Genomic DNA, 51,788 nt, shown 5'->3' on the forward strand with positions numbered 1-51,788 from the left:
CGATCGCCTCAGCCGTTCCTTGATGGATTTTGCGAAACTGGTCGAGGTGTTCGACCGAAACAACGTCACTTTCGTCTCCGTCACCCAGTCCTTCAACACCACGACGTCGATGGGGCGCCTGACGCTCAACATCCTGCTGAGCTTCGCCCAGTTTGAGCGCGAGGTGATCGGCGAGCGCATCCGCGACAAGTTCGCGGCGTCCCGCAAGCGCGGCATGTGGATGGGCGGCTTTGTACCCATGGGCTATGACGTCAGGGACAGAAAGCTGGTTGTCAATGAAACCGAGGCCCAGACTGTCCGCATGATATTCGAGCGCTTCGTGGCACTCGGCTCCGCCTCGACGCTGGCGCGCGCACTACAGGCTGAGCGGGTGCTCAACAAGCGGGGGAAACGCATCGACAAAGGCTTCCTCTACAAGCTCCTCAGAAACCGGGTCTACCTCGGCGAGGCGGTTCACAAGGGAACTTCCTATCCCGGCGAGCATACGGCCATCATCACCCAGGACCTCTGGGACGGCGTACATGCCATTCTGAAGGAAAGCCCTCGCTCGCGTGGGGCAAAGAACCGACGGGGCTCCGAAGCCCTTCTCAAAGGAATGATATTCACCGCCGCTGGCACGGCCATGACACCGACCTACACCCGGAAGGGCGAACGGCTATACCACTACTACGTCTCGATGGACGCCATCCGCAACCGGGAGACCGACGGAGACACCGGCCCTGCCCGCCTGCCAGGTGCCATGGTAGAAGAGGCCGTCATCGCCGAATTGCGCCGCCTCGTAGCGACGCCAGACGTTGCCGCACGGGTGATCGAGACCTGCCGTCAGGCGGACCACCGCTTGGATGAACGTGCCGCCATCGAGGCGCTGAGAGACTTCAAAGGCATCTGGGAGCGGCTGATACCCGCCGAGCAGTCGCGGATCGTCCGCCTACTGGTTCAGCGGGTCACCGTCAGCTCTCAAGGCCTCGCCGTCGACCTCCGCAACAACGGCATCGCGATGCTCGCCAGAGAACTTACCGTGACCACCCAGATGAGAGCAGCGGAATGACCAGACCTGACGACACCATCCGCGTAGTCATTCCGCTCGCCATCCGAAAGCAAAACGGGCGACCGAAGATCTTACCCCCTGATAATACTCAGGCCTTGGAGTCGCGGTCCCAAGATCCGCATATCTTGAAGGCGCTTGGAAGAGCTTGGGCGTGGCGACGGAAGCTCGAAAATGGAGAAGTCGCGACGGCAGGTGAACTGGCGAAGATGGAGGGTGTAACGGAGCGGTTTGTCAGCCGGACAATGCGTCTGGCATTCCTATCGCCTGAGGTGCTTCATCACCTCTTAATAGCAAGAGAGCCACCAGGCCTAGCGGTCAACATGCTCATTGCCACGTCTAGTCTGCCTTGGGGAACCCAGCTTAGCACCGCCCTCTCTATACCTACTCGATCACAATAAGTTCACGCGCAACGTCGCAGAGGCGCTCACCGCCGCCCTTACCGACGACGAAGGATTCGGAGATCGCAACTCCGAAATCCGCGAGCCAGAGCCCCGACTGGATATGGAAGCACATGCCTTCCTGGAGCTCCGTCGTATCGCCGGGGCGCAGGCTCACCGTGCGCTCGCCCCAATCGGGCGGATAGGACAACCCGATCGAATACCCGACGCGGCTGTCCTTCCTCAGACCATTGCGGCGAAGGACCGCCTGCCACGCGGCCTCGACCTGTTCGGCGGTGTTGCCGGGCTTCGCGGTGGCGAGGCCCGCATCCACGCCTTCGACCACGACCTTGGCAACGTCCAGCATCTGCTGCGGCGGCTTGCCGAGATAGATGGTGCGGGTGAGCGGCGCATGGTAGCGGCGACGCGCGCCGGCGATCTCGATCATGGTCAGGACGTCGTCGGGCAGCGGTTTGTCCGTCCAGGTGAGATGCGGCGTCGAGGTGCCCTCGCCCACCGGCATGAGCGGGCAGATGGCGGCATAGTCGCCGCCTGCCCCCGGCACGCCGATGGTCTGCGCTTCGTAGATGGCAGCGATCACGTTCTGCTGCGGCATACCCGGCTTCATCACCTCGATGGCGCGGTTCATGGCATGGGTGCAGATGCGGCCGGCATCCCGCATTAGCCTGACTTCGGCGGGAGACTTGATGAGGCGGGCCCAGTTCACGAGGTCGGCGTTGTTGGCGAATGTCGCCTCGGGCAAACCTTTGGTCAGATGCTGGTGGCAGCGCGCCGTGTAGTAGTGCGCATCCATCTCGACGCCGATGTGGGCCTTGCCCCAACCGCGTTCGCGGATCAGTTGTGCGAGCTCATCGTAGGGGTGGTTGACGGGATGCTGCACCAGCGGCTCTGAGAAGGGCACAATGTTCTGGTCGGGGAGGTCAGTGGTGATGCGCGCGCTCTTGGCGTCCTGCGCGCGACCGAACCAGATGGGCGTCTCCTCATCGATATGGACCAGCACACATTGCGGCACGTAGAAGGACCAGCCGTCAAAGCCGGTGAGCCAGCACATGTTGGCAGGGTCCTGGCAGACTATGAGATCGAATCCAGCCTTGCGCATGCTGGCCTTGGTATCGGCAACGCGGCGCGCGAATTCCGCCGGCGCGAAGAGTTTCTCGAAGATGTCCATGTGAGCGTTGTCCCCGTTCAGGCCTTGATGAGTGTGCCGGCAGCCGCAGCGCGTGCCGCCTTGAGTGCGAAAGTGGCGATGGCGGTGTCCTGCGCGCCGGTGCCGGTGAGATCGCAGATGGTAATGTCGTCCTGGCTCCTGCGTCCGGGCCTGCTGTCCGACACGATCTCGCCCAGTTCGGGGGGCATGACGTCCGTGAGGTGACCTGCCTCCCGCGCGCTGCGAAGCTCGCCCAGCTTCTCGGCCTGCGAGATGCGGTCGCAGACATAGATCGTCGCACGCGCAAGGGCCGCCGCCTCGATCTCGTTCTTGCCCGCCTGGTCGGACCCCATGGCGGTTATGTGGAGGCCGGGATGGAGCCACGCGGCTTTGAGCACGGGTTCGCGGGCAGGTGTGGTGGTGATGACCAGCTGGCTGTCCTTCACCGTGCGCTCCGCCGAGGCAGCTTCGGCGGCGATACCGAGACGCGATGAGATATCCTTCGCGCAGGCTTCCGCCTTTGCAGCATCGCGGCCCCAGACCAGCACCTTGCGGAAGGGCCGAACGAGATGGGCGGCCTCGACCTGCAGGCGCGCCTGCACGCCGGTACCCAACACGCCCGCTGTTTCAACCTCAGCGGGGGCGAGATGTCTTGCCGCGACCGCACCGGCAGCGGCGGTGCGCACATCCGTCAAGTAGCCATTGTCGAGCAACAGCGCCTCGACCAGCCCGGTCTTCGCCGAGAACAGGATCATCAGGCCGTTGAGGCTCGGCAGGCCAATCCTGGGATTGTCGAAGAAGCCGGGGCTCACCTTGATGGCGAAGCCGTCGAATCCGGGAATGTAAGCCGTCTTGACATCGACCTCGCCATGCGCGTCCGGAATGTCCATCGACAGGATCGGCGGCATCACGACCTTGCCTGTCGCCAGCATGCGGAAGGCGTCCTCGACGACCGCCACGGTGTCATGCCCCAGGCTCACGCAGCCCCGGAGGTCCTTCTCGGTGAGAACGTAGATGTCGCGCATGTTCATCCCTTCACTTCCAGGCCGCCCAGCGTGACGGGCTCGCCGCGGCCGATGGCGAGTACCTGTTCCATGGGTGCGTTCTGGCCCGAGACGATGATGGCCGCCGGGCCGTCGAGCTTCACCTTGCCTGCGAGCAACGCGGCATGGCCAACAGCCGCGGCACCTTCAGCGACGAGGCGTTCCTCCAGCAGTAGCACGCGCATCCCGCGATAGATTTCCGACTCGTCCAGCAGCACCACGTCGTCGACGAGGTTGCGGCAGAGATCAAAGGTCCAGCGGTTGCGGAGTCCGATCCCGCCGCCGAGCGAGTCGGCAAGCGTGGGCAGTTCCTCGACCTCGACCGGCCGACCCGTCATGAGGCTCGCCTGCATCGCCGCACCACGCTTCATACTGATGCCGATGATACGGATGGACGGCTTCAATGCCTTCGCCGCGAGCGCGATTCCGCCGATCAGGCCGCCGCCCGAGAGCGGCACGAGGATAGTTTCGATGTCCGGACGGTCCTCGAGGATCTCGAGCGCAATCGTGCCTTGACCCGCAATGACGTGCGGATGATCAAAGGGCGGAATGTCGGTGAGACCTTCCTCTCGCACCATTCGGTCCGCCTCGACTTGCGCCTCATCCTGGCTCTGACCCACGCGCCGGACTGTTCCGCCAAGCGCTTCGATGGCGCTGATCTTTACCTCCGGCACGAGATGCGAGAGGCAGACAGTGGCGCGCATCCCCAGTCGCCGCGCGGCGAAGGCCACGGCGCGACCGTGATTACCAGTAGAACAGCACACCACGCCACGTGCGCGCTCATCCCCCCCCAGCAAGGACAGTGCATTAGCCGCTCCGCGCAGCTTGAATGCACCGATGGGTTGCAGCGTTTCGAGCTTTAGGAAGACAGGCTGTTTGGTAGTACCCTCAAGGCAGCGGGAGGCAATGAGGGGCGTCTTTACCGCCATCCCCGCAATGGCTGCACGCGCGACCTGGACCATACCCACATGGAGTTCGCGACCGCCAGTGCAAGCCATTGCTCGTGCAACCCTCAGCCGATGATTTCGTCGGCTATGACCGCCACGCAGTCACCGGGCTTCACGAGGCCCAGGAAATGCCGAGCCGTGAACAGGCCCGATCGACGAGCCCGCAACTCCACTGGTTTCAGGCCCGTTCGCCCGATGGGGTAGATGAAGGCAATGATCTGCTCCTTTTGTACCTTGTCCCCCAAGTCGGCGCAGAAGCGGACAAGGCCATGGTCCTCGGCGAAGGTGAAGCAGTCGCCATCGGGCATGTCGAGCCACTGCGTGCTGCGCACTTCAGGCTTGCCCTTGAGAATCCCGGCGGCGATCAGCAGGTTGCGGCAGCCGTCAATGGCGATCTGCGCGGTGCGGGCGGATGCGGTGCCGCCGCCGCCGAGCTCAGTGGTAACGAAAACCTTTCCCATCTCCTCGGCTGCTGTATCATACATGCCTACAGCGTCGATTTCGAGCATCTTCACAGAATAGGGCGCGCCGAAGGCCCGCACGAGCTCGAAGGCGCGCGCCTCCTGCTGCTTGTCAGGCAGGATATGCGCAGCGCAGAAAGGCAGGAAGTCCAGCGTCTTGCCGCCCGAGTGGAAGTCCAGCACCACATCGGCCATGGGCAGCAGCACGCGCTGGAAATAATCGGCGATTTTTTCCGTCACCGTGCCGTCGGGACGCCCAGGGAAGGCGCGGTTCATGTTGCCCTTGTCGATGGGCGAGGTACGTGTGCCTGCGGCGAAGGCCGGCTGGTTCATAGCCGGAACGATGATAACGCGGCCTCTGACATCCTCGGGCCGAACGCTGCGCGCCAGCTCGAACAGTGCGATCGGCCCTTCATATTCGTCGCCATGGTTGGCGCCGGTGAGGAGCGCGGTTGGGCCCTCACCGTTCTTCACCACCGTCACCGGGATCATTACTGAGCCCCAGGCGGCATCATCGCGGCTGTAGGGCAGCCGTAGAAAGCCATGCTGGATGCCGTCCGAATCGAAGTCCACCGTGGCCGAAACCGGCGACGGCCTAACCTGAGTTTCCATCACTTCACCCCTTCACGACTAACTTGCGCGGCGTCTTGCTCAGACACTCGACGCCCGTGTCCGTGATCAGGATCGTCTCGGAGAGTTCAAGTCCGCCGTCATCAAGCCACAGCGCTGGCATGAAGTGCAGCGTCATGTTGGGCTCCAGTACAGTCTTGTCACCACGGCGGATGGAAAGTGTGCGCTCACCCCAATCCGGCGGATAGGAGAGGCCGATCGAGTAGCCGGCGCGCGAATCCTTGTGGAAGCCACGTTTCTGAAGCGTTCCGAAGAAGGCCTCCGCCACCTCGCCGCAAGTGACGCCGGGCTTGCACTTGGCGAGCCCCGCCTCGGTTGCCTCCGACACCGCCCTCTCGGCATCGAGGAACTTCTGCGGCGGCTTGCCCAGATAGACGGTGCGCGACAGCGGCGCGTGATAGCGCTTGTAGCAACCGCCAAGCTCGAAGAAGGTACCCTCGTTATTTTTAAAGGGGCGGTCGTCCCAAGTGAGGTGCGGAGCGGTCGCATCAATGCCCGACGGCAGCATCGGCACGATGGCGCAGTAATCACCCCAGTGGCCGCCTGCACCGAGGATCGCCTGCTTCTGGATTTCGGCGACCAGTACGTTCTTGGGAAGACCCGGCTCGACCAGTTCGATCACCTTCGCATGCATAGCATCGACTATAGCGGCGGCACGGCGAATGAACTCGACCTCGCGCGAACTCTTCACTTTGCGCTGCCAGTTAACCAGACCCGTCGCATCAGAAAAGCGCGCCTCCTTTAAATGACTCCGGAGGGTCTCGCTGGCCGCGGCGGAGAACCAGTAATTGTCCATCTCCACGCCGATCCGCGCCTTCGCCCAACCGCGCGACGTGATCACCTGCGAGAGCTGTTCCATCGGGTGCTTCAGCGGGTTCTGCACATAGGTATCATCATAACCCACGATGTTGTCCGGTTGCATAAAGACGGTACGCCTCGCACCCTGCGCGTCCATCGCGCGGCCCCACCAAATGGGCTCCCCCTCGAGCCCGACGAGAACGCCCTGGTGCACGTAGAACGACCAGCCATCATAGCCCGTAAGCCAAGCCATGTTCGAAGGGTCTGAGACTATAATGAGTTCCAAACCCTTCTCGACCATTGATTGACGCGTGCGTTCAATGCGGGCGCCATACTCCTCACGCGTGAAGCGCAGTTCGACATCGCTCATTTTTATCTCCTATAGGATCAATTCAATATATTCGGATTTCGCTATCTGAGCGTCTCAGCACCTTAGTGGGGTAGCTGCAGAGCCATCAGGCGGCCAGGCGCCAGCGCGCCCGACACACCGCAGATGCGCGCGGCGTTCCAGGCGGCAGCATAGTTGGACGATAGCGCAGTGGTCCCTGTCGCTGCCTCAATGCGGCCGATGATACCCGCGGCGCGCACCGCCGTGCAGGAGATAAACAGCGCGTCGGACTGCGGGGACGTCGCATCGCGCGCAAGCTCAACGAGCTCGTCTTGGGCAATACGCGCCATATCACGGTCATCCGTCATGTTGAGGCAGGTGAAGCGGTCAATCGTGTAACCCACCGCCTCGAACATCTCTGCCATTGGACGCGAGGTATCGGGCGTGTAGGGTGTAAGCACCGAGAGGCGCCTCGCTTTGAGTGCCGCCAGACCCTTGAGCGCGGCGGATACCGGCGTCACCACAGGGCATCCGGGTTTGCCGCGCGTAACTTGCGCCTGCACCACGTCGTCACCAATGCAAACCGAGGCCGAGGTGCAGCCATAAACGATTGCGTCGAGGCTCTCGCCCGGCAGGATGAGCGCGGCGCCACCTGCGAGGTCAGGCTCCATGGCTCGCAGGCGCTCCGGCGTCACAGGGTTTACGAAAGGAATGCGCGCCACGTAGATGCCGATTCCTGCGGGTGCCAGGATGCGGGCGAAGTCTACCTCCGTCGTGTGATCGGTGGACAGCGCGATGAGACCGATACGGTGCATCACAGGGCGCAGATCAAGCTGCGGCGCACGCGGAGAGATAAGGATGTCGATCACTTTGCAAGCCTCCCATAGCGACGCTCGAGCCATCGCAACAGGATGACTGACAGCAGGCTCATCACCAGGAAGAAGGCACCGACCAGCGTCATGGGCTCGATATAGCGGTAATTCGAATTGGCCACGGATTTCGCTTGGTTCATAAGCTCCAGCACCGTGATGGCGGAGAGCAGCGGCGTCTCCTTGAACATCGCGATCAGGTAGTTGGCAAGTGCAGGAATCATCGGCGGCAGGGCCTGCGGGATGACGACGTGGATCCAAGTCTGCGGTACCGTGAGGTTGGTCGCGCGTGCCGCCTCCCACTGGCCCTTTGGCACGTTTTCGATGCCGGCACGATAAACCTCGGCCGTGTAGGTCGCATAGTGAAGGCCCATGCCTATGACACCAGCTACCAATGGCGGCAGCACGATTCCGACATCTGGTAGAACAAAGAAGATGAAATAGAGCTGCACTAGCAGCGGCGTACCACGGATGAATTCTATCAGCATCGCGGTGGGTTTAGCGATCCAGCCATTTCGCGAACGCTTGGCGATGGCCAGCACCAGCCCCAACCCAGCGGCGACGAAGGCAGATAGAATAGTTATAAGAACCGTGAGTTTTAGCCCCTCCAAAAGGGTGGGCATGATCTTAGCGACAAAGGCCCAATCCCACTCCATCTCATCGAACTCCGTCGAGGCCACGTGTCATACGACGCTCAAGCCCACGCACTGATGCGGAGATCGCCAGCGCCATGATGAAGTAGAGAATGAGGATGGTAATGAATGGAAATAGCGTGCTCCCCGTCTGGGATCGTACGACCTGAGCTTGGAAGGTCATGTCGGTGAGGGAGATTAGGGAGACCACAGCAGTTGCCTTTAACAGCTCGATTGCGTTATTCCCGAAAGTCGGAAGCATCAGCGGCACGGCTTGGGGCAATATCACGTACCACATGCGCTGGAAACGCGTGAAGTTAAGCGCGACTGAAGCTTCAGACTGGTCCCTCGGAACCGCTAAAATCGCACCGCGCACGACTTCTGCACCATAGGCACCAACGTTGAGACCGAGCGCCAGAACACCCGCCAGTAGCGGCGACAAAGTGATTCCAGCAAAGGGTAGAACGAAATAAACCCAGAACAGCTGCACAAAGATTGACGTGCCACGGAAGAACTCGATGTAAATGCTTGACAGCCACCGGACGGGCGACCAGGGAGCGATGCGACCGAGGCCGGCGACGAAGGCCATGAGGAGCGCAAGTGCTGATCCCATTATTGTTAGCTCCGCCGTAACGGCAGCACCATCAAGGATCATCTTTAGATAACCGTACCATTCGGTCATGTTCACCGGCCTCGTGACGAGAATGGGAGTGAGGCGGCGCACCCTAGAAGCAGGGAGCGCCGCCCGCGTTGCGCTTTATTCGCCGCAGAGTTTGGCGCGGCTTGTGGCGCTCGCTGCCGCAGCCGAGAAGCCGTAGGGCTCTACGATGGCGGCGAATTCGCCATTGGCTTTCATCTTTGCCAGTTCCTTGTCGAAGGCGTCGCGCAGGGCCACATCTTCTTTGCGGAATGCCGCGCCATCACAATAGACAGGCGCACCCTGCACCGGAGCGACCTTCTCGAGGTTCGGATCATTGGCCTTCTTCATGAGGTCCGAGATAGAGAGCACAGGCAGCGAGTAGACATCAATGCGACCGTCTTGCAGCATCTTGAGGCCAGACTGACCATCTGGGACTACGATTACTCGGTCCCGCGGAACGCCGGCTTCGAGTGCGAGCTTTTCCTCGGTGCCGCCACCTGGCGCGCCGATCTTAGCATCCGGGTTGGCAGCGATGTCTGCGAATGACTTGAAGCCCTTGGGATTACCCTTCAACACTAGGAAAGACTCTGCGTCGCAGAGAATGGGTTCCGAATAGGCGACAGCTTGGCAGCGCTCCGGCTTCATGAACAAGCCGGCGGTGATGGCATCATGACGGCGTGCCTGAAGCCCCGGGATCATAGCCCCATACTCGCTAATTGAGGCCACAACGTCATTCACACCGAGGCGCTTGAAGATGACACGCGCGACATCCGGGGCGGCACCGGAGACGGTACCGTCTGCCGCAACGGCCGTGAAGGGTGGCTCGTTGGCGATAGCGATTCGCACAAACCCCTGTGCCTTCAGGTCATCCAGCGTGTCGGCTAGGACCGATGTCGGCGCAAGCAGTAGCGTCAAGGCAATCAAAGTCTTCTTCATGACGTCTCTCTCCGTTGTTGTTAGTTGTCAAACACGGTGTCCTGCCGCGATTATTTTGCGCAGGAAGGACTGGGTTCGCTCATGCGAGGGATGGCGGAAGATTTTATCCGGCGAGCCCTGCTCCACAATGCGGCCCTTGTCGAAGAACAGCACGCGGTCGGCGAATTCGTGGGCGAAGCCCATCTCGTGAGTTACGAGAAGCATCGTCATGTCAGTTTCGGCGGCGAGCCGCTTCATCACTAGAAGTACCTCTTCGACAAGTTCCGGGTCGAGTGCGCTCGTCACCTCGTCGAACAGCATGATGCGGGGCTTGAGGGCCAGCGCGCGGGCGATCGCCACGCGCTGCTTCTGCCCACCCGAGAGTTGGGCGGGCATGGCCTTTGCCTTGTCAGCGAGTCCCACCATCTCAAGGAGTTCCATGGCGCGCTGCTCGGCCTTGGCACGCACCTCGCCCTTGGTGAGCATGGGGGCGAGCGTAATGTTGTCCAGTACGCATTTGTGGGGGAATAGGTTGAAGTGCTGGAACACCATGCCGATGTGTGAACGCATCTTGTGCAGGTGAGGTTCGTCGGCAGGGACCTCGTGGCCACTGCGCTGCATGTGGTAGAGTTGTTCCCCGCAGACCTTGATGTGTCCGGCGGTGATCGTCTCCAGCGTCATGAGGATGCGCAGGATCGTCGTCTTGCCAGAGCCCGAGGGGCCGATAAGGGCCAACTTCTCACCCGGCATCACGTCGAAGGACAAGCCGTCCAGCACCTTCAGCGGTCCAAAGGACTTGTCCAGCTTGTCGATTTGGATGATGGGTTCGACCATGTACCGCCCCTATGAGGTTGGCGGCATAATTGTACTGAGTTCAAATCATGTCAATTTTTAAATTGTGTCATGACAATTATTCTGCGAATGACCTCAAATTGTAGGCAGCAGTGCCTCCGGCGCATCCGTCAGAAGGCCCGCTATGGTGGCAAGGCCACGACGCAAGTCGTCGGCGCGAGTTGAGCCCAGAGAAATGCGCACCGCCTGGGCCCTGCCCTTTTCGGTCGCGCAGAAGGCGTTTCCGGGGGCGACGGCGACGCCCATAAGCCGCGCCTGCGTCACGAACTCCACCTCGGGCCAGGCCTCGGGTAGGTTGATCCAGAGATGCAGGCTCTCGGGGTGGCAGGTAGGCATCCAGCCGCCCAGCGCCTCAGTCGCCAGCACGTGGCGCTCGGCCAAGGCAGCGGCCTGCCACTGCGCCAGCTCCAGCACCGTGCCGTCCTTCACCCATTGCGAGAGCAGGTCGGCCATGGGTGCAGTGGCCATCCAACTCGCCACCAGGTGCCGGTTGGCGGCCGCCGTGGCATAGCGCAGCGGCGCATAGAGATAAGCCAGCCGTAGCCCCGGAACAGTGATCTTGGTGAAGCCGCAAATGTAGAGCGTCCGCTCCGGCGCAAGCGCTGCGATGGCCGGAGGGCGACTCGCGATCATGACGTTCAGGATGTCGTTCTCGATGATCGCCAGATCATGGCGGCGGACAACCTCGACGAGCTCACCCCGGCGCTCTGGGGGCATCATAATGGCCTGGGGGTTGATGACGTTGGGCTGGAGATAGACTGCGCGAATCTGGCCCCTCCGGGCGATTTCGTCGAGGGCTTGGGGGCGCATGCCGTGAGCGTCCATCGCCACCCCCTCGAGGTGGATGCCGAGATAGGCGCAGAGTGGCTTCAGTGTATGGTGGGTTAGCGTTTCCGCCGCCAGCCCCGAACCCGGCGGCACCACGCTCATCACGGCAGTGGTGATCGCCGGAGTGGCCCCATTGGTCAGCATAATGCCGGACGGATCCGCGTCGATCCCCAGCCGATTCAACCAGCCTGCGGCCACGTTGCGGTGATGCGGCATCACCACGTTGGGCCGGAACGACAGAGCGGAGGAGACCGCCATGTTCTCCGCCAGCCAGGCGAAGCCCTGCCGCATCCGGTCGAGGTGCATGGCATCGACCACCGGCTTGAGGATCGAGAGGTCGATAACCTCGCCTTTCCGATCCGGCAGATAGGGCTGACGCGCTTCGGTGCCCGGCCCCAGAACGAAGGATCCGCGACCGATCTCGCCTTGCACGAGGCCGCGCCGCGTCAACTCCTCATAGGCGCGGCTAACCGTCTGCACAGCTAGCCCCAGTCGGTCTGCCAACTTCCGGTGCGGCATGAGCTTTGCTCCCGACGGCAGATCGCCGTTCTCGATCGCGCGAGCGAACTGCTCTGCAAGGGAGAGATAGGCAGGCCGCGAGAGGCCGGCAGGATTTGGCATCCAGATTGTCATGATTGAAAATGTGCTGCAATTCATGTCATTCTGCAAATGAAATAGTACGGGGTTCCGCATGAAGCTGGATTCCATCGACCTCCGCATCCTGGAGGCGGTGCAGAAGGACGGGCGCATCACCAAGCTGAAGCTCGCAGAGTTGGCGGGTCTCTCGCCTACGCCCTGTTGGCTAAGGCTGCGCAAGCTAGAGCAGGCCGGCCTGATCGCGGGTTATCACGCCAAGCTCTCACCCCGCCGCACGGCCTCCTTTGCAAGCGTCCTCGTTGAGGTGACGCTGGCCAGCCACCGTCAGGCCGACTTCGACCGCTTTGAGCGAGCCATTGCCCAGATGCCGGAGGTGGTGGCCTGCTGGTCGGTGGGCGGTGGCGTCGACTATATTCTCAAAGTCGTGGCGCGTGACATCGATTCCTACCAGCGCCTCATCGACCGCATGCTGGCCGCCGAGATCGGTATCGACCGCTACTTTACCTACATCGTGACCCGCACCGTGAAGGAGGATGCCGGAGTGCCGGTGCAGCTCTTCGCACCCGAAGACTAGAGAAATTCTCTAGTAATCCGCAGAAAGAAAGACCGACTACGCACCGGCGCCGTCAACTTTGGCCACTATCTCCAGCACACCCGCGCCAGTCTCTGGGGCCTCGCAACGAGGTTAAGAAATGAACATCCACCAGCAGTCCCTGATGCACCCTGCCCTCTCACGCCTCCAGGATCGCACGCTCCTCAGGACACTGGGCCATGTGGCCGGCCGCTGGACAGCCGCCTCTGACGCCGCCGATTTCGCTGTAACGGACCCCGCAACGGGCCTGCTTGTGGCTCGCGTAGCGGCACTGGGCATGACCCAGACGGAGGCCGCCATCGCGGCGGCGGAAGCGGCCTTTGCCCCATGGCGTGACCGCCTGCCCCAGGACCGCGCCCGTATCCTGCGGCGCTGGGGCGAGCTGATGCTGGCCAATGCGGAAGACCTCGCCTTGATCATGACCCTCGAACAGGGAAAGCCCTTAGCCGAGAGCCGCGGCGAGATCGCCTATGCAGCGGAATTCCTCGACTGGTATGCGGGCGAGGCACTGCGCCTCAATGCCGAGAGCGTAACGCCGCACCTGAAGAACGCTGAGATGATCGTGCGGCGTGAGGCACTGGGCCCCGTGGGCGTGGTGACGCCGTGGAACTTTCCGAGCGCCATGATCACACGCAAGGTGGCTGCCGCACTCGCGGCAGGCTGCACCGCCGTCGTCCACCCGAGCGCAGAGACGCCGCTCTCAGGCTTGGCGCTGGCCGAGCTCGCCGAACGCGCCGGGCTTCCAGCGGGTGTTATGAACGTCGTGCCAGGCGATGCGGAAACGATCGTTGGGCGCATGTGCGCGGACCCAAGGCTCCGCGCCATGTCCTTCACCGGCTCCACTGAGATCGGCAAGATGATTGCCGCGCGCTGTGCGGCGACCATGAAGCGGTTGGTGATGGAGCTTGGCGGCCACGCGCCTCTCATCATCTTCTCTGACGCAGATGTGGAACGCGCCGTCAGCATCGCCATCGATGCCAAATTTGCGACCTCCGGGCAGGACTGTCTCGCCGCAAACCGAATCTATGTGGAGCGCCCGCTGCTCGCCACCTTTACACGCCGCTTCGCCGAGAGAATCGCGGCGCTAAAGGTGGGAGCAGGACTTGAGTCAGACACTGAGATCGGCCCCCTGATGCATGCCCGCGCCCTCGCCAAGGTCGAGGCGCAGGTGAAGGATGCACTGGACCGCGGCGGCAGGCTGCTCACCGGAGGCACAACTCACCCGGAGCTTCCGCTCGCATACCTGCCGACACTACTCGAAGGTGTGCCAGAAGATGCGTTGATCCATCGCGAGGAGACGTTCGGTCCCGTTGCGGCGGTGATGTGCTTCGACACGGAAGAAGAGGTCATCGTCCGCGCCAATGCGAGTGAATACGGACTCGCCGCCTATATCGTCACCAAGGACGGTGCGCGCGCGCTGCGCCTGTCGCGCGCCCTTGCCTATGGCATGGTGGCGATCAACCGCGTGAAGATCACTGGGGGCCCCGTTCCTTTCGGCGGCTGGAAACAGTCGGGCCTTGGTCGCGAAGGATCGCGCCACGGGATGGAAGCCTTCACAGAACTCAAATATCTCTGCATCGACACCGCCGCCTGAGGCAGGAAAGGGAACACATCATGCCGAACCGCACCAACGACCTAAACGCCTGGGACCGCGACCACTTCTTCCACCCCTCTACCCACATGGCACTCCATGCGCGCGGCGAGAGCCCGCGCCGCATGATGCAGGGCGGTGAAGGCTGCTACATTACCGACAGCGAAGGTCGCCGCAGTCTTGACGCCTTTGCTGGGCTCTATTGCGTAAACGTTGGCTATGGTCGTACGGAGATCGCCGATGCCATCGCAAAGCAGGCACATGAGCTTGCTTACTATCATGCGTATGTGGGCCACGGTACGGAGGCGAGCATCACGCTGGCGCGTATGATCGTAGAACGCGCGCCCGCCCACATGAGCCGCGTCTATTTTGGCCTCTCAGGCTCCGATGCCAATGAGACCAATATCAAACTCATCTGGTATTATAACAACGTCCTGGGCCGACCCGAGAAGAAGAAGATCATCAGCCGTTGGCGCGGCTATCACGGCTCGGGCGTGATGACGGGCTCGCTCACCGGGCTTGCGCTCTTCCACAGCCACTTCGATCTACCGCGGGCACCCGTGCTCCACACCGAAGCGCCCTATTTCTTCCGTCGTGCCGACCGCAACCAAAGCGAGGAACAGTTCAGCGCGCACTGCGCGGAAAAGCTGGAGGAGATGATCCTCGCCGAAGGACCAGACACGATCGCTGCCTTCATCGGCGAGCCAATCCTCGGCACCGGCGGCATCGTCCCGCCGCCCAAGGGATATTGGGCTGCCATTCAAGCTGTGCTGAAGAAGTATGATATTCTGCTGGTGGCAGATGAAGTGGTCACAGGCTTCGGCAGGCTTGGCAGCATGTTCGGCTCTACACATTATGGGATGGAGCCTGACCTCATCACAATCGCCAAGGGCCTCACCTCCGCCTATGCGCCGCTCTCGGGCTCGATCGTCTCGCAGCGTGTGTGGGACGTGCTGGTGCAGGGCTCGGACGCCTTTGGGCCCATCGGTCATGGCTGGACCTATTCGGCCCATCCGATCTGCGCTGCCGCGGGCGTTGCCAATCTGGCGCTCATCGATGAGATGGGGCTGGTCAAGAACGCCGGCGAGACGGGCGCATACTTCAATAAGGCGCTGAAAGATGCACTCTCCGGCCACCGCAATGTGGGCGAGGTACGTGGCGACGGGTTGATGGCCGCTGTGGAGTTTGTGGAAGACCGAGACGACCGACGTTTCTTCGACCCAAGCAGCAAGGTGGGCCCCACGATCGCTTCCGCTCTGCTAGAGGAAGGGGTGATTGGCCGTGCCATGCCGCAGGGCGACATTCTCGGCTTTGCGCCGCCGCTCTGCCTCACGCCCAAGGAGGCCGAGACCGTAGTCGCGGCGACGCTTAAGGCGGTCAAAAGGGTGTTGGGCTGAGGCATATCGCAAACCTACGCACCGGTCCGCGCACCGTAGATTTGCACCCCCGCAGGCGGGGGAACCGTACACAATAGTTCGGGTACGCTGAATTTCTAAGCGCCTGATTGGACTTCATATTTTCTGACCGTACTGATTTCGGGGAAGTACGGTCGGAATGAGACGGAAGGGCGCCTGAGACCAATTTTTAGCCCGGACCCAGTCTCAGAAGTACGGTCGCCTCTGCCAAACCCTTTTGAAACCAAAAGGAATTTCTACGCTCATCTGGACTGGGTGGGAGTTTGCACTGGTAAAATGGCGGAGAGGGAGGGATTCGAACCCCCGGTACGGTCACCCGTACTCCGCATTTCGAGTGCGGCGCGATCGACCACTCTGCCACCTCTCCGCTATACAGGCGTGCCTGTGGATCGCGGGCGGTTGATAGCCGACGATTGGGCCCCTGCCAACCCCCTTTTGGGGCGATTTTCCCCGAGGTTGACTAAGGCGGCCTCGATGGCTAGAACCCGGCCGTTCACGAACAGGCAGGACGTCTGGCAAGGCATGGCCTTTTTCGCCGTCATCACTGGATTTAGGTGCGCCGCTTCCGCGGACCGCACTGGCCTTCCCGTGGCCGTGAAACTCACGAAAACCACCAAAACGGCGTGAGCCTTCTCCCCCGGCCTTCCCCCGCGGGGGTGGAAGGCTGAACCCCCTTTTGCCCGAAAGCGGAGCTTTCCAAGCTCGCGGGGGACGGGTTGGACGGCTTCTAGGAGAATGAAGATGGGTTACAAGGTTGCGGTCGTCGGCGCCACGGGCAATGTGGGCCGCGAAATGCTGTCGATCCTCGATGAGCGCCAGTTTCCGGTGGATGAGTGTTTCGCCATCGCCTCGCGCAAGTCGATGGGTGTCGAAGTCTCCTTCGGCGACAAGACGCTGAAGTGCCAGGACCTCGAGCAGTTCGATTTCTCCAAGGTCGATTTCTGCCTGATGTCGGCGGGTTCCGCCGTGTCGAAGGACTGGTCGCCCAAGATCGGCGCCACCGGCTGCATCGTGATCGACAATTCTTCCTGCTGGCGCTACGACCCCGAGGTGCCGCTGATCGTTCCGGAAGTGAACGCCAATGTGCTGGCCGATTACATGGCCAGGCCCAACCGCCGCAACATCATCGCCAACCCCAACTGCTCCACGGCACAGCTCGTCGTGGTGCTGAAGCCGCTCCACGACGTGGCCAAGATCAAGCGTGTCGTCGTCGCCACCTACCAGTCCGTCTCGGGCGCGGGCAAGGAAGGCCTCGACGAGCTGTGGAACCAGACCAAGGGCATCTTCGTCACCGATGCACCGACGCCGAAGAAGTTCACCAAGCAGATCGCCTTCAATGTCATTCCCCACATCGACGTGTTCATGGACTCGGGCGACACCAAGGAAGAGTGGAAGATGGTGGTCGAGACCAAGAAGATCCTCGATCCCAAGATCAAGCTGACCGCAACCTGCGTGCGCGTTCCGGTCTTCGTCGGCCATTCCGAGGCCGTGAACATCGAGTTCGAGCAGCCGATCTCCGCCGAGGAGGCACGCGAGATCCTGCGCGAGGCGCCGGGCTGCATGGTGGTCGACAAGCGCGAGAATGGCGGCTACGTGACGCCCGTCGAATGCGTGGGCGACTTCGCCACCTTCATTTCTCGCATCCGTGAGGACGCGACGATCGACAACGGCCTGAACCTCTGGGTGGTGTCGGACAATTTGCGCAAGGGTGCCGCACTGAACGCCGTTCAGATCGCCGAAAGCCTGATCAACCGCGGATTGATCAAGAAGGCCGCCTGACGCGCTCCAGTCTGTGGATCGGAAAGAAGGATGTGATCTCCGTCACATCCTTTTTTCGTGGGCGGTGCCTAGCTGACGGGTGAGATGAACCCGTCACAGGAGCGCCGGCCTTGACCTATCCCAGGCTCACCAAATGCATGCCGGACGAGAGCCGGCCCAACCCTTTCCACCTCCTGCACAAGGCCCTGCGCTTCGGGCATTGCCGCATGCTGTCGGAACTGGGAGCACAGGACTTCGGCGATGACGCGGCAGCAAGCCGCCTGCTGCTGCAGCTGGTCCAGCATCTGGAGCTGTACCGGTCGGTGGCCGAGGCCCGCCAGGCGGCACTGCTGGAGGCGCTCAGCCAGCGCGGACTCGAGGTGGAGGCCTCCGCCTGCCAGGACCACCTGGGGCACCTCACGGCCATCAGCGAACTGGGTTCGCTGGTGCGGGCCGTCAACGTGGCTGCACCGCAGCGCCGCCGCCTTGCCGGACGCAGCATCTATCGCTGCTATGCGCTCTACACCTCCTCGGACATGGCGCGCATGGACGAGGACGAGACCCTGCTGCTCTCCTCGCTGCATGACAGTCTCGACGATGAGGCGCTGCGCGGCATCGAGGGCCATGCCTTCGCCGACCTGGCACCCGCCCATTTCGAGCCGTTGATGCGTCTGCTCCTGCCCGCCCTGTCGACGACGGAACTGGAAGGCCTGTTGGCCGTGCTGCGCCAGTACATGGATGCTGACCAGTACGACACCGAGGTGGAGCCGGTGATGCGTCCGCTGCTGGCCACCAGCAGCTCGGCGGCTGCCTGAAATTTTCGTTACATGAGTACTACGCTGTGATGCACATCACGTCATCGCCTTCCGGCGAAGGCTAGGCTGGCCGCATTGCAGTCACAGCTTCACTGGAGGAACGACATGACCAGCAACTACGTCCCGGACGAGACCCGCTACAACTTCTACCGCAACATCCACAAGGCGCTGCGGCTGGGCCATTGCCGCATGCTGCCGGCCCTGGGCGCGCTCGACTATCGCGACCGGGCCCGCACCGAGGTGGTGATGGCCGATCTCCGCAACCTCCTCTCCCTTGGCCGCGGCCATCTCGAGGGTGAGAACCGCGAGATCCACTCGGCCCTCGAGCAGCGCGCACCGGGCGCCTCCGCACATGCGGCGGAGGACCATGCGGAGCACGAACGGAGTTTCGAGGAGATCGAGGAGCTGATCGCCATGATCGAACAGGCGCCCCTGCCGGAGCGCGAGCTGATGGGCCGCCGCCTGTATCGCCGCTATGCCGTCTTCGCAGCGCATGACCTCGAGCACATGGACATCGAGGAGACGGAACTCCTCACCGCGCTGCACGATACATTCACCGATGCCGAGCTGATGGAGATCGAAGCGCGCATCGTGGCAGGCGTGCCACCGCAGAAGATGGCCGCGGTGATGATGCTGATGGCGCCCGCCCTCAACCATGGCGAACGCGTGGACCTCATTGCAAAGCTGCAGAAGGTTATGCCGGAACAGGCCTTCAACGGACTGCTCAGCACGGCCATCAAGCCGGCCCTGGAAGGCGGCGACTATCGTGCGGTGGTCGGCGAACTGATGCTGCGGGCAGCGTAAATCCCACCGGCCCCGCCCTCAGGCTGCTGGGGGCGGGGACGCGCCACGCCTAGCTCGTCAGGCGACCCCAGGCGGAAACGCCCAGCACCGGCCCGACCTTGCCGCTCTGCAGCAGCGCCACGCAGCCTGTGGCATCGTGGGTCAGCAATCCGTCCTTGGGGAGCGACACGCTGGCTGGTGCGCCCTTCCACATGGCGGCGGGAACGAGCTTCCTCACCACGTTGGTATAGCTCACCTCGCGGCCGGCCATTTCGCCCTTCTCGATCTTCACGCTCACATGGTCGAGGATGGGCATCACCCACAGCGTCGCTTCGCCCTGGCCTGCCCCGACGTCGATGACAAGTTCCCTGCCGCGATCGTTGATCGACACCGGCACGGGCCAGGTCTTCTCGCGCGATTGGTCGAGCACCGCAAAGACTTCGGAGCGCTGGCTGCCGACCATCTGCTTCGATCCGTTGACGATCATCTGCGGGGTATAGACGTCCATGTCGCCGCGCGCCTTGGCATAGTCGTACTGGCGCTGCGAAAAGTCGGGGCCGGCGAGCGTGTCCTTCCAGCCGAGATAGTCCCAGTAGTCGACGTGGAAGGTCAGCGCCAGCACGCCCGGCTTGTCACGGAGCTCGGCCAGCAACCTGTCGCCAGGCGGACAGGAATTGCAGCCCTGACTCGAGAACAGCTCCACCACCACGTCGATGGGCTCCACCGCCTCGGCGCGACCCGCCAGACAGACTATACTCGCCCCCGCCCCGAGGGCGAGGCACTGGCGGCGGGAGATGGACAGCACGTCGGACATGCCCCCTTATGGCGCGAAAGGCCCGTGAGCGCCACTCACGAGCCTTGCAGGACGTTCACGAATGCGTTCCTTATCCGATCACCCGGAGCCAATTCTCTCCTTCCATCATACCCGGGCCTGTCCCGGGTATCCTTTGGAGAGTGCAGCGCCGAAAAAGGTTCGCCGGGACAAGCCCGGCGATGATGGAGGTGGGAGAGGTCGCCTGAACGTCACCCCGCCTTGGCGAGGTTCCGCAGCACGTAAGGCATGATGCCGCCGTTCTTGTAGTAGTCGAGCTCGTCCAGCGTATCGATGCGGCAGAGGACTTCGGCCGAGGCCTTCTTGCCATCCGCCCGGGTGATGTCCACCACCATCGCGGCACGCGGCTTCAGGCCCTCGGCGAGGCCCCTGATGGTGACGGTCTCGTCACCCTTGAGGCCCAGCGTCTGCCAGCTCTCGCCCTCGCGGAACTGCAGCGGAACCACACCCATGCCGATCAGGTTCGAGCGGTGGATGCGCTCGAAGCTCTGGGCGATGACGGCGCGCACGCCCAAGAGGCGCGTGCCCTTGGCCGCCCAGTCACGCGACGAGCCGGTGCCATATTCCTTGCCGGCGAAGATGACGAGCGGCGTGCCCGTCTCGGCATATTTCATCGCCGCATCATAGATCGGCATGGTCTCGCCACCGGGATAGAACTTGGTGACGCCGCCTTCCACCCCCGGCACCATCTGGTTCTTGATGCGGATATTGGCGAAGGTGCCGCGCATCATCACCTCATGGTGGCCGCGGCGCGCGCCGTAGGAGTTGAAGTCGATCTTCTCCACACCACGCGAATTGAGGTACTTGCCGGCGGGAGACGCTGCCTTGATGTCACCGGCGGGCGAGATGTGGTCGGTGGTGATCGAGTCGAGGAAGAGGCCGAGGATGCGCGCACCCTCCACGTCCTTCACCGGTGCCGGCGTCATCGACAGGCCCTCGAAGTAAGGGGGGTTCGCCACATAGGTGCTCTTCTGGTCCCAGGCATAGTTCATGCCCTTCGTCACCTTGATCGCGCGCCAGTGCTTGTCGCCCTTGAACACGTCCTTGTAGCGCGAGGCATAGGCCTTGCGGGTCACGTTCTTCCTGACGAAGGCCGCGACGTCCTTGGCGCTGGGCCAGATGTCCTTGAGGTAGACGGGCTTGCCCTTCCGGTCATGGCCGATCGGGTCCTTGGTGAGGTCGACGTTCAGCGAGCCCGCCAGCGCATAGGCCACCACCAGGGGCGGCGAGGCGAGGTAGTTGGCGCGCACGTCGGGGTTCACGCGGCCCTCGAAGTTGCGGTTGCCGGAGAGCACCGCGGCGGCGACGAGGTCGTTCTTGCGGATCGAGTCGGAGATGTTCTCCGGCAGCGGGCCCGAATTGCCGATGCAGGTGGTACAGCCATAACCGACGAGGTTGAAGCCGATCTTGTCGAGGTCCTTCTGGAGGCCCGAGCTATCGAGATACTCAGTCACCACCTGCGAGCCGGGCGCAAGCGAGGTCTTCACCCACGGCTTCGACGAGAGCCCCGCCTTCACCGCATTGCGCGCCAGCAGGCCCGCGCCGATCATCACGGAGGGGTTCGAGGTGTTGGTGCAGGAGGTGATGGCGGCGATGACCACGTCACCATGGCCCACGTCGAAATTGGCGTTCTCGACCTTGAAGCGCTTGCCGAGCTCCTCGGCCTTCTTGAACTCGTCGGCCATCACCTTGGCGAAGCCCGCGGCGGCGTTGCCCAGCTCCACCCGGTCCTGCGGGCGCTTCGGCCCTGCCATGGACGGAACGACCGTGGCGAGGTTCAGTTCGAGCGTGTCGGAGAAAACGGGCTCCGGCGCCTTGGGCGTCCAGAACATGTCCTGCGCCTTGGCATATTTCTCGACGAGGGCGACCTGTGCGGAAGCCCGCGCCGTGCCCTTGAGGTAGCCGATGGTCTCGGCATTGATGGGGAAGAAGCCGCAGGTCGCGCCATATTCGGGCGCCATGTTGGCGATCGTCGCCATGTCCTCGAGCGAGAGATGCGCCAGGCCCGGGCCATAGAATTCGACGAACTTGCCGACCACGCCCTTCTTGCGCAGCATCTGAGTGACGGTGAGCACGAGGTCGGTGGCGGTCGTTCCTTCCGGCAGCTTGCCGTCGAGGCGGAAGCCGATCACTTCGGGGATCAGCATCGAGATGGGCTGGCCCAGCATCGCGGCCTCGGCCTCGATGCCGCCAACGCCCCAGCCCAGCACGGCGAGGCCGTTGACCATGGTGGTGTGCGAGTCGGTGCCAACCAGCGTGTCGGGGTAGGCATAGGTGACGGTCTTGCCCTTCACCTTCTCGGTCTTCGTCCACACCGTCTTGGCGAGATATTCGAGGTTTACCTGGTGGCAGATGCCGGTGCCGGGCGGCACGACGCGGAAATTGTCAAACGCCCCCTGCCCCCACTTGAGGAAGGTGTAGCGCTCGCCGTTGCGGTCATATTCGAGGTTGACGTTGTTCCGGAAGGCCTTCGAGTTGGCGAAGAAGTCGACCATCACCGAGTGGTCGATCACGAGGTCGACGGGGGCGAGCGGGTTGATCTTCTTCGGGTCCTTGCCGAGGCCCTTCATCGCGTCGCGCATGGCGGCGAGGTCGACCACCGCCGGAACGCCGGTGAAGTCCTGCATCAGCACGCGGGCCGGGCGGAAGGCGATTTCCTTCTCGTCACGCCCACGGTTCTTCACCCACTTGGCGATGGCCTGGATATCGGCCTTGGTGACTGACCGGCCATCCTCGAAGCGCAGCAGGTTCTCGAGCAGCACCTTGAGCGAATAGGGCAGCTTCGAGATGCCCTTGAGGCCGTTCTTCTCGGCGGCCTTGAGGCTGAAATAGGTATAGGTCTTGGCGCCGACCTTGAGGGTCTTGCGGCACTTGAAGCTGTCGAGCGACATCGGGGGCCTCTTTCAGGAATGGGATGGCGTGGTTCTAATCGCTTTCGCGCAACCGCACCAGTTGAACCAAGGGCGGAAGCCATAAATTGGTTCGATGGCTTGTGTGAAGATTGCGGGAGGGTTTGGCCGCGACCTCGTCCTTCTTGCCATCCCCCACAACCCCATCTTCGCCGGGCTCGTCCCGGCGATCCTTTCGGGGCGCCAAAAAAGATGGCCGGGACAAGCCCGGCCATGATGATCGTTAGGGGAGAGCCCGGCCCTCAGACCCTCCGCTCCACCATCATCTTCTTGATCTCCGCGATCGCCTTCGCCGGGCTCAGGCCCTTCGGGCAGGTCTTGGCGCAGTTCATGATGGTGTGGCAGCGATAGAGGCGGAAGGGGTCCTCGAGATTGTCCAGCCGCTCGCCTGTCCCCTCGTCGCGCGAATCGATGAGCCAGCGATAGGCCTGCAGCAGGGCGGCGGGGCCGAGATAGCGGTCGCCGTTCCACCAGTAGGAGGGGCAGGACGTCGAGCAGCAGGCGCAGAGGATGCACTCGTAGAGGCCGTCGAGCTTCTTGCGGTCTTCCGGATACTGCTTCCACTCGGTCTGCGGCTCGGGCGACTGGGTGATGAGCCAGGGCTGGATCGAGCGGTGCTGGGCATAGAAGCGGGTGAGGTCGGGCACCAGGTCCTTGATCACCGGCATGTGCGGCAGCGGATAGATCTTCACGTCGCCCTTCACCTCGTCGCAGGACTTGAGGCAGGCGAGCGTGTTGGTGCCGTCGATGTTCATGGCACAGGAGCCGCAGATTCCCTCGCGGCATGAGCGCCTGAAGGTCAGCGTCGGGTCCTGCTCGTTCTTGATCTTGATCAGCGCGTCGAGAACCATCGGGCCACACTTGTCCATGTCGACCGTATAGGTGTCGATATGCGGGTTCTGCCCGTCATCGGGGTTCCAGCGGTAGATCTTGAAGTCCTTCAGGTTCTTGCCCTGGGGCTTCGGCCAGGTCTTGCCCTGCTGGACCTTGGAGTTCCTGGGAAGTGAGAATTCGGCCATGTCTCGTTCCGATCAGTAAACGCGTGCCTTGGGCTTGATGTAGTCGATGTCGCTCGACATGGTGAAGTCGTGCACCGGGCGGTAGTTGAGCGTGACGGTCTTCTTGTCACGATCGGCCCAAGCCAGCGTGTGCTTCATCCAGTTGGCGTCGTCGCGGTTGGGGAAGTCCTCGCGGGCATGTGCGCCGCGGCTTTCCTTGCGCGCTTCGGCCGAAACGACGGTGGCTGCCGCCTGCAGGATGAGGTTCTCGAACTCGAGCGTCTCGATCAGGTCGCTGTTCCACACCAGCGAGTGGTCGGAGACCTTGATGTCGTCGATGCCGCGCCAGACCTCGCCCAGGCGCCTGACACCCTGCTGCAGCGTCTCGCCAGTGCGGAACACCGCGGCGTCGTCCTGCATGGTCCGCTGCATGCGGGCGCGCAGTTCCGCCGTCGGCGTATTGCCATTGGCGAAGCGATAGTGGTCGACGCGGTTGACCGAGAACTCGCCCGCATCGGCGGGAAGATCGGCGTGCGGTGAATTGGGCTTCACCAGTTCGGCGCAGCGCAGGGCCGCCGCGCGGCCGAAGACCACGAGGTCGATCAGCGAGTTGGAACCCAGGCGGTTCGCGCCATGGACCGACACGCAGGCCGCCTCGCCCACTGCCATAAGTCCCGGCACGGTCTTCTCGGGGTTCGCAGGATCACCGGCGAGGACCTCGCCATGATAATTCGTCGGGATGCCGCCCATGTTGTAGTGCACGGTGGGCAGGATCGGGATCGGCTCGCGCGTCACGTCGACGCCGGCGAAGATCTTCGCCGATTCGGAAATGCCCGGCAGCCGCTCGTGCAGCACCTTGGGGTCGAGGTGCTCGAGGTGCAGGTGGATGTGGTCCTTGTGCTCGCCCACGCCGCGCCCCTCGCGGATCTCGATGGTCATCGAGCGCGAGACGACGTCGCGCGAGGCGAGATCCTTGGCCGAGGGCGCATAGCGCTCCATGAAGCGCTCGCCCTGGCTGTTGGTGAGATAGCCACCTTCGCCGCGGGCACCCTCGGTGATGAGGCAGCCCGCGCCATAGATGCCGGTGGGGTGGAACTGCACGAATTCCATGTCCTGGCAGGGGAGCCCTGCCCGCAGCACCATGGCATTGCCGTCACCCGTGCAGGTGTGGGCCGAGGTCGCCGAGAAATAGGCCCGGCCATAGCCGCCCGTCGCCAGGATCGTCTCGTGGGCGCGGAAGCGGTGGATCGAGCCGTCTTCCATGTTCATGGCCACGACGCCGCGGCAGGCGCCATTCTCCATGATCAGGTCGAGCGCGAAATACTCGATGAAGAATTCGGCGGAATAGCGCAGCGACTGGCCATAGAGCGTGTGCAGCATGGCATGGCCGGTGCGGTCGGCGGCGGCACAGGTGCGCTGCACCGGCGGGCCGTCGCCGAAATTCATCATGTGGCCGCCGAAGGGCCGCTGGTAGATCTTGCCTTCCTCGGTGCGCGAGAAGGGCATGCCGAAGTGCTCGAGCTCGTAGACGGCAGTCGGCGCATTGCGGCAGAGATATTCGATGGCATCCTGGTCGCCGAGCCAGTCGGCACCCTTCACCGTGTCATACATGTGCCAGCGCCAGTCATCGGCACCCATGTTGGCGAGCGAGGCGGCGATGCCGCCCTGGGCTGCCACGGTGTGCGAGCGCGTGGGGAAGACCTTGGAGATGCAGGCCGTGCGCAGGCCCGCCTGGGAGGCGCCCAGCGTGGCGCGAAGCCCCGCACCGCCAGCACCCACGACGACGACGTCATAGGTATGATCCGTCACCGGATAGGTGCGGCCCCCGACGGTGAAGCTCTTCGGGGCCTTCTTCTTGGTTTCGACAGCAGCCATCAGAGTCCGAAGCTCATCTTGAGAATTGCATAGGTGCCCGCCAGCGCCATCACCCAGGCGAAGAAGGTGTTGAGCAGCAGCAGGGCATATTTGGTGTGGTCGGTGTGGATGTAGTCCTCGATCACTACCTGCAGGCCCAGCCGCATGTGCCAGACGAGGTTGAGGATGGTCAGCGCCATGAGCAGCGCCACGATGGGGTTCTGCATGCTCGCCACGATCTCGGCCCGCGAGGCGCCGCGATGGACGAGGATATAGCCGATGAGGAACACGACGAGCGGGATGCCGGCGATCGCCGTCACGCGCTGGTGCCACCAGTGTTCGGTGCCGGCCTTGGCCGAACCGAGGCCGAGGACCTGGCCGAGCGGGGTCTTCTTCAGCATCACGACACTCCCAAAGCGATGGCCCAGAGGATGAGGGTGAGGATGATCGAGGCGGCCAGCGTCAGCTTGGCGCCCATCTCCACGTCCTTCAGGTTGAAGCCGTGGCCCACGTCCCAGACGAGGTGGCGGATGCCGCCGAGGGTATGGTGGATCAGCGCCCAGGTGAAGCCGAACAGCACCAGCTTGCCGATCCAGCTGCCGAACACGGCCTGCACGAAATCGAAATACTGGTCGGAGGTCGCGGCGGCGGTGAGCCACCAGACGAGGAGCAGCGTGCCGGCATAGAGCGCCACGCCGGTGATGCGGTGGACGATGGACATCAGCATCGTCAGTCCGCCGCGGTAGATCTGCAGGTGCGGCGAGAGGGGGCGCCCTGCGTTCCTGGTATCTGCCATTTTGCCTTTTTCCCGTTCCCGGACCGGATTTGTACCTTGTGCGGTGCAGTATCGCAAATACGCCGAAAGGCATAGACCGGTCGGGACTTGAGACCGCTTGACGCAGATCATGGCTGCGCGGCCTGCTGCTTCCCAGATAAGGACAAAGCGTCGAGGAATCCATGACTGAGATCGTCTGCCCCACCTGTGCCGCCGTGAACCGTGTTCCGCCTGAAAAACCGGCTGCGGAAGCCCGCTGCGGGAAATGTCACCAGCCGCTGTTCACCGGCACCCCGGCCGAGCTCACCGCCGGCACCTTCGAGAAGACGATCACGCGGAGCGGCATACCGGTGGTTGTCGATTTCTGGGCGGAATGGTGCGGCCCCTGCAAGATGATGGCGCCGGAGTTCAAGAAGGCCGCCCAGGCGATGGAGCCCGCTGTCCGATTCGCCAAGCTCGACACCGAGGCAGCCAAGGCCCAGGCCGCCGCCCACGGCATCCGGTCGATCCCGACGATGATCCTGTTCAAGGACGGCCGGGAGGTGGCTCGCCAGTCAGGGGCGATGCCTGCGGGGCAGATCGTGCAGTGGGTGAGGGATGCCGTGCGGGGATAAACCTTACCATGTCATCATGGCCGGGCACGTCCCGGCCATCCTTTCCGCCGCCTCACGAGCGATCGCCGGGACAAGCCCGGCGATGATGGGCGAGAACGCCCACTACTGCACGATCACCTTGGTCCCGACCGGTGTCACGTCGAAGAGTTCTACCACCTCGTTGTTCAGCATGCGGATGCAGCCTGACGAGGCCGCGGTGCCGATCGAAGAGGGTGCGTTGGTGCCGTGGATGCGGAAACCGGTGTCGCCCTGCTTGTTGAACAGGTAGAGCGCGCGCGCGCCCAGCGGGTTCTCCGGGATGCCCCCGGGCATGCCGTTCCGCCACTTGGCGTATTTGGGTGTGCGCTTGATCATCTCCGGCGGCGGTGTCCACTTGGGGTTTTCGCGCTTCATGCCGACGCGCGCAGTACCGGACCAGGAGAAGCCCTCCTTGCCGACCGCCACAAGATAGCGCATGGCCTGCCCGTCCGGCATGACCTGGTACAGTGCCCGCTCCTTGGTCTTGATGATGATGGTGCCGGGCTTTTCGGCCGAGGCGAAGTCGACGACCTCGCGCCCCTTGTACTTGATGCGGTTCTTGGCCGAGACCTGCTTCGTCTTGCCGGAGGGCTTCACTCCGGCCTTCTTCTGGCCCTTCTTGAGCGGCGGGCGCTTCGGTTGGGCCAGTTCGTCCTCGCTGGCCGTGGCCAGCGCCTGCCTGCTCAGTGCGGGCAGGCCCAGTAGGCCAAGCCCCAGCATCGACAGCAATGCACGTCTCTTCACGTCACGTCCCCATGCAGAATTTTCCAGCCTTCTAATATGGGCAGGCCGCCGCATGCAACACACTCTGGCGTGAGCCAAAAAGCAGTCGGGCGGGAGGACTGCTCCTCCCGCCCGACTGCAACCTGGGAATGGTTCCTATCCGCGCTTGTTCTGGCGCTTCTCGATCAGGTCGTCGACAACGCTGGGGTCAGCCAGTGTCGAGGTGTCGCCAAGCGCCGCGAAGTCATCCTCGGCGATCTTGCGCAGGATGCGGCGCATGATCTTGCCGGAGCGGGTCTTGGGCAGGCCGGGGGCGAACTGGATCTTGTCCGGCGTCGCCAGCGGGCCGATTTCCTTGCGGACATGGGCCACGAGGTCCTTGCGGAGCTCGTCGTCGCCCTCCTCGCCCGCCATGAGGGTGACGTAGCAGTAGATGCCCTGGCCCTTGATGTCGTGGGGATAACCCACCACCGCAGCTTCCGAAACCTTGGGATGCGCAACCAGTGCGGATTCGACTTCCGCTGTGCCGAGACGGTGGCCGGACACGTTGATCACGTCGTCGACGCGGCCGGTGATCCAGTAGTACCCGTCCTTGTCGCGCCGGCAGCCGTCGCCGGTGAAATACATGCCCTTGTAGGTCGAGAAATAGGTCTGCACGAAGCGGTCATGGTCGCCGAAGACGGTGCGCATCTGGCCCGGCCAGGAGTCGAGGATGACCAGATTTCCACTCGTGTCGCCCTCGAGGATCACGCCCTTGTCGTCGACCAGCGCCGGCTGGATGCCGAAGAAGGGGCGCGTGGCGGAGCCGGGCTTCAGCTTGGTGGCGCCGGGGAGCGGGGTGATCAGGATGCCGCCCGTCTCGGTCTGCCACCAGGTGTCGACGATGGGGCAGCGCTCGTCGCCGACGACGCGGTGATACCATTCCCAGGCTTCCGGGTTGATCGGCTCGCCCACCGAACCGAGCAGCCGCAGCGACTTGCGCGAGGTCTTGGCGACCGCACCCTCGCCCGCGCCCATCAGCGCGCGGATGGCGGTGGGTGCGGTGTAGAAGATGTTGACCTTGTGCTTGTCGATCACCTCCCAGAAGCGGGAGTTGGTCGGGTAGTTCGGCACACCTTCGAACATCAGCGTGGTCGCGCCATTGGCCAGCGGGCCATAGACGATATAGCTGTGGCCGGTCACCCAGCCCACATCCGCCGTGCACCAGTAGATGTCGCCGTCATGATAGTCGAAGACATACTGGTGGGTCATCGAGGCGTAGACGAGGTAGCCGCCGGTGGTATGCAGCACGCCCTTCGGCTTGCCGGTCGAACCCGAGGTGTAGAGGATGAACAGCGGGTCCTCGGCCTTCATCTTCTCGGGCTTGCAGTCGGCAGGAACGCTCGCCGCCTCGTCATGGTACCACAGGTCGCGGCCGGGGATCATGGTGACGGCACCGCCGGTGCGGCGCACGACGACGACCTTTTCATTGCCGGCGCAGCGCTTCAGCGCGTCGTCGCAATTGGCCTTGAGCGGCACCTTGCGGCCACCGCGCATGCCCTCGTCCGCGGTGATGATGAGCTTCGAGTTCGCGTCGTTGATGCGGCTTGCGAGCGAGTCCGGCGAGAAGCCGCCGAAGACGATCGAGTGCACCGCACCGATGCGGGCGCAGGCCAGCATGGCATAGGCCGCTTCCGGGATCATGGGGAGGTAGATCGTGACGCAGTCGCCCTTCTTCACACCGTTCTTCTTGAGAACATTGGCGAAGCGGCAGACGTGCTCGTAGAGCTCGTTGTAGGTGATCTTCTTGTCGTAGTAAGGGTCGTCACCTTCCCAGATGATCGCCACCTGGTCGCCGCGCTTCTTCAGGTGGCGGTCGATGCAGTTGTAGGAGACGTTGAGGACGCCGTCCTCGTACCACTTGATCGAGACCTTGGGGTAGGCATAGGTCGTGTTCTTGACCTTCTTGGGCACCTTGAACCAGTCGAGGCGCTTGGCATGCTTGCCCCAGAACTTGGCCGGATCCTTGATCGACTCGGCATACATCTTCTTGTAGCCGGCATCGTCCACATAGGCCGTCTTCTTCCACGAGGCGGGGACGGGATAGACTTTCTCGGACATAGGCGCATTCCTCCCAGACATGCCGAATTAGGGCTCTTTTGACGCCGGGTTCTATAGCCTGCAATGAGACTCCTGTCTAAGAAGCGCAGATGACCACGCCCCGCCACCTCGGTCTTTTCCTAACCCTTGGCCTGTTCTGGGGGATTTCCCCCAGCCTGTACCGGCACTGGGGCATTCTCGGCGTGCCGGTGTCGCACATCATCTTCCTGACGGGCATCGGGGTGGCGGCGGCCCTCGCCGTCATCTGCCAGCTGCGCGGCATCGACTGGATCGGGGGCAAGCGCCTGCAATTCTTCGGATTCGGCTGCGCCGTGCTGATGAACGTGCCCTTTGCGCTCGGCCTGTTCTTCGCGCGCCACGTGCCGCCCACCGAGCTTGCCCTGATCATCTCGACGGCACCCATCGTGAACTACCTCGTGGCGCTGGCGACGGGCCGCGAGAACGCCGCCCCGCGCCGCCTGCTGGCGATCCTGCTGGGCTTCTTCTCCACCGCCATCCTGGTCATCACCCGCGAGGGCATGCTTTCCGGCCACTATTCCTGGTGGCTCATCGCGGCATTTTCGCTGCCGATCCTCTATTCCGCCTATAACTGGTTCGCCGCCATCTGGTGGCCGCCAAGGGCCCATGCCATGGCGGCGGGCGTGGCGGAATCGCTGTGGTCTGGCCTCCTCGCGCTGCCCTTCCTGCTGCTGCTCGCCCCGCCATGGTCATCCGAGCAGCTGCCGCTCAATGCCTATTGGACGGTGCTGCTGGCCTGCGGCATGTGGGTGCTGGAGCGCATCGCCTTCTTCACCCTGATCCAGGAGAAGGGTGCGGTCTTCACGGTGCAGGCGGTCTATCTCTCCACACCCGCCGCGGTGCTGATCGCGATTGCCTTTTATGGTGGCGCGGATGCATGGCTTTTCGTGTCGCTCGCCGTGCTGATGGGGGCGCTCTACCTCAACAATACCGGCTCAGCCGCCAGACCGACGTCAGCTTGACCTCAGCATCCTCGAGGTCGCGCGTCACCTGGACCCGGTATTCGCCGAGCTTTTTCAGCTTTTCGCGCGGCAGGTAGCTGCGGCCGGGATCGCCGATCAGGGTGACGATGCCGCGGCGCTCGGCATCCTCCAGCCAGGCGAAGACCTTTGCCGCGAGGTCCTTCTCGTAGAACAGGTCGCCGACGAGGATCACGTCGCAGTCGGCGGCGGGCGCGGCGAGCAGGTCCTGCGGCGTGGCGGTGAGCGAAACGCCGTTGGTTTCGGCATTCATCCCAATGGCTTCGACGGAAAAGCCATCGATGTCGGCGGCAAGGACGCTGGCGGCGCCCGCCTTCATGGCGGCGATGCCGACGAGGCCGGAGCCCGAGGCGAGGTCGATGACGCGCTTGCCCGCGACCAGTTCGGGATGATCGAGAACGTGCCGCGCCAGCGCCTGGCCCCCGGCCCAGGCGAAGGCCCAGAAGGGTGGCGGAAGGCCCATTTCGCCCAGTTCCTCCTCGGTCTTCTGCCACAGGGGCACGGCCTCGTGGGCGAGCTGCAGCTGGACTTCCGGCACCAGCGGCGGGCTCATCAGCGTGGTGTTGGCGCGGATGAAGGCGGCGCGATCGAGGATCAAGTCTTCACGCCGCCAAGCTTGCAGATGTGCTTGAACTCGCTCTCTGAAACCGGCTGCACCGAGAGGCGGGAATTGTTGACGAGCACCATGTCCTTGAGCTTCGGGTCGGCCTTGATCTCATCGAGCGTCACGGGGCGCGGCACGTCGGCGACCGCGCGGATGTCGACGCATTCCCAGGTGTCGACGTCGGCGGTCGAATCCTTATGCGCCAGCTTGCAGACCTCGACGATGCCGACGACCTCGCGGCCGTCGTTGGAGTGGTAGAAAAAGCCCTTGTCGCCCAATTGCATGGCACGCATGTTGTTGCGCGCCTGGTAGTTGCGCACCCCGGTCCACTCCTCGCCGGCCTTGCCCTTGGCCTTCTGCTGGGTCCAGGACCAGACCTCGGGCTCCGACTTGAACAGCCAGTAATTCGCCATCACGTCGTCTCCGGATTCTTGATCAGCCACTTCCACGGCCTGATCTCGACGGAGGCGAAAAGCCCAGCCCTGGCATAGGGATCGGCATCGGCGATGGCGCTGGCGGCGGCCCGGTCTGCAGCCTCGATGATGACGAGGCTTCCCGTCGGCGCGCCGTCATCGGTGGTGAAGGGGCCGGCGGCCTTCAGCGCGGGCCCAAGGCTTTCGAGATGCTTCAGGTGATCGGGGCGGACCGCCATGCGGAGGTCGAGGCTGTTCGGTTTGTCGGTGCAGAGCAGGGCGAAGAGCATGGTTGATATTCCTATGTGATTTCAGCGCGCAGGGGCCTGGCAAGCAACCTTGCGATTTCTTGGTCGGGCGCCCTGCCCTCGTCAACGATGGCGTGGACGGCATCCACAATCGGCATGTCGACGCCGTGCTGGCGGGCCAGCGCCTGCGCGATCTTCACGGTGGCAGCCCCCTCGACGACGCCGCGCGAGGCGGCGAGCGCCTGCTCGACCGTCTTCCCCGCGCCCAGCGCGAAGCCGAAGGAATAGTTTCGGGACTGCTTCGAAGAGCAGGTGAGCAGCAGGTCGCCGAGCCCTGAGAGGCCCATCAGCGTTTCCGGTTTCGCGCCCAATTTCGCTGCGAATCTCGTGAGTTCGGCAAAACCGCGCGTGGTCAGCGCGGCGCGGGCACTGTCGCCCAAGGCCCGGCCGTCGGAGATGCCGCAGGCGATGGCGAGGACGTTCTTGAGCGCACCGCCGATCTCGACACCCTTCACGTCGTCCGACGCATAGATGCGGAAATGCGGCAGCGAGAGCGCCTCAGCCCATTGATGCGCATGGGAAATCTCTCCTGCCGTCAGCACGACCGCGGTGGGCAGGCCCTGCATCACGTCAGCCGCGAAGGATGGGCCGGAGAGGACCATGGGTTCGGCCTGCGGCAGGACGTCGGCCACCACCTCGTTCATGAACAGCCCTGAGCCCTGCTCGATGCCCTTGGCGCTGATGATGAGCGGAATCGCGTTCGTAACGATTGCTTTTAGTCCTAACAGGACCCCACGTACCCCCTGTGCCGGGACAGCCAGAATCAGGCCCTGCGCCTTCCCTATGGCTTCCAGAGGCCTTCCACGGGACCAGACCTCGACCTCGTGGCCTGCGGCGCGGGCGACATGGGCCAGCGCCGTGCCCCAGGCGCCGGCGCCCAGCACACCGATCCTCATGCCTTGGCCCCCAACTTGCCGGAGCCGTAGACCGGGGCCTGGGCCTGGTCGAGCGGCCAGCGGGCGCGGGCCGCAAAATCGAGGGGGTCGGTGAGGCCGAGAGCCAGACGCTCGGCCCCGGCCCAGGCGATCATGGCGGCGTTGTCGGTGCAGAGTTTGGCTGGCGGAACAATGAGTTGGAGGCCGTGCTGGGCTGCTGCTGCCTCGAACACGGCTTTCAGCTTCTGGTTCGCCGCCACGCCGCCCGCGACGATGAGCGCGGGGGCCCGGACCTGCGGGTGGGCGGCGCGGAAGAGGTGGACGGCCATTTTCAGGCGGTCGGCCATGGTCTCGGCCACCGCAGCCTCGAAGGAGGCGCAGACGTCGGCCACGTCCTGGTCGCTGAGCGTCATCAAATCCTGCACCGTTTCGCGCACCGCGGTCTTGAGGCCGGAGAACGAGAAATTGCAGTCTTTCCGGCCTTTTAGTGGGCGGGGAAAGGCGAAGCGACTGGCGTCTCCGCGACGCGCCAGCGCCTCGACCTGGGGGCCGCCGGGATAGCCCAGGCCCAGGAGCTTCGCGACCTTGTCGAAGGCCTCGCCCAGGGCATCGTCGATGGTGGTGCCGAGGCGGTGGTACTTGCCCACGCCCTCGACCATCTGGAACTGCGTGTGGCCGCCCGAGATGAGGAGCAGAAGGTAAGGAAATTCAACGGGATGCAGCAGGCGGGCGGTGAGAGCGTGGCCCTCCAGATGATTGACTGCCATGAGCGGCCTGCCATGCGCGAAGGCGATGGCCTTGGCCATGGTGAGCCCGACGATGACGCCGCCGAGGAGGCCGGGGCCAGCGGTTGCGGCGACAGCGTCCAAGTCCTTGTAATCGAGGCCGGATTCACGCATCGCCTGGGCGACGAGGCGGTCGAGGTGGGTGACATGGGCGCGCGCCGCGATCTCCGGCACCACGCCGCCATAGGGGGCGTGCTCCCTGAGCTGGGAGAGCACCACGTTGGAGAGGATATCTCCGCGCCCCGCCCCGTCCCGCGCGATGACGGCGGCGGCCGTCTCGTCGCAGGAGGTCTCGATGCCGAGGATGAGGGTGCGGGTGGTCATGGAGGTGTCTTGCAGGCAACGCGGCGGGAAATCAACTCGGGGTGCGGGATGGTTGCCCGGAGCATGGTTTTGGATGCGAAAACCGTTGTCGCCGTTGCCGCGGGATGGCCACGGGACGTGCAACCGAGATGTGTTGCGAAAGAATGTTGCGCGAGGGGACCCTGCTCCCGGTCCGCCATCCACCCAAGTCCGTCATCCCAGCGGAAGCTGGGATCCAGCTGTCCGCGTGGATGATGACCAAAGCGGGATCCCGGCCTTCGCCGGGATGACGGCAGGAATAGGATGACGGGCAGAGGGGGTGGGTGACGGACAGAGGGGCGGGGTGGTGACGCCAGCGAAGTTTACAGCTAAGACTGTCAGGACCCTTAGGACTTTACCGGACCAGACATGCCGAAGCTGAAGATCGGGACGCGTGGCTCCCCCCTCGCCCTCTACCAGGCGAACGAGACGAAGAGCCGGCTGAAGGCGGCGCATGGGTTCTCGGACGAGGACATCGAGATCGTGGTGATCACCACCACGGGGGACCGGATCCGCGACCGGCCGCTCTCCGAGATCGGCGGCAAGGGGCTGTTTACCAAGGAGATCGAGGAGGCGCTGTTCGCGCGCGAGATCCACCTCGCGGTGCATTCGATGAAGGACATGCCGGCGCGGCTGCCCGAGGGGCTGACCATGGCGGCCCTGCTGCCGCGCGAGGATGTGCGCGATGCCTTCCTGAGCCCGGTGGCGAAGACCATCGATGAGTTGCCGAAGGGTGCGGTGGTCGGCTCCTCCTCCGTCAGGCGGGGGGCGCAGCTGAAGCGCATCCGGCCCGACCTCGAGGTGATCCAGTTCCGCGGCAACGTTGAGACGCGGCTGAAGAAGCTCGACGAGGGCGTGGCGCAGGCGACCTTCCTTGCGGCGGCGGGCCTCAAGCGTCTCGGCCTCGCCGACAAGATCACCTCGCTCGTTCCCACCGACGTGATGCTGCCGGCCGTGGCGCAGGGCTGCATCGGCATCGAGACGCGCGCGGATGACGGGACGACGCGCAAACTGCTTGCCGCGATCAACCATGAAGCCTCGGCGATTGCGGTCGATTGCGAGCGGGCCTTCCTTGCGGCCCTCGACGGCTCCTGCCGCACGCCGCTGGCGGGACATGCGGTGATCGACAATGGCGTGGTGAAGTTCCGCGGGCACGCGCTGACGCTGGACGGCGTGCATTGCTTCGAGACGACGCGCGAAGGTTCTCCCGCCGATGCCGCGCGCATGGGGCGCGAGGCGGGCGAACAGGTGAAGGCCGAGGGCGGCAGCCTCATCGCCTTCTGATGCGCATCGCCGTCACCAGGCCCGAGGAGGATGCGGGGCCGCTCACCGCGAAGCTTTCCGCGATGGGCCACGAGGTGGTGATGGCGCCGCTGCTGACGATCACACCGCGCGAAGGCGTGAGCATCCCTGCCCTGCCCTGGCAGGCGGTGGCGGTGACCAGTGCCAATGGCATCCGCGCGCTGCCCGCGGGCCATGGCCTCACACAATTCCGTGTACTGACGGTCGGCCCGCAGTCGCTGAAGGCGGCAACCGCTGCGGGCCTCAGGGCCGAGGCGCATGGCGGCGACGTGAACGGGCTTGCGGCCTTCATCCGCAACAATCTCGACCCAAAGGCGGGGCCGATCCTCTATCTCTCGGGTGCGGAGACGGCGGGCGACTTGCACGGGCAGCTCGCCGCGGCGGGTTTCGATTGCCATCGCGTGGTGCTCTATGATGCCGCCCCGGCGGAGACGCTGGGTGCGGCGGAAACGGCGCTCCACGCGGGGACGATCGATGCCGTCCTGCTCTATTCGCCGCGCAGTGCGAAGATCTGGCGCGGGCTGGTGGAGGGCGCGGGGCTTGGCGCAGAGGCGGCGCGCGTGGCCCATCTCTGCCTGTCGCGCAATGTCGCAGCGGCCCTGCCGGAGGACTGGAACAGCGCGGTTTCCGAAAGCCCCGATGAGGCCGCAATCCTGAGGCTTCTTGAACAAAGCGGGCGAACCCTTTAGGCCTTTTCACATGACCAGCCAGAACGACGACACCGGCTCCAAGCCGCAGGTGATCGACCTCGAGGCGGAGGAAATCCGCAGCGAGGCCGAGGCAGCAGACACAGCCCGGCAGGAGGCCCGCGAGGACGCCGAACAGGCCTTCGCGCCGCCGCGCGCCAGGACATCGGGCGGCGCAGCGCGATGGATCATCGCGGCGCTGATCCTCGGGGCACTGGGCGGCGGCTTCCTCTACCGCGGGGTGCTGTCGAGCTATTTCCCGTCGAACCAGATGGTGGCGCTGAAGAACCAGGTGGCCGCCCTCGAACAGAACAACACCGACCTCGGCAACCAGATCGCCACGGTGAAGCAGGGTGCCGACAGCGCGGCCGCGGCCGCGGCCGCCGCCACCCAAGCCGCCGCACAGGCGAGCGACGCGGCCCGGGCGGCAGCCGCACAGATCGGCGGCGTGGGCGGCAAGGCAGAGGATGCCATGCAGCAGGCGGCAGCACTCGGCGCGCAGATCGACGCGCTGCGCAGCGACCTCGACCAGTTGCGCAAGTCGATGTCGAGCGCGCCGGCCGCAGGGTCCGGTGCGGCAAGCCCGGCCGATGGCGCGGTGCTGGCGGCGCTGGGCCAGCGCATCGATGCGCTGGAGAAGGACGTGGCGAGCCTCAAGGCGGGCCCGGGTGCTGCCTCGCAGGCGGGCACCACCGCGGCGCTGTCGCAGGCGCTTTCCGACCTCAAGGCCAAGGTGGCGGCGGGCACATCATATGGGCCGGAATACGAGCGCATCGCGCGCATGGTGCCGGCGGCGCCGGGGCTCGACGTCATCGCGGCCTCGGCATCCGACGGCATTCCCGATGCCAGGGGGCTGGCGGCCGAACTGCGCGCCGCGATCCCCGCACTGCCGCAGCCCGAAGCGCCGCCGGCGGAGGACGACAGCTATTTCGGCGCGCTGATGAAGTCGCTTTCCGGCATCATCTCGATCCGCCCGATCGGCGACACCGACTGGCGCCAGGTGGCCGAGAAGGCCGCGGCCTTCGCCGATGCGGGCGACCTCACCCAGGCCATCGGCGTGATCGACGCGGCGGAGGGCGAAAAGCCGATGGCGCTCAGCCAGTGGCGAGACCGCGCGGCGGCGCGCCTGACGCTCGAGGCCGCCGTCAGCCAGGTTTCCGAGGCGGTGCTGCGGCAGCTCGCGGCCAGTGGGGGAGCGGCGCAATGATCAGGCTGCTCTGGCGCTTCCTCCTCCTCGTCGCGCTGGCGGCGGGCTTCGCCTGGCTCGCCGACCGGCCGGGCACGCTGACCATCCGCTGGCTCGGCCGCGAAATCCAGATGAGCTTCATCGCCGGCGTGGTCATCGCCGTTGTCGCGGTGGTGGTGCTGTGGTTCCTGTGGAGCCTGTTCCGCCGGCTGTGGGCGAGCCCGCAGGCGGTGGGGCGGTGGTATTCCTTCCGCAAGAACCGCAAGGGCTATGAGTCCCTCTCGCGCGGCATCATCGCGGCAGGCGCCGGCGATGCGGCGGCGGCCGCAAAGCATGCGGCGATCGCGGGGAACGCGCTGGCCGACGAGCCGCTGGTCAATGTTCTCGCCGCGCAGGCGGCGCAATTGAAGGGCGACCGCGCCCAGGTGAAGCGCATCTTCGAGGCGATGACCAAGTCGCCCGACACCGAGGCGCTGGGCCTGCGCGGATTGTTTTCCGAGGCGCGGCAGGCGGGCGACGTGGCCGCCGCCCGGCGCCATGCCGAGCGCGCGCTGGCGCTGAACCCCAGGCTGGCCTGGGCCTCCACCGCCGTGCTGCAATTGCAATCGGCGGGCAAGGACTGGAACGCCGCTGCCGCCACACTCGGCCAGCAGATCAAGTCCGGCCTCGTCACCACGGCCGATGGCAATGCCAAGCAGGCGGCGATGCTGGCCGCGCAGGCGCTGGCGCTGGAGGACAGCGACCGGGCACAGGCGCTGGAGCTGGCGCTGAAGGCCCACAAGCTCGATCCGGCCCTGGTGCCCGCGGCCCTCGTCGCGGCGCGCGTGCTGGTGTCGCAGGCCTCGACGCGCAAGGCCTCGAAGATCCTGAAGGAGACATGGCTGCGGTCGCCCCACCCCGAACTCGCCGAGGTGCAGGCCAACCTCATCCCCGGCGACAGCCCGGAGGACCGGCTGGCCCGGGTGCGCGACCTCGTGAAGGAGGACAAGCTCCGCGACGGCGGGGGCGGCCTCGAAGGGGCGGTGGCGCTGGCCCGCGCCGCGATCCGCGCCCAGCGCTGGGACATGGCGCGCGAGGCGCTGGCGCCTTACGCCGACAACCGCCCGCAGGCCCGCGTCTGCGCGCTGATGGCGGACATCGAGGAGGCCGCCGGCGACAAGGGCCGCGCCCGCGAATGGCTGGCCCGCGCCATCACCGCGCCGCGCGACCCGATCTGGGTGTCGGACGGGGTGGCGAGCCCGCGCTGGACGCCGATTTCGCCGGTCTCGGGCGAGATCGTGCCGTGTGAATGGAAGGCGCCCTTCGAGATGCCCGAACAGCTCGAGGCCGACGTCGCCGCGGCACCGCCCGTGGCGGTGATCGAGGCCCCCAAAGCCGCCGCCGAACCCCCGCCGCGCAGCCTCGAACCGCCGAAGATGGTGCAGCCCCAGCGCCCGCCGGACGACCCCGGCCTGCCCGAGGATTTCGACCGACCCACCGGCCGCGCACTGCCGGCGGAGGGTTGAATTTTCCACCCCCGAAGCGGGTTGCGGCCCCCGCCGAAATACCCTATACCCCGCGCCGCAAGGAAAGCCGCTTTAGCTCAGTTGGTAGAGCACATCATTCGTAATGATGGGGTCGCGTGTTCGAGTCACGCAAGCGGCACCAGCCCTTCGATCGCCATCGTGTGCTGTCGTTCACCAGTCCCTCAAGAGGAAGCACTTGATCGACGCAACCGACCTCAGCAGTTCGCTGGTGGCCGCCCTCGGCCGCCATGAATGGCGGTGCGGATGGCGGAGAAAGACTCCGGGTTGGCGACACTTCACTGGCCTGGAGGGCATTGTCCCACCAGCATGCCCGGCCGGGTCAGTTGATGGACCGCAGGGTCGTTCCGCCCGTGCACGCCCGGCCTGGTCGCCCCTTCAATCGCGCCCGTCGCCTTCCAGGCTGGCCAAGGCGACGTGGCAATGGTGGCAACACGCCACAATACCAGCCTGCACTGACATGAGCCGGTGTGTCTTCCGTCACAGTCCAGGTCCGGAAGCTTCGGTAACCAACCGCCAGGCTTGCAGGCAGAAAGGGCATGTCTCTTGAAGTTCATCCTTCCAACTGCCGTGTTCGGCGTCCTGCTCCTTTACGCGGCAGGCGCAATCCCTCCGGATGGAGTTGGTGGATCGATGGTGATCGGGCTCGCATTGCTTGCCGCCGCACCGGCGGTCGGAATTCACGAGGCCTGGACCATGAGGCGGAGTGTGGCAGGCTGGATTTTCAACATCATCGTCTCGCTTGCCGGTGCCTTGTTCCTCGCCCCTGTTGGCGGCATGATCATGGCGCTGTTTCTCAGTCCGTTCATGGACGGCGCCGGATCGATTGCTGCCGCGGGAGGCCTCATGATGCTTGTCGCGCTCGCAGGCATGATGGTGATTACGCTGCTGGGTGCCTGGGGATCAATCTGGATCGTCAACCGCTGGCGATGACGCTTCAGCGGAGTCATCTTTCTCGCAACGAGACGCGTGTTCTCCGCACGTGCACTGCTGTCGGCCATCGACGCCGCCTTGGACTCACCGATGCGATACGCACTTCATGAACTGACTGTAAGCCGCTCTCGGGAGCGTGTCCGTTACGTGCATCGGCTCAATGCCTGTTACCACCAGGTCAAATGCCTTCCCATCCGATAGCTTCTTCAGAAGCTTCAGATCCGCTTCCGCATATGGCTCTCCGAAATACTCACTGATTGACCCGGTGTAGGTCTGGCGGGTGCCGTCACCAAACCGGAAGGACACTTCGAATGTCTCGGCGATCTTCGAGAATCTGCCATCCTCCTGCTTGTCCTCGAGGAGCAGATCGACCCTCTTTCCGCCGTTTCCCTTTCCGCTGAAAATGGCGAGCGTTTGATTGCGGGACAGCGAGAAATCCAGCCAGCACTCGGGTCCCTCCTCTTCTTCAGCAACCTGAAATGTCGCAGCAGCCGCCGGAAGAGGCGTCGAGGCCGCCACAACGAGCACTTGCACCATCATCAAGAACGCTGCGTTCCTCATGCGAGATCCCTGCCCTCCGTTTGCTTGCCGATGCCATGCATGTAACTGCCACTCGCCGCTCACTTCAAGCCAGCTTCTTTCAGCACCACGCTCTGGCAGATCCGCCGCTTGGAAGCCGCTGCATGCCTCGACCTCTTGCCGACAGGCCAGTGATCGGCCAAGTTCATGCCCCTGTTTTCAGGAGGGCAGAAATGTTCACCCGCGGCCTTGTCTTTCTTTCCCTGGCTCTTTCCACCCCCGCACTGGCAGCAACCGAACTTGCGGATCAGGCGACCGGCGCGGTCTACGTCCTAAGTGACGCGGTGGACGGAAAGGTGCTCCTCACCTCCAAGGCCGATGGCGGGACCGATGCCTATGTCCTGTCGCAGGATACCTGCTACGCGACACACCCGATCTATGGCGTCGGCGCCTGGCAGGCCGTCGATGGCGGCTGGCGGGTCATGGTGCAGGGTACGCAAATCCTGAGCTTCAAGGGCCCCGCACCTCTGCAGAATCCTGCCTGCGTCCCGCAGTGACTACAAACCGTGCAGGATGGCTGCCATCACCACGAGGCAAGAGGCAGACCTCGGCCTGGGAGGTCAGGCGGGAACGCCCTGCAGCCTCGTTCGAGGGCTACATCTCCTCGGGGACCATGTCGATGGCACCACATGGGCATTCAGCTGCGCAGAGGCCGCAGCCCTTGCAGTAATCGTAATCGATGCGGAAGCGCTGGCCCGGCCCGAGCTTGATCACCGCATTGTCGGGGCAGATCCCGTAGCAGTTGTCACATTCGAAGCAGTTGCCGCAGGACAGGCAGCGGCGGGCCTCGTAGAGCGCATTCGTTTCATCGAGCCCGCCCTGGACTTCCGTGAAGCTGTCGATGCGCCGCGCTGCCTCCAGCATCGGCCGCACGGTGGCCGGCGCATCCTCGTAGTACCAGGTGTTGAGCCGGTCGAAGCTGGCAAGTTCGTGCCTGGGTGCCGGTTCCAGCTGCGTGCCGCGGAGCCAGGCGTCGATGTGGCGGGCAGCCTTCTTGCCGTGGCCGACGGCCACGGTGACGGTTCGCTCCGACGGCGCCATGTCGCCCCCCGCGAAGATTCCCGGCCTCCCGGTCATCATGTTGGGGCCGACCTTCACCACGCCGTTCTCGGTCTCGATGCCCGGTGCCTTGTCGAGGAGTGACAGGTCCACGTCCTGGCCCAGGGCCAGCACGAGGGAGTCGGCCTCCAGCGTCTCGAACTCACCCGTCGGCTGGGGAAACCCCTTGTCATCGAGTGCCATCTTCTCGATCTGAAGCTTGCCGCCATCGATGTTCCGGATGGTCGACAGCCACTTCATCGAAACGCCTTCCTCCAGCGCCTCTTCAAGCTCGAAATCATGGGCGGGCATCATCTCGCGCGTGCGGCGGTAGACGATGACCGCCTCCTCGGCGCCGAGGCGGCGCGCAGTGCGCGCAACGTCGATTGCCGTATTGCCGCCGCCATAGATGGCGACGCGACGCCCCAGCAGTGGCGGGGCCTCGCCCTCCATGGAGCGCAGCAACGACACGGCATCGAGGATCCTGGCCGCGCCCCCCGCCGGAATGTAGGCCCGACGCGCGATGTGGGCGCCGACGGCCAGGAAGGCGGCGTCGAAGCGATCCGCGGTCAATGACTTCTCGATGTCGTCGACTTTGCTGTTGAGCTCAAGGGCGACGCCCATGGCCGTTATGCGCGCCACCTCGGCGTCGATCACCTCGCGCGGCAGCCGGTACTTGGGAATGCCAAAGCGCATCATGCCGCCGGCCATGGGGCCTGCATCGCGCAGCACCACGCTGTGCCCGGCGTGGCGCAGGTGATAGGCTGCCGAAAGCCCTGCCGGCCCGGCACCCACGACCAGTACGCGCTTGCCAGTCTCCGCGTCGGGCCGCGTGAACTGCCAGCCCCTTGCGATGGCGAGGTCGCCGAGGAAGCGCTCGACGGAATTGATGCCCACCGCGGTATCGAGCTGGCCTCTGTTGCAGGCTCCCTCGCAGGGGTGGTAGCAGACGCGACCCATGATGGCGGGCAGCGGGTTGTTGGCCGTCAGCGCCCGCCAGGCGGCCTCATAGTCGCCGCTCTCGGCCTGATAGAGCCAGCCCTGGATGTCCTCGCCCGCCGGGCAGGCGGCATTGCACGGCGGCAGGCGGTCGACATATTCCGGGCGATTGGTGCGCCACGTGCCGGTGTGGTTGGCCTTGCTGCTGCCGACGTCGAGCGCGATGGCGAAGGGGTGCTTCATGGCTCAGGACTCCAGCAGGCCGTATTCTTCGATGTGCCGGTCAGCGATGCCCTGTATGCGGGCAACGCGCGGGTCTTCCACGCCATCGCGGAACAGGTGCGCGTAACGTCGCTGCAGCTTCAGGTATTCGGACACCGGCTTCGGCTTGCGGATCTTCCGCACATGGGTGACGCGGCCATATTCCGCCTCAAAGATCGGGAACAGCCCGGTCTCGATGGCAAGGCGCGCCAGCCGGATCGTGTCATGCGAGGCCGCGCCCCAGCCCAGCGGGCATGGAACGTTGATCTGGATATAGCGCGCGCCATGGAAGCTCATCGCCCTGGTCACTTTGGCCTCGAGGTCATGGAGGTCGGCAACGCTTGCCGTCGCGACATAGGGAATGTCATGGGCCACCGCGATCTTCGGCACGAACTTGCCGGTGCCGAAGACGTTGCCCGGCTGGGCGCCGATGGCGGGCGTCGTCGCGGTGCGGGCAGCGGGCGGCGTGGCGGAGGAGCGCTGCACGCCAGTGTTCATGTAGCCCTCGTTGTCGTAGCAGATGTAGAGGACGTCGTCATTGCGCTCGAACATGCCGGACAGGCAGCCAAAGCCGATGTCGGTGGTGCCGCCGTCGCCGCCCTGCGCCACGACCCGGGTGCCGTGCTTCCCGGTGACGCGCATCGCGGCGGCAACGCCCGAGGCAACTGCTGCCGCATTGCCGAACAGCGAATGCATCCAAGGCATTTGCCAGGAGGTTTCGGGATAGGGCGTGGTGAAGACTTCAAGGCAGCCCGTGGCGTTCACCGCGATCAGCTGGTTTCCGGCTGCGCGCATGGCGGCGTCGATGGCATAGCGCGCGCCGAGCGCCTCGCCACAGCCCTGGCAGGCGCGATGGCCGCAGGTCAGCGAGTTGGAGCGTTGCCGCGACGCCTGCACGTTGCGGCTCGCCTCGTCCACCAGCCGGTTGCCGACGGTGAGCGTGCCCTTCTGGTAGAACTTCAGCTTCTGTGTGCTGTCCATCGTGGGGCGCCCTCTCACTCGGCGGTTTCGATGCGGGCCTGGAACGCGGCGGCGCGCTCCGTTTCGAGGATTTTCAGGACATTCTCGGCCGCAGGCCCGGATCGACGCGCCCTGGCGCGCCGGTGCAGTTCGCGGCCGACGACCTTCTCGTTGAGATCGACGAAGTTCGGACCTTCCCAGGGCTTTTCCATCGCCTGCATGAACAGCCGGTGGAGCGATGCCTTGGTGATGGGGCGCCCCCCCAGCCCGGCAATCGCCGAATGGATGGCAGGTGGTGACAGGAGGTTCCGCAGCGCAAGGTCGACGTTGGAGGCGAGCGGCCCGCCCATTCCGGGGTCCAGGCTCCTGTCGATGACGAGCACATGCTTCGCACCCGCCAATACCTGCTGCAGGGCGCGGGTGGGAAAGGGACGGAAGGTGACGAGCGTGACGAGACCGATCGACATGCCCTCGGCACGCAGCTCGTCGATCACGTCCTTTATGGTGCCGTTGACCGAGCCCATGGCAACCACTGCCAGCTCCGCATCGCCGCAATGGTAGTCGCGCAGCAAGCCCCCCGAGGCCCGCCCGAAGCTCTCGCTGAACTCGGCAGCGAGGTCTTCGATCAGATCGAAGGCTGTTTGCTGCTTGTAGTATTGCAGGTAGCGCACCTCGGTGAAGGCATCGGGCCCCACCATCGCGCCAATCGAGATGGGGTCGGCGGGGTCGAGCACCTGCACGGGTTCATAGGGCGGCAGATAGGCATCGACCTGCTGCTGCGTCGGGATGTCCACGCGTTCCATGGCATGGGTGAGGACGAATCCGTCGACGCAAACCATCACCGGGACCGACAGCTCTTCGGCAAGGCGAAATGCGATGACGTGCAGGTCGGCTGCTTCCTGGTTGGTTTCCGCGAAAAGCTGGAACCAGCCGGATTCGCGCAGCGCCATGGCATCGGAATGATCGTTCCAGATGTTGATCGGCGCCCCGATGGCGCGGTTGCCGAGCGTCATGACGATGGGCAGCCCGAGCCCCGCGGCATTGTAAACCGCCTCCGCCATGAACAGCAGCCCCTGGCTCGCGGTGGCCGTATAGCTTCTGGCGCCCGCGGCAGATGACCCGATGGCGACCGACAGGGCCGCGAATTCGCTCTCGACGTTGATGAACTCGCAGTTCTGCAGCGCGCCCTCGCGCACCAGGTCGCCCAACCCCTCGACGATGTGGGTCTGCGGCGTGATCGGGTAGGCGCAGATCACCTGTGGACGGCAGAGCGCGATCACCCGCGCCATCGCCTTGGAGCCTTCAATCTGCTCAAGCATCGGCGGTGTCCTTCCCTGCGGCGATGTGGCTGGAAACCAGGTCGTGGGCAGCGCGCGCCGCGCGTTCATTTGCCTCACCCAGCTTGCCGGGGAAGGTGCGGTGGATGGCGGCGATCACCGAGTCCAGCGTCACGATGTCGGTGAGTGCGGTGAAGGCGCCGAGAAGCGCGGTGTTGGGAGCAGGCCGGCTGATGTGGGCGAGCGCCAGTTCGGTGGCGGGCACGGCTTGCGCATGTCCGGCGGGGATGCGCGCCACCACTGCATCAAGGTGGATGTCGGAGAAGCCGCGTGCCGTGTTGACCAGCAGAAAGCCATCCTTCGACAATCCCTCCAACACATCCAGAGCCTTGAACAGCGTGGCATCCTGGACGATCAGGATGTCGGGGTTCTGGACGGGTTCCCGCAGCCGGATTTCCCTGTCGCCGATCCGGCAGAAGGCAACAACCGGGGCCCCGGTGCGCTCAGAACCAAAACTCGGGAAGGCCTGGGCGTGGCGGCCCTCCAGAAATGCTGCGACTGACAGCATTTCGGCTGCTGTAACAACGCCTTGTCCGCCACGGCCGTGGATGCGCACCTGGATCATGCGAACTCCATCGCAGTTCTGGGGATCAGTTGATGCGCCATTAGAGGCAATTGCCCCGGCGGCGCCTTGCGTTCGATCAATTCCCAACGGGACCTTCGGCCTGGCCCCGCGCCGCGGCATTGCCGGCCGTGAGACTTGCAATCGGGTGACGGCTTCACTAGTGCGGGGAGGATTCCGACACCGATCCTGCTCGAGGGCCCTGCATGACCGCCACACCACCCGACAGACTGAGCGCCGACCCGGGCAGCCCGTTCCACGATGCCGCCGAGCTTGAGCGCGGCATCCATGTCTTTCTCGACGGGAAGGAATACTTCGATGTCGAGGAATATTGCCGAAGCGAGGGGTGGGTGCGCCTGCCTGCGGGAAAGGCAAGGACCCGCACGGGCCGGCCCGTCACCATCACCAAGCGTGGCGAGGTGACGGTTCGCTACGAGGATCCCTGAGGTCGGAGCACCCGCGGGTGCTGACTAGTTCAAGTCCTCGCTGGGGAGCGACGTGGAGAAGGACGGGAGCGGGAAGCCGGTTGGCTGGCCGATGCCCTGGCAGCCTGCCGACGCGCCGGAGAAGGCCCAGCCGAGGAGCGGCTGCAGGAAATAGAACGGATAGCGGATGCAGCGGACGCTGACCGTGACCAGCATGGGCGTGCCCACCGGGCGCTGGACGTAGCTCAGCCCCATCGGCTCGTATCTGACCTGCAGCTGGCGGCGGTCGAGCGCGATGGTGCTCGAACCGTTGTTGATGGCGTCGAGGATCTTGGTGAAGCTTGCCTCGTTCCAGTCATAGTTCTTGGTGCAGCTCGAGACGTTGGAATTGAGCGGGCAGCACGTGCCACTGCCGGCCGTGGCGGAGGCGGTGCAGACGGTGGCGGCCTTTTCCGTGCACTTGCCGGTGGCCGCACCGGTGGAGAAGGAATAGCAGGACTGGCCGCCCGCGGTGCCCGCCGTGGGCGCGTTGATGCCGGTGGCAATGGGCGGGCTGACGACGGCGACGCGGGCGCCGACATAGGTGGCGCGGCCGAGCGAGGACCAGTTCATGAACAGCACCGCGGCATCGATCGAGCCGAGCACGACGAGCATGACCAGCGGAAACACCACGGTGAACTCGAAGAAGGTGGCACCGCCGGTGTCGTTCAGCAGGCTACTGGCCGATCCATCTCTCTTCATGCTTGACCTCGAAGTTGATGGACGCCGGAAGGCCGACCATGGGCCAGACGATGGCGGTGTAGGGCACCGTGGCCTTCATGCTGATGACGCCGACATCGGTGGACGAGGAACAGGTGGTGGGCGTCACCAGCGTGACGTGGTTGGAGATGGGCGCCGTCCAGCCCTTGATGACGGGGCTTCCGGTGCCGGCGAGATTGCCGTAGCCCGCAAGGTTCAGCGCCTTGGTCTTGCCCCAGGTGCAGACCGCGCCCGAGGGCAGGATGGAGAGATAGCGCGTGGCATCACGCAGCGACTTCTGCGCGGTGAGGACTTCGCCATAGGCGAGGCCGAAATCCATCAGCCCGCCGATGATGATGGTGAAGACCGGAATGATCAGCGCCGCCTCCACCAGGGAGGCGCCGCTGTCCTGCGCGAGGAAGGCCTTGAGCGGGCGCAGCGTCATTCCACCAGCTGCACGATCTGATAGAGCCCGCTGCCCTCGCTGTTGGGCGGGAAGGTGTTGACCAGCTCGGCATAGACCTTGCCCTGGTCGCCGTTGGCGATGGACGTGCCATCGAGCGCCACGGTGCTGAGGCCGCGTTCGGTCATGAAGAACTGCGCCAGGAGGGTGAAGGGCGGGAGCGGCGTGGAACTGCCGGTCACGCCCCAGTACTTGCAGTCGACGATCGCCACGTTGAGCAGGCGGCGGTCAGCCGTGCCCATGGTGGTGCATTTCGGCGCGGAGGACTCGCGGGCTTCCGAAGCCGCCGTGAACTTGCCTTCCGGGCAGTCGCCAGCCTTCAGCGCTTCCTTCGCCTCGCAGCTGTAGACGTCGTAGCGGGTCTTGAAGCTGGCGGGGAGCGTGCCGCTGTGATGGTTGGCCCAGTAGGCCTTCAGGTCGTCGATGTGGACGCCGCCGCCCTGGCCCGACAGCTTGAAGGCCTTGTCATCGGTGAACATCGTGTAGGTGCGGTCGCGCGGTAGGGGGCAGCTGCCCTTGTTGGTCGAGTTGCAATAGCTGGTGTAGGTCGCGCCATTGTCGGCGTCGGCCTGCTTGAAAGGATAGGTGGTGGTCGAACCCGACTTGACGGACGTCGTGTTGACATCGTTTGCACACTTGGCGCCGCTCGATGGGGCCCAGCCATCGATGACGATCGGCGCGGAGGTGTTGTCGACGTCCTTCGGGTTGCTGACATAGGTGTCGAAACGGACGTTCTGGCCCGGATAGGCGGCGGAGGCGTTGTTACCGGGATCGGGATAATTGATGGTGTTCTTGGGATCGACCAGGGCGCAGTTGGCGGGCTTCTGCTCGGCCCAGAAGGCCACCTGGTCATGCGGGTTGTGGCCGTTGCTGGCCGGCGGATCGATGAGGCCCCAGTTGCCGGGCGAGCCGCCGCTGCCGCCCGCCAGGATGAACTGCTGGCCAGGGGTGACCTTGCTCATCCAGTTGGTGGCGCCGCCCTTGATGGTGTAGCCCGCCTCGTTCTCGAAGGGATTGCACATGAAGGACTGGATGGGTGCGCAGGCGGAGAAGCCGGAACGCGCCGTGGCCGTGGCATTGGTGCTGACGAAGCCCTGGGTGACGGTGGTGAAGAACACGTTGGTCGAGCGGTTGACCGTCTTCACGCGGAGATAGACGCCGTCCTTGCCCGAGGTGGCGACAGTGAGCGGGTTCAGGGAGGAATAGGCGGTGACGCTGGCGATCTGGATGCCGGACTTGGCCACGTCGCTCCAGCGCGGGTTGTTGACGAGGTAGTTCTTCGCCTTGTCCGCCGCCCGGGTGATGGCGTCGGAGCGGCCATCGAGTTCCTTGGCGCCGGAGAGGGCCGCGGCGTCGGCGATTTCCTGGAGATTGCTGTTGAGGTTCATGATGCGGGCGCCGTCCAGCGCCAGCGACACGAGGCCGAGGAGAACGACGAAGACCAGCGTGGCCCAGACGAGGATGGCGCCGCCTTCATCGTCCCTGAACTGCCGCAGGAGGGAAACGCGAGATGTGCCGGTCCGCATGAGGTTACCCATGATACGCGAAAACTTCCTTATCCTAACACATAACGCGGGATTGGGAATTGGCGGCGCGCGGAGGCGTGCCGCAACCTGACGGTGCGCGGCGGAGGCCGGGTTGCTATTTTTGTACTAAGCAGGCGAGTGGAAAACGGGCCGGGCGGCTATTTCAGCAGGGCGGCCTCGGCCTCGATAACGCGCATCATCTCCTCGATCTTCTCGATCCGCAGGCGGATCACGTCACGCATCGAGACGACGCCCACGAGCTTGCCGCCCGCCAGCACCGGCAGGTGGCGCACGCCGCGCGCGGTCATGCGCTCCATCACCATGGTCTCGGCGTCCTCCGGGGTGCAGGTCGCGACGTCGCGCGTCATGGCGGCGGCGGCGGTCTTGCGCAGTGCCGCGGCGGCATCGCCCGAAAGCGCGCGGATCACATCACGCTCCGAAATGATACCCGCCAGCGCGCCGCCGGGGCCCGTGACCACCAGGACGCCGACCCCGTGTTCGGCCAGCGCATCGACCACCGCCTGCAGCGGGGTGGCGGCATCGACGCTGAAGACCTTCCAGCCCTTGTGATCGAGTATGCGGGACACTGTCATCTTCCGCGCCCTTCCGTGAGGTGAGGAGGCGAGGCTAACACGGCGGACGGAACGTCATATCCGCATTTCTACCGAGTGTCCGCCCCGGCCCTGCAGGCGCCCCCGACGGCAGCGTGGAGCATAAGCAACTCACGCCATTCCATGTTACTTATATCTGACTGACTCGCCAGTCAGTGTGGGCATTACGGAGTTTTTCACGCGGCATGTGCGCGAGCCTCCTGCTTAGGCCGCATCGGTGCCAAGTTGGCTGGCGCGCGGCTGGCGTGGCGACGGTCGCGGGCGACTGGCCGGAGCCGCCCCGGCGCCGCGGGCACCGGCTTCCTCCACACCCCTCCGGCGTCCTGGCCTAGAGCGCGAGGCCCTTCAGCAGTTCGAAGGAACGGAACTTCGCCTGCTGGTCGAAGATCGCCGAGGCGACGATCAGCTCGTCGATGCCGGTGCGCGCGATGAAGGCGCTGAGCTGCGCCTCCACCGTGGCGGGCGCGCCGACGAAGGAACAGGCCAGCATGCGCGAGGCCTGCACGCGCTCGGCCGCCGTCCAGTAGCCGTCGATGTCGTCGATGGGGGGTGCGAGCAGGCCGCGCTCGTTCCTGATCATGCCGACGAAGCGCATCTGCACCGAGGTGAAGAGGCGCCGCGCCTCGGCATCCGTGTCGGCCACGATGATGTTGGCGCCGGCCATGGCATGGGAGCGGGCGAGCTGATGCGAGGGCTGGAAGCGTTCGCGGTAGAGCGCCAGCGCCTGCTCCAGCGCATCGGGCGCGAAATGCGAGGCGAAGGCATAGGGAAGGCCGAGCAAGGCCGCGAGCTGCGCGCCATAGAGGCTGGAGCCGAGGATCCACAGCGGCACACCGGTGCCCGCGCCGGGCACCGCGCGGATGGCCTGGCCGGGCTCCGGCGGGGCGAGGAAGGCCTGCAGCTCCAGCACGTCGTCGGGGAAGCTCTCGGCCGCCATGGCATCGCGCCGCAGCGCGCGCAGCGTGGCGCGATCGGTGCCGGGCGCGCGCCCAAGGCCAAGGTCGATGCGGCCGGGAAACAGCGAGGCCAGGGTTCCGAACTGCTCGGCGATGACGAGGGGCGAATGGTTGGGCAGCATGATGCCGCCCGCACCCACGCGGATCGTGCCGGTGTGGCCGGCGATGTGGCCGATCACCACGGCAGTTGCCGCACTGGCGATGCCCTCCATGTTGTGGTGCTCGGCGACCCAGAAGCGGTTGTAGCCCAGCGCCTCGACATGGCGGGCGAGTGCCGCGCTCTCGGCCAGCGCCTCGCGCGGGGTGAGGCCCTGGCGGACGGGGACGAGGTCGAGAACCGAGAGAAGCGTCATGGCGGCGGCTTCCCGGCGATCACGCCAGCGTTCTGAAATACTCGATGGTCAGCTTGAGGCCCTCGGCCAGCGGCACTTTCGGCTCCCAGCCGAGCTTCGCCTTGGCGAGGCTGATGTCGGGGCGGCGCTGCTTCGGGTCGTCCTGCGGCAGGGGCAAGTGAATGACCTTCGAGCGCGAGCCGGTGAGCTTCAGCACCTGCTCGGCCAGCTCGATCATGGTGAACTCGCCGGGATTGCCGAGGTTGACGGGGCCGGTCACCTCGGGGGGCGAGTCCATCAGGCGGAGGAAACCTTCCACCAGGTCGTCGCGGTAGCAGAAGGAGCGCGTCTGCGTGCCGTCGCCATAGATCGTCAGGTCCTCGCCGTTCAGCGCCTGGGTGATGAAGTTGGAGACGACGCGCCCGTCCTTCGGGTGCATGCGCGGGCCATAGGTGTTGAAGATGCGCGCCACCTTGATCTCGACGCCATGCTGGCGGTGATAGTCGAAGAACAGCGTTTCGGCGCAGCGCTTGCCCTCGTCATAGCAGGCGCGCGTGCCGATCGGGTTGACGTGGCCCCAGTAGTCCTCGCGCTGGGGGTGGACTTCCGGGTCGCCATAGACCTCGCTGGTGGAAGCCTGGAAGATGCGGCAACGCAGGCGCTTGGCCAGGCCCAGCATGTTCATGGCACCCATCACCGAGGTCTTGGTGGTGAGCACCGGATTATATTGATAGTGCACCGGCGAGGCGGGACAGGCGAGATTGTAGATCTCGTCAACCTCGAGCTTCAGCGGATTGCACACGTCGTGGCGCAGGAACTCGAAGCGCGGATGGTTGTGCAGGTGCTCGACGTTGCGCTTCGACCCGGTGAACAGGTTGTCGGCGCAGATGACCTCGTGGCCCTGCCCGATCAGCCGGTCGGTGAGGTGCGAGCCGAGGAAGCCCGCGCCGCCGGTGACGAGGATGCGCTTGCGGCTTTCATAGAGACGCGCCATGGCCGCTTACACCGCGCCGGACTTGAAGGGGATGACATCCGCCTTGGGACTGCCGGAGGGCAGCACCGCGGGCCGCCCGATCGAGTGATAATCCATGCCGGAATTGCGGGCATCGGCGATGGAGAAGAGGTTGCGGAAGTCGACCAGCACCGGCTGGCGCATGTCGCGCGCCATGCGCTTGAGGTCGAGGCCGCGGAACACG

At 64.6% G+C, this 51,788-nt stretch carries 51 protein-coding genes, 2 tRNA genes and 1 pseudogene (1 of these 54 cut by a window edge); 17 read left to right on the forward strand and 37 right to left on the reverse strand.

All coding sequences use genetic code 11. From position 1 onward, the window contains the following. Positions 1-1,048, forward strand: partial view of a recombinase family protein gene (locus tag DK847_RS06935; RefSeq protein ID WP_111197133.1) — the 3' portion only. Its footprint begins 284 nt before the window's first position; only the last 1,048 of its 1,332 coding nucleotides appear in the window; its start codon lies off the left edge, out of view; the stop codon is at positions 1,046-1,048. Positions 1,049-1,429: 381 nt separating this feature from the next. Here the strand turns inward: DK847_RS06935 and DK847_RS06945 are convergent, their stop codons facing one another. The 11 genes from DK847_RS06945 to ehuR form a co-directional block, all read right to left on the reverse strand. After that, the gene (locus DK847_RS06945) at positions 1,430-2,614 is read right to left on the reverse strand and encodes a M24 family metallopeptidase (protein WP_111197136.1); all 1,185 of its coding nucleotides are present in this window, start codon (positions 2,612-2,614) and stop codon (positions 1,430-1,432) included. A gap of 17 nt (positions 2,615-2,631) precedes the next feature. Then, on the reverse strand, positions 2,632-3,618 hold the full coding sequence (locus DK847_RS06950; protein ID WP_111197138.1) for a cyclodeaminase: 987 nt from the start codon (positions 3,616-3,618) through the stop codon (positions 2,632-2,634). 2 nt (positions 3,619-3,620) lie between these two features. Beyond that, positions 3,621-4,634 (reverse strand): hydroxyectoine utilization dehydratase EutB, encoded by a 1,014-nt coding sequence (gene eutB / locus DK847_RS06955; RefSeq protein ID WP_111197140.1) that lies wholly within the window; start codon positions 4,632-4,634, stop codon positions 3,621-3,623. A gap of 14 nt (positions 4,635-4,648) precedes the next feature. Next, entirely contained in the window at positions 4,649-5,656 is a 1,008-nt protein-coding gene (gene doeB, locus DK847_RS06960) for a N(2)-acetyl-L-2,4-diaminobutanoate deacetylase DoeB (RefSeq protein ID WP_425358683.1), read from the reverse strand. A gap of 4 nt (positions 5,657-5,660) precedes the next feature. Beyond that, positions 5,661-6,842 carry an ectoine hydrolase DoeA gene (gene doeA, locus DK847_RS06965; RefSeq protein WP_111197144.1) on the reverse strand — a complete coding sequence of 394 codons (1,182 nt, stop codon included), beginning with the start codon at positions 6,840-6,842 and terminating at the stop codon, positions 5,661-5,663. A gap of 62 nt (positions 6,843-6,904) precedes the next feature. Then, complete coding sequence (gene eutA, locus DK847_RS06970; RefSeq protein ID WP_111197145.1) at positions 6,905-7,702, reverse strand: ectoine utilization protein EutA; 798 nt, start codon at positions 7,700-7,702, stop codon at positions 6,905-6,907. Continuing rightward, positions 7,666-8,325 (reverse strand): ectoine/hydroxyectoine ABC transporter permease subunit EhuD, encoded by a 660-nt coding sequence (gene ehuD / locus DK847_RS06975; RefSeq protein WP_111197321.1) that lies wholly within the window; start codon positions 8,323-8,325, stop codon positions 7,666-7,668. Before ehuD ends, eutA begins: the two co-directional genes overlap by 37 nt. A gap of 1 nt (position 8,326) precedes the next feature. Continuing rightward, complete coding sequence (gene ehuC / locus DK847_RS06980; protein WP_111197147.1) at positions 8,327-8,983, reverse strand: ectoine/hydroxyectoine ABC transporter permease subunit EhuC; 657 nt, start codon at positions 8,981-8,983, stop codon at positions 8,327-8,329. A 75-nt stretch (positions 8,984-9,058) separates the two neighbouring features. Next, a complete protein-coding gene (gene ehuB, locus DK847_RS06985) occupies positions 9,059-9,877 on the reverse strand; it encodes an ectoine/hydroxyectoine ABC transporter substrate-binding protein EhuB (RefSeq protein ID WP_111197149.1) in 819 nt (272 codons plus the stop codon). A 27-nt stretch (positions 9,878-9,904) separates the two neighbouring features. Continuing rightward, positions 9,905-10,690 (reverse strand): ectoine/hydroxyectoine ABC transporter ATP-binding protein EhuA, encoded by a 786-nt coding sequence (ehuA, locus tag DK847_RS06990; protein WP_111197151.1) that lies wholly within the window; start codon positions 10,688-10,690, stop codon positions 9,905-9,907. A gap of 93 nt (positions 10,691-10,783) precedes the next feature. Further along, on the reverse strand, positions 10,784-12,169 hold the full coding sequence (ehuR, locus tag DK847_RS06995; RefSeq protein WP_111197153.1) for a MocR-like ectoine utilization transcription factor EhuR: 1,386 nt from the start codon (positions 12,167-12,169) through the stop codon (positions 10,784-10,786). Positions 12,170-12,227: 58 nt separating this feature from the next. Between ehuR and DK847_RS07000 the strand changes: the two genes are divergently transcribed. The 3 genes from DK847_RS07000 to DK847_RS07010 all read left to right on the forward strand — a co-directional run bounded on the left by DK847_RS07000 (position 12,228) and on the right by DK847_RS07010 (position 15,713). Beyond that, positions 12,228-12,707, forward strand: coding sequence for an Lrp/AsnC family transcriptional regulator (locus DK847_RS07000; protein WP_111197154.1), 480 nt, complete (start codon positions 12,228-12,230; stop codon positions 12,705-12,707). Between the two features lie 118 nt (positions 12,708-12,825). Then, positions 12,826-14,319: an NAD-dependent succinate-semialdehyde dehydrogenase gene (locus tag DK847_RS07005; RefSeq protein WP_111197156.1), complete on the forward strand. Its 1,494-nt coding sequence runs from the start codon at positions 12,826-12,828 to the stop codon at positions 14,317-14,319. Between the two features lie 20 nt (positions 14,320-14,339). Beyond that, positions 14,340-15,713, forward strand: coding sequence for an aspartate aminotransferase family protein (locus tag DK847_RS07010; RefSeq protein ID WP_111197158.1), 1,374 nt, complete (start codon positions 14,340-14,342; stop codon positions 15,711-15,713). Positions 15,714-16,008: 295 nt separating this feature from the next. Here the strand turns inward: DK847_RS07010 and DK847_RS07015 are convergent. Beyond that, positions 16,009-16,098, reverse strand: a tRNA-Ser gene (locus tag DK847_RS07015). 374 nt (positions 16,099-16,472) lie between these two features. Between DK847_RS07015 and DK847_RS07020 the strand changes: the two genes are divergently transcribed. The 3 genes from DK847_RS07020 (at position 16,473) to DK847_RS07030 (ending at position 19,108) form a co-directional block, all read left to right on the forward strand. Continuing rightward, positions 16,473-17,510, forward strand: coding sequence for an aspartate-semialdehyde dehydrogenase (locus DK847_RS07020; RefSeq protein WP_111197322.1), 1,038 nt, complete (start codon positions 16,473-16,475; stop codon positions 17,508-17,510). Positions 17,511-17,620: 110 nt separating this feature from the next. Beyond that, complete coding sequence (locus tag DK847_RS07025; RefSeq protein WP_111197160.1) at positions 17,621-18,304, forward strand: hemerythrin domain-containing protein; 684 nt, start codon at positions 17,621-17,623, stop codon at positions 18,302-18,304. A 105-nt stretch (positions 18,305-18,409) separates the two neighbouring features. Then, complete coding sequence (locus tag DK847_RS07030) at positions 18,410-19,108, forward strand: hemerythrin domain-containing protein (protein ID WP_111197162.1); 699 nt, start codon at positions 18,410-18,412, stop codon at positions 19,106-19,108. Positions 19,109-19,157: 49 nt separating this feature from the next. Here DK847_RS07030 and DK847_RS07035 read toward each other — a convergent pair whose 3' ends face one another. The 6 genes from DK847_RS07035 to sdhC form a co-directional block, all read right to left on the reverse strand. Beyond that, positions 19,158-19,901: a DUF1223 domain-containing protein gene (locus DK847_RS07035; protein ID WP_111197163.1), complete on the reverse strand. Its 744-nt coding sequence runs from the start codon at positions 19,899-19,901 to the stop codon at positions 19,158-19,160. 209 nt (positions 19,902-20,110) lie between these two features. Continuing rightward, positions 20,111-22,810, reverse strand: coding sequence for an aconitate hydratase AcnA (gene acnA, locus DK847_RS07040; RefSeq protein WP_111197165.1), 2,700 nt, complete (start codon positions 22,808-22,810; stop codon positions 20,111-20,113). Between the two features lie 260 nt (positions 22,811-23,070). Then, positions 23,071-23,847 carry a succinate dehydrogenase iron-sulfur subunit gene (locus DK847_RS07045; protein ID WP_111197167.1) on the reverse strand — a complete coding sequence of 259 codons (777 nt, stop codon included), beginning with the start codon at positions 23,845-23,847 and terminating at the stop codon, positions 23,071-23,073. A gap of 12 nt (positions 23,848-23,859) precedes the next feature. Further along, entirely contained in the window at positions 23,860-25,701 is a 1,842-nt protein-coding gene (gene sdhA, locus DK847_RS07050; protein WP_111197168.1) for a succinate dehydrogenase flavoprotein subunit, read from the reverse strand. Continuing rightward, positions 25,701-26,081 carry a succinate dehydrogenase, hydrophobic membrane anchor protein gene (gene sdhD, locus DK847_RS07055; protein WP_111197170.1) on the reverse strand — a complete coding sequence of 127 codons (381 nt, stop codon included), beginning with the start codon at positions 26,079-26,081 and terminating at the stop codon, positions 25,701-25,703. Before sdhD ends, sdhA begins: the two co-directional genes overlap by 1 nt. After that, positions 26,081-26,476: a succinate dehydrogenase, cytochrome b556 subunit gene (gene sdhC, locus DK847_RS07060; protein WP_111197172.1), complete on the reverse strand. Its 396-nt coding sequence runs from the start codon at positions 26,474-26,476 to the stop codon at positions 26,081-26,083. Before sdhC ends, sdhD begins: the two co-directional genes overlap by 1 nt. A 161-nt stretch (positions 26,477-26,637) precedes the next feature. Here sdhC and trxC point away from each other — a divergent pair, with 161 nt between their 5' ends. Next, positions 26,638-27,069: a thioredoxin TrxC gene (gene trxC, locus DK847_RS07065; protein ID WP_111197173.1), complete on the forward strand. Its 432-nt coding sequence runs from the start codon at positions 26,638-26,640 to the stop codon at positions 27,067-27,069. A gap of 102 nt (positions 27,070-27,171) precedes the next feature. Here trxC and DK847_RS07070 read toward each other — a convergent pair whose 3' ends face one another. Further along, complete coding sequence (locus DK847_RS07070; RefSeq protein WP_245414540.1) at positions 27,172-27,831, reverse strand: L,D-transpeptidase; 660 nt, start codon at positions 27,829-27,831, stop codon at positions 27,172-27,174. Between the two features lie 135 nt (positions 27,832-27,966). Next, a complete protein-coding gene (acs, locus tag DK847_RS07075) occupies positions 27,967-29,910 on the reverse strand; it encodes an acetate--CoA ligase (protein ID WP_111197177.1) in 1,944 nt (647 codons plus the stop codon). A gap of 89 nt (positions 29,911-29,999) precedes the next feature. Between acs and DK847_RS07080 the strand changes: the two genes are divergently transcribed. After that, entirely contained in the window at positions 30,000-30,890 is an 891-nt protein-coding gene (locus tag DK847_RS07080; protein ID WP_111197179.1) for a hypothetical protein, read from the forward strand. Here DK847_RS07080 and DK847_RS07085 read toward each other — a convergent pair. Genes DK847_RS07085 through tsaD form a run of 5 tightly spaced genes read right to left on the reverse strand, consistent with a single transcriptional unit; the run spans position 30,850 to position 34,217 of the window. Next, positions 30,850-31,461 (reverse strand): class I SAM-dependent methyltransferase, encoded by a 612-nt coding sequence (locus DK847_RS07085; RefSeq protein WP_111197323.1) that lies wholly within the window; start codon positions 31,459-31,461, stop codon positions 30,850-30,852. The two genes, DK847_RS07080 and DK847_RS07085, sit on opposite strands and share 41 nt — an antisense overlap. 41 nt (positions 31,462-31,502) lie before the next feature. After that, on the reverse strand, positions 31,503-31,925 hold the full coding sequence (locus DK847_RS07090) for an EVE domain-containing protein (protein ID WP_111197181.1): 423 nt from the start codon (positions 31,923-31,925) through the stop codon (positions 31,503-31,505). After that, a complete protein-coding gene (locus tag DK847_RS07095) occupies positions 31,925-32,215 on the reverse strand; it encodes a YciI-like protein (protein ID WP_111197183.1) in 291 nt (96 codons plus the stop codon). Before DK847_RS07095 ends, DK847_RS07090 begins: the two co-directional genes overlap by 1 nt. An 11-nt stretch (positions 32,216-32,226) precedes the next feature. Beyond that, positions 32,227-33,129, reverse strand: a complete 903-nt coding sequence (locus tag DK847_RS07100; RefSeq protein ID WP_111197185.1) for an NAD(P)H-dependent glycerol-3-phosphate dehydrogenase — start codon at positions 33,127-33,129, stop codon at positions 32,227-32,229. Further along, positions 33,126-34,217, reverse strand: coding sequence for a tRNA (adenosine(37)-N6)-threonylcarbamoyltransferase complex transferase subunit TsaD (tsaD, locus tag DK847_RS07105; protein WP_111197186.1), 1,092 nt, complete (start codon positions 34,215-34,217; stop codon positions 33,126-33,128). The genes DK847_RS07100 and tsaD overlap by 4 nt, the downstream gene beginning before the upstream one ends. Positions 34,218-34,604: 387 nt before the next feature. Between tsaD and hemC the strand changes: the two genes are divergently transcribed. The 6 genes from hemC (at position 34,605) to DK847_RS07130 (ending at position 39,865) form a co-directional block, all read left to right on the forward strand. Continuing rightward, entirely contained in the window at positions 34,605-35,519 is a 915-nt protein-coding gene (gene hemC, locus DK847_RS07110) for a hydroxymethylbilane synthase (protein WP_111197188.1), read from the forward strand. Next, a complete protein-coding gene (locus DK847_RS07115) occupies positions 35,519-36,226 on the forward strand; it encodes a uroporphyrinogen-III synthase (protein ID WP_111197190.1) in 708 nt (235 codons plus the stop codon). The genes hemC and DK847_RS07115 overlap by 1 nt, the downstream gene beginning before the upstream one ends. 10 nt (positions 36,227-36,236) lie before the next feature. Then, entirely contained in the window at positions 36,237-37,430 is a 1,194-nt protein-coding gene (locus tag DK847_RS20565) for a COG4223 family protein (RefSeq protein WP_161957181.1), read from the forward strand. Then, entirely contained in the window at positions 37,427-38,914 is a 1,488-nt protein-coding gene (locus tag DK847_RS20570; protein WP_161957182.1) for a heme biosynthesis protein HemY, read from the forward strand. Before DK847_RS20565 ends, DK847_RS20570 begins: the two co-directional genes overlap by 4 nt. A 66-nt stretch (positions 38,915-38,980) precedes the next feature. Further along, positions 38,981-39,056: transfer RNA gene (locus tag DK847_RS07125), tRNA-Thr, on the forward strand. Between the two features lie 422 nt (positions 39,057-39,478). After that, positions 39,479-39,865 (forward strand): hypothetical protein, encoded by a 387-nt coding sequence (locus DK847_RS07130; protein WP_111197192.1) that lies wholly within the window; start codon positions 39,479-39,481, stop codon positions 39,863-39,865. A gap of 84 nt (positions 39,866-39,949) precedes the next feature. On the opposite strand, the gene DK847_RS07135 is transcribed toward DK847_RS07130, so the two are convergent. After that, entirely contained in the window at positions 39,950-40,426 is a 477-nt protein-coding gene (locus tag DK847_RS07135; RefSeq protein ID WP_111197194.1) for a hypothetical protein, read from the reverse strand. 191 nt (positions 40,427-40,617) lie between these two features. Between DK847_RS07135 and DK847_RS07140 the strand changes: the two genes are divergently transcribed. Beyond that, positions 40,618-40,941 carry a hypothetical protein gene (locus tag DK847_RS07140; protein ID WP_111197196.1) on the forward strand — a complete coding sequence of 108 codons (324 nt, stop codon included), beginning with the start codon at positions 40,618-40,620 and terminating at the stop codon, positions 40,939-40,941. 97 nt (positions 40,942-41,038) lie between these two features. Here DK847_RS07140 and DK847_RS07145 read toward each other — a convergent pair whose 3' ends face one another. The 4 genes from DK847_RS07145 to DK847_RS07160 are packed head-to-tail and all read right to left on the reverse strand — an operon-like array spanning position 41,039 to position 45,544. Beyond that, positions 41,039-42,664, reverse strand: coding sequence for an NAD(P)-binding protein (locus DK847_RS07145; protein ID WP_111197198.1), 1,626 nt, complete (start codon positions 42,662-42,664; stop codon positions 41,039-41,041). Positions 42,665-42,667: 3 nt separating this feature from the next. Next, positions 42,668-43,663: a thiamine pyrophosphate-dependent enzyme gene (locus DK847_RS07150; RefSeq protein ID WP_111197199.1), complete on the reverse strand. Its 996-nt coding sequence runs from the start codon at positions 43,661-43,663 to the stop codon at positions 42,668-42,670. 14 nt (positions 43,664-43,677) lie between these two features. Beyond that, positions 43,678-44,961: a pyruvate ferredoxin oxidoreductase gene (gene porA / locus DK847_RS07155; protein ID WP_111197201.1), complete on the reverse strand. Its 1,284-nt coding sequence runs from the start codon at positions 44,959-44,961 to the stop codon at positions 43,678-43,680. Beyond that, entirely contained in the window at positions 44,954-45,544 is a 591-nt protein-coding gene (locus tag DK847_RS07160) for a 2-oxoacid:acceptor oxidoreductase family protein (protein WP_111197202.1), read from the reverse strand. The genes porA and DK847_RS07160 overlap by 8 nt, the downstream gene beginning before the upstream one ends. A gap of 203 nt (positions 45,545-45,747) precedes the next feature. Between DK847_RS07160 and DK847_RS07165 the strand changes: the two genes are divergently transcribed. After that, positions 45,748-45,987, forward strand: coding sequence for a DUF3297 family protein (locus tag DK847_RS07165; RefSeq protein ID WP_111197204.1), 240 nt, complete (start codon positions 45,748-45,750; stop codon positions 45,985-45,987). A 24-nt stretch (positions 45,988-46,011) separates the two neighbouring features. Here DK847_RS07165 and DK847_RS07170 read toward each other — a convergent pair whose 3' ends face one another. From DK847_RS07170 to DK847_RS20575, 7 genes and pseudogenes are all read right to left on the reverse strand, one after another. Further along, complete coding sequence (locus tag DK847_RS07170; RefSeq protein ID WP_111197206.1) at positions 46,012-46,707, reverse strand: TadE/TadG family type IV pilus assembly protein; 696 nt, start codon at positions 46,705-46,707, stop codon at positions 46,012-46,014. Continuing rightward, the gene (locus DK847_RS07175) at positions 46,682-47,149 is read right to left on the reverse strand and encodes a TadE/TadG family type IV pilus assembly protein (RefSeq protein ID WP_111197208.1); all 468 of its coding nucleotides are present in this window, start codon (positions 47,147-47,149) and stop codon (positions 46,682-46,684) included. Before DK847_RS07175 ends, DK847_RS07170 begins: the two co-directional genes overlap by 26 nt. Then, entirely contained in the window at positions 47,146-48,705 is a 1,560-nt protein-coding gene (locus tag DK847_RS07180; RefSeq protein ID WP_111197209.1) for a pilus assembly protein TadG-related protein, read from the reverse strand. Before DK847_RS07180 ends, DK847_RS07175 begins: the two co-directional genes overlap by 4 nt. 146 nt (positions 48,706-48,851) lie before the next feature. Continuing rightward, entirely contained in the window at positions 48,852-49,286 is a 435-nt protein-coding gene (locus DK847_RS07185) for a CBS domain-containing protein (RefSeq protein WP_111197211.1), read from the reverse strand. Between the two features lie 346 nt (positions 49,287-49,632). After that, on the reverse strand, positions 49,633-50,613 hold the full coding sequence (locus tag DK847_RS07190; RefSeq protein ID WP_111197213.1) for an LLM class flavin-dependent oxidoreductase: 981 nt from the start codon (positions 50,611-50,613) through the stop codon (positions 49,633-49,635). A gap of 19 nt (positions 50,614-50,632) precedes the next feature. Then, on the reverse strand, positions 50,633-51,586 hold the full coding sequence (locus DK847_RS07195) for a UDP-glucuronic acid decarboxylase family protein (RefSeq protein ID WP_111197215.1): 954 nt from the start codon (positions 51,584-51,586) through the stop codon (positions 50,633-50,635). Between the two features lie 6 nt (positions 51,587-51,592). After that, positions 51,593-51,788 (reverse strand): annotated as a pseudogene (locus DK847_RS20575) (UDP-glucose 6-dehydrogenase); the annotation flags it as partial.

It is taken from the genome of Aestuariivirga litoralis (assembly GCF_003234965.1).
Lineage (GTDB): Bacteria > Pseudomonadota > Alphaproteobacteria > Rhizobiales > Aestuariivirgaceae > Aestuariivirga > Aestuariivirga litoralis.

What these genes read in the sequence shown, in the direction of transcription:
- DK847_RS06945 (WP_111197136.1), bottom strand. Translation starts at nt 2,614, where the DNA reads ATGGACATCTTCGAGAAACTCTTCGCGCCGGCGGAATTCGCGCGCCGC.
- DK847_RS06950 (WP_111197138.1), bottom strand. Translation starts at nt 3,618, where the DNA reads ATGCGCGACATCTACGTTCTCACCGAGAAGGACCTCCGGGGCTGCGTG.
- eutB (WP_111197140.1), bottom strand. Translation starts at nt 4,634, where the DNA reads ATGGCTTGCACTGGCGGTCGCGAACTCCATGTGGGTATGGTCCAGGTC.
- doeB (WP_425358683.1), bottom strand. Translation starts at nt 5,656, where the DNA reads ATGGAAACTCAGGTTAGGCCGTCGCCGGTTTCGGCCACGGTGGACTTC.
- doeA (WP_111197144.1), bottom strand. Translation starts at nt 6,842, where the DNA reads ATGAGCGATGTCGAACTGCGCTTCACGCGTGAGGAGTATGGCGCCCGC.
- eutA (WP_111197145.1), bottom strand. Translation starts at nt 7,702, where the DNA reads ATGGCTCGAGCGTCGCTATGGGAGGCTTGCAAAGTGATCGACATCCTT.
- ehuD (WP_111197321.1), bottom strand. Translation starts at nt 8,325, where the DNA reads ATGGAGTGGGATTGGGCCTTTGTCGCTAAGATCATGCCCACCCTTTTG.
- ehuC (WP_111197147.1), bottom strand. Translation starts at nt 8,983, where the DNA reads ATGACCGAATGGTACGGTTATCTAAAGATGATCCTTGATGGTGCTGCC.
- ehuB (WP_111197149.1), bottom strand. Translation starts at nt 9,877, where the DNA reads ATGAAGAAGACTTTGATTGCCTTGACGCTACTGCTTGCGCCGACATCG.
- ehuA (WP_111197151.1), bottom strand. Translation starts at nt 10,690, where the DNA reads ATGGTCGAACCCATCATCCAAATCGACAAGCTGGACAAGTCCTTTGGA.
- ehuR (WP_111197153.1), bottom strand. Translation starts at nt 12,169, where the DNA reads ATGACAATCTGGATGCCAAATCCTGCCGGCCTCTCGCGGCCTGCCTAT.
- DK847_RS07000 (WP_111197154.1), top strand. Translation starts at nt 12,228, where the DNA reads ATGAAGCTGGATTCCATCGACCTCCGCATCCTGGAGGCGGTGCAGAAG.
- DK847_RS07005 (WP_111197156.1), top strand. Translation starts at nt 12,826, where the DNA reads ATGAACATCCACCAGCAGTCCCTGATGCACCCTGCCCTCTCACGCCTC.
- DK847_RS07010 (WP_111197158.1), top strand. Translation starts at nt 14,340, where the DNA reads ATGCCGAACCGCACCAACGACCTAAACGCCTGGGACCGCGACCACTTC.
- DK847_RS07020 (WP_111197322.1), top strand. Translation starts at nt 16,473, where the DNA reads ATGGGTTACAAGGTTGCGGTCGTCGGCGCCACGGGCAATGTGGGCCGC.
- DK847_RS07030 (WP_111197162.1), top strand. Translation starts at nt 18,410, where the DNA reads ATGACCAGCAACTACGTCCCGGACGAGACCCGCTACAACTTCTACCGC.
- DK847_RS07035 (WP_111197163.1), bottom strand. Translation starts at nt 19,901, where the DNA reads ATGTCCGACGTGCTGTCCATCTCCCGCCGCCAGTGCCTCGCCCTCGGG.
- acnA (WP_111197165.1), bottom strand. Translation starts at nt 22,810, where the DNA reads ATGTCGCTCGACAGCTTCAAGTGCCGCAAGACCCTCAAGGTCGGCGCC.
- DK847_RS07045 (WP_111197167.1), bottom strand. Translation starts at nt 23,847, where the DNA reads ATGGCCGAATTCTCACTTCCCAGGAACTCCAAGGTCCAGCAGGGCAAG.
- sdhA (WP_111197168.1), bottom strand. Translation starts at nt 25,701, where the DNA reads ATGGCTGCTGTCGAAACCAAGAAGAAGGCCCCGAAGAGCTTCACCGTC.
- sdhD (WP_111197170.1), bottom strand. Translation starts at nt 26,081, where the DNA reads ATGCTGAAGAAGACCCCGCTCGGCCAGGTCCTCGGCCTCGGTTCGGCC.
- sdhC (WP_111197172.1), bottom strand. Translation starts at nt 26,476, where the DNA reads ATGGCAGATACCAGGAACGCAGGGCGCCCCCTCTCGCCGCACCTGCAG.
- trxC (WP_111197173.1), top strand. Translation starts at nt 26,638, where the DNA reads ATGACTGAGATCGTCTGCCCCACCTGTGCCGCCGTGAACCGTGTTCCG.
- acs (WP_111197177.1), bottom strand. Translation starts at nt 29,910, where the DNA reads ATGTCCGAGAAAGTCTATCCCGTCCCCGCCTCGTGGAAGAAGACGGCC.
- DK847_RS07080 (WP_111197179.1), top strand. Translation starts at nt 30,000, where the DNA reads ATGACCACGCCCCGCCACCTCGGTCTTTTCCTAACCCTTGGCCTGTTC.
- DK847_RS07085 (WP_111197323.1), bottom strand. Translation starts at nt 31,461, where the DNA reads ATGAGCCCGCCGCTGGTGCCGGAAGTCCAGCTGCAGCTCGCCCACGAG.
- DK847_RS07090 (WP_111197181.1), bottom strand. Translation starts at nt 31,925, where the DNA reads ATGGCGAATTACTGGCTGTTCAAGTCGGAGCCCGAGGTCTGGTCCTGG.
- DK847_RS07095 (WP_111197183.1), bottom strand. Translation starts at nt 32,215, where the DNA reads ATGCTCTTCGCCCTGCTCTGCACCGACAAACCGAACAGCCTCGACCTC.
- DK847_RS07100 (WP_111197185.1), bottom strand. Translation starts at nt 33,129, where the DNA reads ATGAGGATCGGTGTGCTGGGCGCCGGCGCCTGGGGCACGGCGCTGGCC.
- tsaD (WP_111197186.1), bottom strand. Translation starts at nt 34,217, where the DNA reads ATGACCACCCGCACCCTCATCCTCGGCATCGAGACCTCCTGCGACGAG.
- hemC (WP_111197188.1), top strand. Translation starts at nt 34,605, where the DNA reads ATGCCGAAGCTGAAGATCGGGACGCGTGGCTCCCCCCTCGCCCTCTAC.
- DK847_RS07115 (WP_111197190.1), top strand. Translation starts at nt 35,519, where the DNA reads ATGCGCATCGCCGTCACCAGGCCCGAGGAGGATGCGGGGCCGCTCACC.
- DK847_RS20565 (WP_161957181.1), top strand. Translation starts at nt 36,237, where the DNA reads ATGACCAGCCAGAACGACGACACCGGCTCCAAGCCGCAGGTGATCGAC.
- DK847_RS20570 (WP_161957182.1), top strand. Translation starts at nt 37,427, where the DNA reads ATGATCAGGCTGCTCTGGCGCTTCCTCCTCCTCGTCGCGCTGGCGGCG.
- DK847_RS07135 (WP_111197194.1), bottom strand. Translation starts at nt 40,426, where the DNA reads ATGAGGAACGCAGCGTTCTTGATGATGGTGCAAGTGCTCGTTGTGGCG.
- DK847_RS07140 (WP_111197196.1), top strand. Translation starts at nt 40,618, where the DNA reads ATGTTCACCCGCGGCCTTGTCTTTCTTTCCCTGGCTCTTTCCACCCCC.
- DK847_RS07145 (WP_111197198.1), bottom strand. Translation starts at nt 42,664, where the DNA reads ATGAAGCACCCCTTCGCCATCGCGCTCGACGTCGGCAGCAGCAAGGCC.
- DK847_RS07150 (WP_111197199.1), bottom strand. Translation starts at nt 43,663, where the DNA reads ATGGACAGCACACAGAAGCTGAAGTTCTACCAGAAGGGCACGCTCACC.
- porA (WP_111197201.1), bottom strand. Translation starts at nt 44,961, where the DNA reads ATGCTTGAGCAGATTGAAGGCTCCAAGGCGATGGCGCGGGTGATCGCG.
- DK847_RS07160 (WP_111197202.1), bottom strand. Translation starts at nt 45,544, where the DNA reads ATGATCCAGGTGCGCATCCACGGCCGTGGCGGACAAGGCGTTGTTACA.
- DK847_RS07165 (WP_111197204.1), top strand. Translation starts at nt 45,748, where the DNA reads ATGACCGCCACACCACCCGACAGACTGAGCGCCGACCCGGGCAGCCCG.
- DK847_RS07170 (WP_111197206.1), bottom strand. Translation starts at nt 46,707, where the DNA reads ATGAAGAGAGATGGATCGGCCAGTAGCCTGCTGAACGACACCGGCGGT.
- DK847_RS07175 (WP_111197208.1), bottom strand. Translation starts at nt 47,149, where the DNA reads ATGACGCTGCGCCCGCTCAAGGCCTTCCTCGCGCAGGACAGCGGCGCC.
- DK847_RS07180 (WP_111197209.1), bottom strand. Translation starts at nt 48,705, where the DNA reads ATGGGTAACCTCATGCGGACCGGCACATCTCGCGTTTCCCTCCTGCGG.
- DK847_RS07185 (WP_111197211.1), bottom strand. Translation starts at nt 49,286, where the DNA reads ATGACAGTGTCCCGCATACTCGATCACAAGGGCTGGAAGGTCTTCAGC.
- DK847_RS07190 (WP_111197213.1), bottom strand. Translation starts at nt 50,613, where the DNA reads ATGACGCTTCTCTCGGTTCTCGACCTCGTCCCCGTCCGCCAGGGCCTC.
- DK847_RS07195 (WP_111197215.1), bottom strand. Translation starts at nt 51,586, where the DNA reads ATGGCGCGTCTCTATGAAAGCCGCAAGCGCATCCTCGTCACCGGCGGC.